This is a genomic window from Mycoplasma sp. Z386 (genome assembly GCF_054343375.1).
In genome coordinates this window covers 1-50,850 of sequence record NZ_JBTGVC010000002.1, presented here as the reverse complement: position 1 = coordinate 50,850, position 50,850 = coordinate 1, and the positions used below count along the sequence as shown (strand labels likewise).

Here is a 50,850-nt window from a genome sequence, read left to right as displayed (position 1 = left end):
ATTGATCTGATATAAAAAGAGTTTTATCAAAAATGGTATAAAGAAAAATGAAAAACAATAAAATCAACCAAAAAAATGGTTGATTTTCTGCTTTTTAGTGTTGACTGGGAAACTCGGGAAAATTTATTAATACTCATTAATTTATTTATAAAATTTAATATAATATTAAAAATTTGCTCAAATTTATCAAATTTAACTATTATATTAATATATTATTAAAATGAAAATTATTTCTGTTTGGTAAAAATTCAATAAAATTAATAAAACACCACTAAATTTTAAAGTGGTGTTTATTTATTTATTTATATTTTAAAACTTATTTTTTAAGTTTGTTTAATTGGTGAACTGCGTTTCTTGCTGCTTCTCATAACACTTCACTAAATGTTGGGTGTGGGTGAATTGTTGAAGCGATGTCATAAATTGTTGATTCTAAATCCATTGCAAGAACTACTTCAGAAATTAAATCTGTAGCTGCAGCACCAATGATGTGACAACCAATAATTTCTCCATGTTCTTTATCAATAATAAATTTAGCAAATCCTTTTGATTCATGAGCTGCTAATGCTTTTCCGATGAAAGTAAATTGGTGTTTTGCAACAATAAAGTCTTTACCTTGTTCTTTAGCTTGATCTTCTGTTAAACCAACAACAGCAATTTCAGGGTGTGTATAAATACATGCTGGAACTGTTTTTGCAGAATATTTTACTTGTTTTTTAAGAATATTTGAAACAGCAACAACTGCATGACGATAAGCAACGTGAGCTAACATAGCTTGTCCTACAACATCTCCTATTCCATATACTCCTTCAACATTTGTTTGACAGTATTCATCAACTACTAATTGTTTTCTGTCTCCAAGTTTAATACCTACTTCTTCTAATCCAAGAGATTCAGGAACTCTACCTACTGAAACTAAAACTAAATCAGATTTAATTGATTCTTCTTTTCCATTAACTTCATAGAAAATTTTACCTTTTTCATATTTAGTTGTGTTGGCATTTGCTATAACTTCAACACCCATTTCTACTAAGTCATTTGAAACTTGTTTAATAATATCTTTATCTAGCATTCCAAGCACTGTTGGTAAGTTTTGGATGATTGTTACTTTTGTTCCTGCTGAAGCAAATACTTGAGCAAATTCAACTCCAATAACCCCACCACCAATAATTGTTAATGATTTTGGTTGTTTTTCTAAATTAATAGCTTCTTTAGAAGTGATTAATTTTCCTTCAGCATAACCTTGTTCAAATCCAGGTAAAGGAATTTTTCTATCACTTGAACCGGTAGCAATAATAATATTTTTAGCTTTATAAACTTTAGAATCAACTTCCACTTCGTGAGCACCTACAAATTTTGCGGTTCCAAAAATAGTTTTTACTTTATTCATTCTCATTAATGCTTGCACACCTGAAGTTAATTGTTTAACAACTTCAGATTTTCTTGCATGCATTTTAGTTCAGTCAATTTTTACGTTTATATTTCCTGTAATTCCGTATTCTGTAGCATGTTTAACTGAGTGAAGAACTTCTGTTGTTTTTAAAAGTGCTTTTGTTGGGATACATCCAACATTTAAACAAACTCCACCTCAGAATTCTCTTTCAATAATTAATGTTTTTAGTCCAGCTCCACCAGCTTCTTCAGCTGCTAAGTATCCACCAGGACCTGATCCAATAACAATAACATCGAATTCTTCTTCAATTTTTCCTGTGTATGCTTTGCCTTGTTCTTTATTTGAAGATGCTTCTTTTCTTTCTGATGGTGATTCAACTTTAGTTGTAGCAGTTGTAGAAGGTTTTTTTAATGAGGATAAATCAAATAATTGATTTGAAACTTTCACTTCTCCTACAACAGAAGCACCTCCTCCAGTAGATTCTTCTTTTTTAGACTCTTCTTTTTTAGGTTCTTGGGAAACTACATCACCTTTTCCATCATCAATGTGATAAATTTCTTGTCCAACGTGGATTGTATCTCCTACTGCCATTAAAACTTTAACAATTTTTCCTGTAGCAGGAGAAGGAATATCGGAAGTTACTTTATCTGTTTCAACAGAAAATAAAGAATCTCCTTCATTAACCATATCTCCTTCTTTTTTATAAATTTCAGCAACTACACCTTCATGTAGTCCTTCACCTATATCAGCAAATTTAAATTTATGCATCTTATAAAACTCCTAAAATTTCTGGTTTTTCTAATAATTCTTTTACTCTTGAAGCAAATCTACCAACTGTTGCTCCATCAATTCATCTGTGATCTGCTGATACAGTTAAATTCATAATTTTTCCTGGAACAATTGTTCCATTTTTAACAACTGCACGATCTACAATTGAACCAACTCCAGCAATTGCTAATTCTGGATAATTAATAACTGGTGTTCCAAATAAAGCACCTACTGAACCATAATTTGTTATTGTAAACGATCCGCCTGACATTTCATTTGGTTTTATTTTTCTATCTCTTGCTGCTAAAGCTAATCTTGAAATTTCTTTAGCTAATTCAACAATGGTTAAATTTTGAGAATCTTTAACAACAGGAACCATTAATCCAGCTTCTGTATCAACAGCAATTCCTAAATTTAAAGTTGTAGGAAAGACAATTTCTGAATTTGCTTCATCATATTTAGCTGCAAGAATTGGGAATTCTCTTAAAGCAACTAAAATTGCTTTTGCAATATAAGGTAAAAATGTTAATTTTACACCTGTTGTTTTTTGCACATCTTCTACAATAGATTTTCTTAAATCTCAAAGTTTAGTCATATCAATTTCATTAACTAAACTAAAGTAAGCAACTGAATCTCTAGAATTAATCATTGCTTTTGCAATTGCTTTTCTAATTGGAGTAATTTTTTCTCTTTTTCCATCTAAATAATTAGTTGAAGAAACTTCTGGTTTAACTGCAGGTGTTACTTCAGTTTTTGGTGCAACTTTAAAAGATAAAACATCTTCTTTTAAAATTCTTCCAAATGGACCTGTACCTTTAACTTGATTAATATCAATTCCCATTTTGGCAGCAATTGCCCTTGCTAAAGGGGTTGAAATAATTTTATTCATATTTTCCTTTCTTTTAGAACTTAAATCCTACTACTTCTTTTATTTTAGCAACTATTTTATCGCTATCAATAGCATGATATTTTTCTCCTCTTGCTAAAGGAACTGTAATATCATAACCTGTTAATCTTGTTAAAGGTGCTTTAATATATTCAAACGCTTTTTCATTAACTCTTGTAATAATTTCTGCAGAAACAGAGAATGATTTAACAGCTTCATGAACAACTAATAATCTTCCTGTTTTCTTTACAGAATTAATAATTGTATCTGTATCTATTGGTTTAATTGTTCTTAAATCAATTAATTCTACACTAATTGATGATTCTTCTTCTATTAGTTTTTTAATTGCTTCGATTGAGTCGTGAACTTGTGCACCATAAGTTACTAATGTTAAGTCTGTTCCTTCTACTAAAACGTTTGCTTTTCCAATTGGAACTTCATAAATTTCAGCTGGTATTTGTTGTTTAAAAGAACGATAGATTTTTTTAGGTTCTAAAAATACAACAGGATCAGGATCGTTTAAAGCTGCAATCATTAAACCTTTTGTGTCATAAGGTGTTGAAGGCATAACAACTTTTAATCCTGGCACATGTGCAAACATTGCTTCGATTGCTTCTGAGTGGTGTTCAAGAGCTCTAACTCCACCAGCCATTGGCATTCTTAATACTAAAGGAACACTAAATCTTCCTCTTGATCTATTTCTATATCTTGCTGCATGAGTCATAAGTTGTTGAAATGCTGGGTAAGAAAATCCTTGGAATTGCATTTCAACAATTGGTTTTAGTCCAAAAAGAGCAGCTCCGATTCCGATTCCCATCATTGATGCTTCAGCAATAGGTGTATCTCAAACTCTTTCAACACCATATTTTTTTTGTAATCCTTCAGTTGCTCTAAACACTCCACCTTCATATCCAGCATCTTGACCTCAAAGAACAACATGTGGATCTTGTTCCATCATTAAATCGATTGCGTTGGTTACAGCACCGATGTTATTTAGTTCTAACATTTTTTTGTCCATTATTTATTCTCCTTTGAATAATATGCGATAGCTTCTGCTTTTTGTTCTTCTAATTCAGGTGTTAATGTTGCATAAGTATGGTCAAATACTTCGTTTAAATCAACATCTAATTCTTCTAATGATTCTTGATAAGCTGCTTTTACTTGTTCCATAGCATCTTCTCAAATTTGATCTTTTTCTTCATCGGTTAAGTATTCTTTTGTTTTTAAATAAGTCTCAATACGGTGCATTGGTTCTCATTTTTCGTGTTCTTGCTCTTGTTCTATAGTTCTATAAATTCTTGGATTATCACTTGTAGTATGTGGTCCTTGTCTTCAAGTTATGAATTCAACCACAACAGGACCATTTCCTGATCTTGCAAATTCCACAGCTTCTTTAACTACAGCATAGGAAGCTAATAAGTCATTTCCATCAACTCTAACTCCTGGAATTCCAGCAGCTGCTGCTTTAGCTGCGATAGTTTCTGAACCAGTTTCTAAATGTTCTGGTGTTGAAATTGATCATTGGTTATTGTTTACACAGAAAACTGATGGTCATTTTCAAATTGCTGATGTGTTAATTGCTTCATAAAATTCACCTTCAGCAGTTCCACCATTACCAATAAATGACATTGAAACTACATTTTTTCCAGTTAATTTTGATGCATAAGCAATACCAGCAGCATGTGAACACTGTGTTGCTATAGGAATATTAATTGGAAGTAAATTTATTCCTTCAGGTGTAACACTTCCTCTTTCGTTTCCATTTCAATATAACATTTGATTTTTTATAGGCATTCCCATATATAACATAGTTGCATTTGATCTAAATGCAGGAACAAATCAGTCATCTTGTTTTAAAGCCATAGCTGAAGCTACTTGTAGTGCTTCTTCACCAAAATTAGGTGCAAAAGTTAACATTCTTCCTTGTCTTTGTAACTGTGACATATATTCATCTTGTCTTCTTGAAAGAACCATAAATTTATAAGCTTTTAATAATTCTTCTTTGCTTAATTTCGGTTCGTTGTTTTTACCTTCTTTAGTTAAGTTTCCATCTATATCTAAAAAACGGATAATTTCGTCTTTAGAAAACATAACTTTGCCAGGTTTAACAAATTTAAATTGCATTTTTACTCCTTATTTTTTAAAATTAATTAGAATTTAAACTAATATTATAATTATATTCTTTTTATTGATTTTATTTCAATTTAAAGTATAAAAATTCATTTTTTTATTAATTTTTTGAATTTTTAACATTTAAATGCAAAAAAATATTGTTTTTATGATAGTTTTAAACTTAATTTTAATTAAAAATATAAATCATTTTTGACTTATATTTTTAATTATTAATTACTTTTTAAATTTTCTTTTATAGTTACCATTAAATTTTCAAATAATGCTGTTATAGTCATAGGACCAACTCCGCCCGGAACTGGTGAAATAGCTTCTACTTTATCTATAACATCAATAAAATCAACATCACCAGTAATTTTATTATTGGATAAAGTATTTATTCCAACATCGATAATTACAGATTTATCTTTTATATTTTCCTTTTTAATTAAATGTGTTTCTCCTGCTGCTACAACTAAAATATCAGCATCTTCAGAACCTTTAATTCCTGTTTCTTTGTTGAAACTATGAGTAAAAGCTCCTGCATCAGTAAGTAATTTTTTTGTTGGTTTTCCTACTAAATTAGATTCGCCAATAATATAACATTTTTTGTTTTGAACTTGAATATTATAAAAATCTAATAACATCATAATTCCTTTTGCTGTCGCAGGAGTTAATGAAAATTGATTATTATAAAATTGATTTTGATTTTTACTTGAAAGTCCATCAATATCTTTAACAACAGGAATAGAATCTAAAACTTTTTGTGAGTTTATGTGTTTAGGTAAAGGTAATTGTACTATCATTCCATCACAATCTATTGATTCTTGTCTAACTATAGATAATAAAGATTCTTCTGTGATGTTTTCATCTAACTTAATTAATATACCATTAACTCCTAATTCTTTAGCTCTTTTTAACTTATTTTTTATATAGCGATTTGATGCTTCTAAATTACCTACTTGAACAATTTTAAATATTGCTTTTTTTGGTAAAAGATTAAAAAAATTTAGCTGTTTTTGAAAAAAAAATTCTGAAGCTTTTTTACCATCTAAAATTTTTGGCATTTTAGTTTTTGAAAATAAAAAAAGGTAATCTTACCCTTTTCTAAATTTTCCATCTTTTCCTTGGATCATAACAGCTGTTGTTTCTTTTAATTGTTTTGCATATTCAATAGCTTCTTTTTGAGTTTTAAAAATTTTTGTAGCTCTTTCTGCATTTGCGTTTTTTACAGCTCAGTCTCCATTATGGTTTACAACGTACTTTATCATTTTTTTCTCCTTAAATATGTCTTATTTATTTTTTTCTATATATAATTTTAACTTTTCTTTATATAATTTTAACTTTTTTTCTTCATTTTCAATTTTTTCTTTTGGAGCTTTTGCTAAAAAGTTAGAATTTGATAGTATATTTTCTGCTCTTTTTATTTCAAATTCAATTATTTTTATTTCTTCTTTTATTCTTTCTGCTTCTTTTTGCTTATGCTCTGCAGATAGTTGAATATAAATTTCAAAATTTTCTGTTTTTAAAACTGAATGTTTGTTTTCAAATAATTCAGCATTACACATATTATTTATCATCAATATTGATGTTACATCAAGTTTTTTATCTGCGATTCAATATTTTAGAACTTCTTTTTTAGAAATACTATGTTTTTCTCTATATTGTCTTAAATTTTTAACTATTTCAACAACTTTATCTATATAGTTAACGTTTCTATAAGTTGTAATATCTGTATTTTCATGTTCTAAAAGTTCTTGATTAAATAATTTTTCAAATAAATAATCTGTTAAAAAAGGACAGAATGGATGAAGAATAATTAATAATTTTTTAATTATTTCGAATCCAAATGTTTTATTTGGTTTGGTTTTAGATAATTCAATATATCAAGACGAAAGATCTTCAAAAATAAATTTATGTATTGCTTTATAAACTAATGTAAAATCATATTTTTTCATGAATTTATTTATGTTTTTATTTAAAAGGCTTAATTTATTAGATATTCATTTATCTTTGTCCGTAATTTCTTGACAAGTGCTGCATTCTTCTAATTCATAAAAGTATTTCACTATATTTCATAGTTTGTTATTAAAAATTCAAGCAGCATCTATTTTGTCTTTAGAAAATTTAATATCCTGTCCTGGTGTTGAATTAAATATTAAAGATTCTCTTAAAACATCTGCACCGTATTGTTCAATAACTTCCATTGGATCTATACCATTGCCAAGTGATTTAGACATTTTTATCCCTTTTTCATCTCTTATTAATCCATGTAACAATACTTCATCAAATGGTTTTTCATCCATAACACTTAAACTAAAGAAATACATTCTTGCGACTCAAAAGAAAATTATATCTCAACCTGTTACAAGTAATGAAGTAGGAAAATATCTTTTTATTTTTTCATTTGACTGTGGTCAACCTAAAAAAACAAATGGTGCAAGTCCTGATGAAAATCAAGTATCTAAAACATCTGGATCTTGAATTCATCCTTCACCAGGAGACTCAATTTGCACTTTCATTTCTTCATTTTTATATCATGCTGGTATTCTATGTCCTCATCATAATTGACGTGAGATGGTTCAATCATATACGTTTTCCATTCATTTTTTAATAACTGTTTGAAAACGTTTTGGATAAAATTTAACAGCATTTTTGCTTTTTAAATGATTTAGTAGCATTTTTTGTAAGTCTTCCATTTTTACAAATCATTGTTCTGACATAATTATTTCAGAAACTTCACCACTTCTTTCTGAATACCCTACATTAGATATTATTTCTTCTGTTTTAACAATATAATTTTCTTTTAATAGTTTTTGATAAATTTGTTCTCTTGCTTGAAAACGGTCTAATCCTTCAAACTCTAAAGCTAAACTATTCATTTTTCCATCAGGATTGATTGATTCATTAATTTCTAAATTGTGTTTTTTTATAATATCAATATCTGCCATAGCATGTGCAGATACTTTCATAACACCAGAAGCAAATTTTTTATCTATATAATCATCTTCAATTATTGGAATTATTTTTTTAGTAAAAGGATGAATAACGTTTTTACCCACAAGCGATTTGTATCTTTTATCTTCTGGATTAACACCAAGTGCCACATCGGAAGGAATTGTTTCAATTCTTGTTGTAGCAACTGTTAAGAATTCATTACTATTTTCAATACAATATTTAATATAATACATTTTTTGGTTAGTTGGTTTATTAATTATTTCAATATTTGATAAAGCTGTTTTTTGTTTAGGATCTCAATTAATTGCTTTTTTATCTTTATAAATTCATCCTTTATTATAAAAATCAACAAATATTTTTAAAACTGCTTCATTAGCATCTTTATCTAATGTAAATCTTTCATTTGTATAATCAAGTGCTAAACCTAAAGAATTTCACTGTTCTTTAATTTTATTGTAATATTCATCTTTTCATTTTCAAACTTCTTCTAAAAATTTTTCTCTTCCTAAGTCATAACGAGTTTTATTTTCTTTTCTTAATAATTCTTCAACTTTTGTTTGAGTTGCTATACCTGCATGGTCAACTGCAGGTAAAAATAAAACATCATAACCTTTTAATTTTTTATATCTAATAATAGTGTCTTGAATATATTCATCTCACGCATGTCCTAAGTGCAATTTTCCTGTAACATTAGGAGGTGGCACAATGATTGTAAATGGTCTTTTACTCGAATCGTGATATGAAAAATATTTTTTATTAATTCATTTCTGGTTTCTGTTTTTTTCTATATCTTTATGATTAAAATTTTTATCCATATTTCCCCTTTTATTCTGTATTTTCTAAACTTTTCTCTTCTGTATAATCAATTATAACCGTGTCTTCTAATTTTACAAAATTAGGTGTTTTTTTTGGTTTTTGTCTATGACTTAAAATTTTAGATGAAATTAATTCATTATCTGAAATGTAAATTTCTGATCGATTACTTTTAAAGTATCTTCTTGAAGAATATAATTCATCATATTCATGTTCGCTAATTTTATCAATAATAGAAAAATCGAAAGATTTAAATTTATAAAATTTTTTAGCAAATTCACTTTCAAATTCCTTTTTAATATTATTAAATGAACATTCAATTATTCTTGATTTTTCTATAAAAACAAAATTTTTAATATGCTTTGTTTCGACAAAATCACTTGCAAAAATTATTAAACTAGTATTTGGATTTTTATTTGCCACCAATTGATCTACATATGTTTTATCAAAAATGGTTTTATTTAAATCAACAAGAGCAACTTCTGGAGAATATAATTTTAATTTTCCTATGTCTATTTTTATTTTCTCTTCTTGTGTTAAATCTGAATAAGGAATTCAGAGTTTATCAATACCTATGTTAATGGATTTTAAAAAATTATATAATTCATTTTTAATAATAACGTTCTGGATGATTTCATTATCTTCAAAGTCATTTGTATATAAAAAAGAAATAGGGTGATAAATAACATAAAAATGATCATTTAAAAAAATTACGTTTTTTATTTTTTTAAATATTTCTAATTCCACTTCGTTGCTATTTTCATTTTTTCTTTTTAAGAAAGAAAATAAAAATCTATCAATTTTAGTAATTGCAATGATATTATTAATAATTTCTTGTTCTAATTTAGAATTATTTTGCATTTTGATTTCAATGCTATTGGCTAATAAATTTTCATTTTTTTCTTTTTCTCATACATAATTTGCTTTTTTTTCTCATAAAACATTTGTTTTTTTATGTTTTTCTACTTGATCGATTTCTTTAGAACCTTCAATTGTTGCTTTTTTTAAAAAGTTTATTTCTTTTTTTAATTCTTTTTTTTCTATTAAAGTGTCTAATAATTTCTTTTCATTTAAGATTTTTATTTTATTTAGTGTAAATTTCTTTTCGTGATATTCTTCTATTATTTCTAGTTGATTATCCAATTTAATTGTTTTACCCCTTTTAAAATCAAAAAATAAGTTATTGAAAAATTCAATTTCAAATTCTTTAATAGTGTTATAAAAACCTTTAACAACGCTTGGTTTTACATATTTTAGATGCTTTTTATTATGTTTAAAAATATAAAGTGTTTTTCTTTTGATTCAATAATTAATTTTAGCTTTTACAATCTGTTCTTTGTTTGCAGATTTATATGCTTCTTTTAAATCCTTTTTAGTTTCTTTAATTTTTAGTTTTAATGATTTTATAAGTAAATAATATATTCCATTTTTTAAAAACCCGTTTTTTAAAAAATTATTTCTTTTTTTAAGTTCTGCTTTTAATTGATTAATTTCTTGAAAGTGATTATGAGAAGCGATTTCAAATTCTGAAGAATGTTCAAATGATTCAACTTCTTTTTCAGCAATTTCAAATTCAGTTCTTAAATTTTGTAATTTTCCTTCGTTTTTTCTGTATTTATCTCTATATTTTTCATAAACATTAAATTTTTTAATTTCATAGTAAGTTATATTGTTTAAACTTGTATTTAGCATATCTATTCTTTTATCTAAATAATTACTTAACTCATTTAAATTAAAACTATTTTGTTCTAATTTCTGTAAAAATTCTTTATAATTAATTTTTTTAAAAAATTGATCAAAAATTTTAATTTGTGTTTCAAAAAGATCGTATGATATTTTTTCTTCCTCTTCTTTTATGAAAAAATGATATTCATCACTAACTTCTTTTCAATCTTTACGGAAATCTCTCATTAATTTAAAATCATATTCATTAGTATTAAAAGAATATTTCATTATTTCAAATAACGGTTTATCATAATAGTGATTTTTATTTTTATTAGAAAAAATTGATAAAACTTTTTCTGGTATTCAAAAATCTTTAAAATTCTTTTTTAAAAAATTCTTTCCTATTTTAATGACGCCAGAATAGTTTTTATTTTTAAAAACTAAGAGTTCTTTAAAACAAAAAGGGATTTTCTTATTAGAAGAAAAAATAAGGACATCTTCTCCTTTATTTATTTCTAAATTTAAGTTTTTTAATTTGTCTTCATAAGTAACATCAAGTAAAGAAATTATTTTGTTTGTAAATTCCATATTTTCCTTTAATAATTATTTCTATTTTTGTTTTTTACAATCGGAAGAATTACTAAACTTGTAAGGTAAATAACAAATAAATTGACTCAAATTTTAATAGGTGACACAATAAAATGTGTAATTAGTGCTACTTCAAAAGTTGGGAAAGCACCAGATTGAACATCACCTAAAGCTAATATTGCACTTGATGTTGGTTCTAAAATAACTGAAAAAGCAATAATAGGAACCATTGTAGTAAATCTATCTTTTTGTTGAAAAAATTTTAAAAATCTTGCTATTGTTATAAAAATCAACATGGTTCCGTTTCCAGATAACATTAAAATTAAAAAACCTACTTTATTTTTTATGTATTTTGATTCTTCTAATAATTTATCAGGAGCTAAAAATACAATGGTAGAAACAATAGCAGCAACAACTATCATTATAATTCAACAAAAAATTAACATAGAAGTAAATAAAGTATTTTGTTGTGTTTCTTTATTTAATCTATTAATTCTTTTAGAAATTGTTGAAATTTTTTTATTAATTTTTTTTATTTCTTTTTCATTAGAAAGAGAAAGTAGTGATAAAGAAAGATTTTCTATTTTTAAAGCATAAAATTTACTTTTTTCTTTTATATTTTTTTGAATATAATTTTCATTTAATCTTTTTTTAATAAAATCAAAAAATAATCATGAAATTATTCCTGGAATAAATCCAGTAATAGATAAAGCTAAAGTGTAATAAATTGAATAGGTGCTAGGAACAAATTGAAAAGAAATTAAATCTGATAAAAATCCTGTTAATAAACCTACAATTGGTCCAAAAATAAATCCTGTAATTTTAATAGGTAAACCAATTATTGAAAAACGAAAATTAGGTAAAGCTGCAAAAGGAAAAAATCTAATACCCAATAAAAGCATTATTGTAGATATGGACATAAAAACAGCAACAAATGCTATTGTTTTTGCGTTAAATCTTCTCATAAAATCTTTCCTTATATATAATTATTTAAATTTTACCACTATTATTTTAAGATTTTAAAATATATTTTTTATTTTAATAAAAAAGAAACTTAGAAAAGTTTCTCTTAAATTATTTATTGAATTGATTTGATTGTTTCTTTAACAATTCTTACAGAATTAGCAAATTTTGCTTTTTCTTTGTCGTTTAAATCTAAGTTAAGTATTTCTTTTATTCCTTCAGAACCGATAATAGCAGGAACTCCGATTACAACATCAGAAGCGCCATATTCACCATTTAAGTATACTCCTAAAGGTAAAACAGCATTAGAATCTTCTTGAATTACTCTAACTATTTGTGCTAAACATGCACCAATACCATAAAAGGTTGCTCTTTTTCTTTCAATAATTTTATATGCTTTTGTATAAACTGGTTTTTCTAATTCTTCTTCGTAATTTGAAGCATTTACTCCGGATTTTTCTTCATATTTACTAAAAGGTAATCCTGCTATTTTAAAAGTTGAATAGTTAATTAATGAAGAATCTCCATGTTCACCAATAACAAATGCTTCTATATTGTTTGTTGAGACTCCTGTTTTTTTAGAAAGTAATTGTTTTAATCTTGAAGTGTCAAGAATTGTTCCTGAACCAATAACTTTTTTAGGATCAAAACCTGTTTCTTTTAAATATACATATGTGAGAATATCCACTGGATTTGATGCGATAATTGTAATTCCATTGAATCCACTATCTTTAATTTGTTTTGCAATATCTTTCATAATTAAAGAATTGTCTTTTACCATTTCTAATCTTGTTTCACCTGGTAATTGTGGTCTTCCTGCTGTTATAACGACTATATCAGCATCTTTAGCATCTGCATAATTAGCTGAAAATACTTCATATTTTCTAACAGACGGAACAATAGCATCTTCTAAATCAAGAACATTCCCGTCTCTTGGTCCTTCAAATTTATCAATGATTCCGTATTTTGCAGCTAATCCTTGATTAATGGCGGAATATAAGAAAGAAGAACCGACTGCTCCTGCTCCAACTAAAATAACTTTTGTTGCTTTCATTTATTAAAAATCTCCCTTTTATTAATTTTTATTACATTAAAATTATAAAACATAAAATAAAAAATCATGTTTTTTTATAGTTTTCTTTACATTTTATTTTTATTTTGTATATATTTTGATTCTCCCGTCTTTCCCAGTTTCAAGAATTAAAAAACCGTTTACGACTGTTTTATGGGGCAAAATGGTTTTTATTTATCTGATTTAATTACAATTTTTTTGATCTCATCATACTTATTTCAAAGATCTATATCGCTTCCTGATTTTTCTCTTTTTCTTTCTATTTCTTCTCCTGTAATGTTATTTATAAACATTTCTTCTCTAACTAAACTTAAAATTTTAATAAATTGTCATTCAGTAAGATGATTATTAATTCTGTGTTTAAAATAATATTCATTTGTTTTATGAATGAATAATTTTAAAACCACTAATGAAGCAAAACATAAAAGTATGTGAGCTACAATGTGGCTATCTAAATAAACATAAGTTGGTCTTATTGCTAAATAACTTTTTAAACTTCTAAAATTTGATTCAATTTGTCATTGCTTAGAATATAAATGAATTATTTTTCTTATTTTACTTGTAAAGTTTTATCTCTATGAAATTTTAAATACTTTTCATGATTAACAGAAATTTTAATTCCTATTTTATCTTTTAAAGTATTTTGAAAAAAAGAACTTTCACTTTTTAGAAATTTATTTTCTTTTGTTAAAACATTTCCATCAATATCAAAAGAAATTAAAAATTTATCAAATAATTTATCATGATTTGCACAAAAAATAAATCCATTATAATAATCACAAATTTGTTCTCTTTTGTCTTTAATGTCTATTTTTTCTTTTAAAATTTCATTAATTGGTTTTATATGGGAAGCAATTAACAACTCTGGAATATCTATATCGCAATTTTGAAAAGCACATTTTTCGGGATAAACATTAAATAAATATTGTCTAAAAAGTCTTCTATACTTATTTTCATTTTCCGGGTTTTTAAATTTGTTCCTATTTATTGTTTTTAATTTTAATTCTCTCTCTATATCCTTTTTGTAAAAATCTAAATATATTTGTGGAATTTCATTTAAAAAGAAATCAAGTATTTTAGAATTATGAATAATATAAACATTATTTCTATAATTTAATTTATAAATTTCTTTACTTTCTTGTTCGTTTATACAATTAAGAATTTCTTCATTAGTTACTCATCTTGAACTTGAAGTTCCCGATTCCATTGATTTGCTTTTTATAAATTCTTCTGGATTTATTATAAAAAAAATTGTATTAGAATAGTCTAGTTCTTTTACGTTTGAAAAAGGAATGTAAACATTTATAATCAAACACTTTTCTCTTAGTTTAATTAACTCCCTAAATTTTTTATTGTTTGTAATCGCTATTTTTTTAGCATTATTTCTTCCGCCATTATCTGTGTGTTCAATAAAAATATTATATTTTTTATTGTTCAAGTTTAAAGAAAAAATTTCTTTTGATTCAAAAAGTTTTTCATATTTAACAACATTATTATTTTTTGACAAAAATTCAACAAGAATTTTCATAAACTTTTCTTTATCCTTGTTATTCTTTCCTTCTAATGGATGTATTGTTTCTAAGTTTTCAATTTTATTTCCAACAATATGATTGTATTTTAGCATTATTTATACTCCAATAATTTTTCAATAACTAAAGCAACTACAAAAATATTAACTGAATTTCCTAATTGTTTATATGCATAATGATCTTTGTGATTTTCACTTAATTCATTATGCAAAATAAAGTTTTTTGGGAAGGTTTGAAGATTTGCTGCTTCCCTTGGAGTAATGTATCTTCATTTGTTTTTTTCTTTATCAAAAAGAATTGATGTTTGCACGATAGCAACTAAAGTAGGGAAAATTTCTGCTTTTTTGCATCTTATTCCAGATTGTCTCATTTGAATAAATGTATTTTGAATATTTCTAACTTCTTTTCCCGCTTGCCATTCAAATTTCTTATCTCTTAATTTTCAAGATGAAACATTGTATTTTTCCATCCATTTTTTTATGAAAATATAATTTTCTTCAAAAAATTCTCTCATATTTTCTAAATATTTTTTTCTTCAAGGTACTAAACCTTTTAACTCATAATTTTGATCAAATTCATCTAATCAGATTACCGGTAAAGTTCTTGTTTCTGGAAATTTTACTTCCCTAACAAATTCATCTCACGCATTTAAAATCTTAAGCAAATATTCATCTTGTAAAAAATATTTTTCATCAACATTTTTTTCTAAAATATTAATAAATTCGTTTGTTTTTTTTGAGTCGAAAGAAAAAATAAAATCTTTTTGTTCTATTTTATTTTCTTGTTTTTCTTTTAATATACCAGGAATAAAAACTCTTTCTCTGTTTTGTGGAATTCCAAAATTATGTGGAGACAAAATCAAGGGATTTTCAGGTATTAAATAATTTAATTCCTCTTCTAATACTTTTTTTATTATAGTTCAAGTTCTACCTTTATCATGTTTTACCAAATGTTTCACATTTTCGAGAAGAATATACTTAGGTTTTTTTGCTTTTAAAATTTTTACTATATCAAAAAATAGAGTTCCTCTTATTTCATCTTCAAAACCTTTTTTGTTTCCTGCATTTGAAAATGTTTGACAAGGAAAACCTGCAAATAAAATATCATGTTCTGGAACTTGTGAACAATCTTCATCCAATAAACGAATATCTATAATTTCTTCTTTACTCTTTTTAAAATTATGTGAATAAACCTTTATTGCTTCTTTATCAATTTCACTACTAAAAACACATTCAATTTCAAAATTTTTATTTTTCGCTACTTTTTCAATAGCTTTATAAAAACCGCCGATTCCAGCAAACAAATCTATAAATTTATATTTCATTATTACTTATTTCTTTATTTTTCCTTTCTAAAAAATCAAGGGACACTATATTCAAAAGGTTTTTGTACATTTAATTTTAATATTTGTGCCGCTAACGATCTCTTATTAGTTAATGATAATGGATCTTCGTTATTTCAATTAATTCCAAAATAACTATGTGTAATTGTTTCATAGTTTCAAGATTGTAAAAATGTTAAAGATGCTCCTGAATTTATAGTTGAAATATAACTGTTATTTTCTCCTAAAATTCCTGTACCTGAATTTCCATTATTAAAGAAAGTAGGAGTATATCCTTGTTGTCTAGATAACCCAACATTTCCTGAAGAGCTACCTGCTCTGTTAATTAGATAACCTGATTGTTTTCCATATGGAAAACCATTCATTGCAAAGTTTTTAAGATTTGCTCCAAAGAAAATCGCTCCTTCTACACCTGTATAATCTAAATTAGTATTTGGTAAAGTAAATCAGTTTTTAAAATATGCAACCATATCCATTTTACCTTCTAATTGTGCTTCTTTAATAAGTTCAAAAGCATCTACAACAAATACAGTCATATCAACAAAATTACCTGCTGTGTTGTTATTTCCGTTTTTATCATATTGATTTAATCCAGTTCATATAATACCAGAGGTTGCTTTAGAAATTCTATTAGATCCTGATCAATAAGAATATCCTGGTTCTACATTATTATCAAAGTTATTAGATGATTTAACAATATATTTATTAGTAACTTCTGTTGGTAAATTATTGTCATCAAAGACATATTTTTTTCCAGCTTCTACGTGGTTGTTTGTAATAATGTAAAATTTACCATCATTAGGATCGCTACTTACTTTTGCAAACATTGTTGCAGAACCAAAACCATAAGCAATTGCTCTTGATCTTACGTTATTAACTAAAGGAATATCCTTTCAGTCTTTGTGAAGAAATTCATTATCTTGTTTATATCCGTTATGTAATTCATAACTAACATTTTGATTTGGATTGTATTCATTACTTAAAATTACTTCTTGTGGTGTAAAGAAAGTAATGGGTTGATTTTCTTGATTATAATCTAGATTTTTATAACTAAATAGATTAGTTTTTTGACCAAAATCCTCATGTTCAATTGTATTTGTATAATTTAGCGAAATAGAAGCACCAGCATTATTTATTAAAAATGCTTTATTTTTATTAAATTTATCAAATTTAGTTTCATCTTGTGTTTCTTTAAAAATAATTGCTTCTTTGTATGGATTTCCTACAAGAAGTTTATAGTTTTTATCTTCCAATTCCACTGTGAATTTTATTCCTTCATTTTGCTGATATTTAGCTTTAATAACAAAATAAAATCTTGGATGTTCTCCTCCATTTAACTTGTTGATTATAATGGTTTGTTGCCTAAAAGAAATTTCTTTACCAAGTATTAGATCTTCAAAATTAAACTCAAAGTTGTATCCTTTGTCCAAAGAAGAAATATTTGTTAGTCTTTGATCATTTTGAACCAAAGTATTTCCAAATAAGTGAAATTTAATTTTTCTATTTGTAGAATTGTTGCTTAAAAAGGTTTTTTCTATATATTTGTTTTTTAATGTTCAACTTGCAACTTCTGTTTGATTATCAAAAGATCATAATAAATCTTTTTGATAAGGTTCAACTTCTCTTTCTCTTGTTATTTCTGAAGAAGATTCAAAAACAGTTTTTAACTCTTTTTTAGCAAAAGTTAATTCCTCTTTTGAATTAACCGATGAAGCAAAACCTTTAATTTTATATCATACATTTCCTTTAATAATGCTGTTGTTATTTTTAGGATTTGTATATTGTAACTTAACATAAATAGAGTTATTATCTATGTTTTTAGCTTCAGCAATTGAAATATTGCTTGTATTAATTTTGAAATTGTTATAATTGATTTCACTTGTTTTTAAAGATACATAATTTGAAAGATCGTTTGAGTGATTGTTTACTTTATTTTTGAAATCATTTGCACTAATTTGCTGTATATTTCCTGTATTTATGTTTAAATCGCTATATTTAATACTGTTTAAAATTATTTCTGGATACAAGTTTTCTTTATAGTCATTTGTTAAATTAACTAAAGTAATATCCTGATTATTTGTATAACGTTTTTCAGTATTTTCTTTATTTATAAAACCTAATTTAAATGTTAAACTTCCTTCATTTGTGCTTCTAACATCGTAAAAGTATATAAAGTATTTATTGTAAATATTAACTAAATTTAAATTATTTTCTGAATCATTTGAGTTTTTAATTGATGTTTGAGAAGTAAAAAAACCATTTACAGATGAATTTTTATTTGAAACATCTGCATCATCTTTATTTGCACTTCCTGTGTTTGATAAATTACTAAAATTCTTGTCATTAGAATTAGAACTATCTGAATTTGTGTTTTTAAATTTTAATAAGAAATTGAGTGCTTCAAAAGCTTTTTGTTCTATTATGTCTTTAGGATCTAAAACTCTAAATTGAAGATTTTGTGATTTATCAATCACTCCATCAACTCTTCTGTAATCAAAATTTGAACTATTAATTTGATTAATAATTGTTTTATCATTTTCATCAATTGTTTCTTTATTAGTAAAATCATTTTGTGTAAATCATTCATTTTCATTTATTGGTTTAATATCTCTAAAACTTAAAGGTTTAAAGAAATTAATTGTTTTTAAATGAGAATTAATAAATGCTGTAGTATTTAATTTTGGTAAAGGTGCTTCTATTCCATTTTTTTTATATCATAGAAAAACTTTAGCTTGACCACCATTAGTATTTCCTGTGTTATTAACTATATCCTTAACTTCTTTAACAAAAATTTCATATTTGCCTATTTTTGGCATTTTATACGATGTTTCTAATGCTTCTTTAGCATCTTTAGCATTAAACATTGTGTGATTTATATTTGGATTTTTAAATTCTATATTACTTCAAAATAGATTAGCAGAAGGAGTTGAAGTAGTTTTTCCATTAGTTGTAACTTTATTAGCTTCAGTTACAATTTCAAGAATTTTTGCTTCATCTCTTAGATCTTTATCGCTAGCATCAGATTTTGAATTATTTAAATAATAATTAAAGGTAGTTGATTCTTCACCTTTAGTAACTTTTATTTTAAAAGTAGCAAAGAGTGAATCACCATTTACTTCATATCTCAAATCATTGCTGTAATTTATTATTTCAACTTTTACACCTTCTGGTTTTTGTATATCAAACAATAAATTCTCTTTATAAATTTTATCAAATACTTTATTAATTTCTTCTTGAGTTAAAGCATTAGCAGAAGCATTTGTTGGATTAGTTAAAGAATTTAAAGCGGTTTCTATTTTTTTATTTGAATATTCAGGAAAAGTTTTTAAAACTTCAGAAAATAAATCATTTTTTAATCACATATTAAAAAAATTTATTTGTTTAATGTTGGCATAATAATTTTTAATGTCTTCTGAATTAGAAAAATCATAATAATTTTTAACTTCTCTATAAAATTTAGAATTGGTAAATATTTCTTTTGGAGTTATTGAAATATTTTTCAACAAGTCACTTTTTAATTGTACAGAATTTTCTGTTTGTAAAGGAATTTCCTTTATTTTAGTATCATTTACATAAAAACCAATGTTTAAAGCTATCTTATTATTGGCTGTAAAAATATTATCTGTTTCTTCTATTTTATATTTAAAAAAATTATTTACTATTTTTTGTTTAGAAACAAAAATTTCCTTTATTTTTTCAAAATTATTTGTTAAATCAGATTTATATAAATCTAAAAACTGATCATAACTAAAATTAAAAATCTCATCTAAATTGCTAATTTTGATTGTGTTAATTTTAGAATTTAAATCATTACTAAAATTAATTGTTTTAGTAACTTTTGCAAATTTTGTAGAATCAGTGGTGCTTTTTGCAAGGTAAATTAAATTTAAATTATTAACATTAGTAGAATCTATTTTGACTTCTTCTAAAGTTAAATTCACATTTTCTATATCGTTATGTGATAAATAAATATTTTGATTTTCTTTATTGATAGATGCACTATATAAGAATTTTTTTAAATCATAAGTTTCTATATTTGGATTAAAATTAATTTCAAGTTTTCTTTCTACATCTTCTTTAAAAGTTTCATCTTCTTTTACAGGTTCTTCATTTTGTTCATCTGAACCATTTAATTTCTTCTCTGAATCTTTTAAATTAACTAAAGTAGAATTTATTTTATTTAAAAAATCTAGTGTTTTAATTTGTTCAACATCAGAAACTAACTTGTTGTTTTTTAAAAATTTTTCTGTTTCTGATAAAAACTTATCAAACTCTTCTTTATTATTTGCTTCTGTATATTTCTTTGTTTCTTTAACTGTTTGAGCATTTAAAACATTGCTTATTATTTTATTAACAATAGAATTATATTGTAAAGAAAGATCTAAAATATTATTAATTTCTTCTTTTGAATTTAATGAATTTATAAAAGCAACTAAACCATTTTTAGTTTGGTCATTTAAATTAGAATAATTTTCAATTTTTGATTTACTAGATTTTTTGTAATCTTCTAGATTTTCTTCTGTGTTTTCATTTGAATTTGTTTTTTTGTTTCTAGTTAAAGCATAAGTTGTACCAATAACTGCAGAACCTACACCAACAACCCCAGTTAGCAATAACAATGCTAACAATAATTTTTTCTTTTTTTTGTTCATTTCTCTTTTACTTCTTTCAATTATTTTTTAATTTTTTCTTCGATTGTTTTAATTGTTAATTCATTAGCTTTTTGAGGATTTGCCTGCCCTTTAGTTTGTTTCATTATTTGTCCTAAAAAGAATTTAATAACTCTTTCTGGTCTATTTTCATAATCATTTAATAATTGTTCATTTTCTGAAATTAAATTATTTAAAATTTCCTGAATTAAATCATTGTTTTCTATTTGAACCAAATTGTATTTTTTAATAATTTCATTAATACTTAAATTTTCTTTTTCTTTATAAAAAACAATTTCTTTTGCTTGTTTGGATGAAATAGAATTGTTTTTTTCTAAAGTTAAAATTTCAACTATATCATTTGGGGTTATATTTAACCAATCAATGCTTTTTTCCTTTATAATTGGAACAATTTCAGAAAAAAAGAATTTAGATAATTTATCTTTATTGTCAAAATTTATTTTATTAAAAAATTGTAATCAATCAAAATTATTTAATAACTGTTCTACATAAATATTAGAAACTGATTGGTTTAATAATTCTTCTTCTCATTCTCAATGTAGTTTGTCTAATTTAATTGAATCAATCAATTCTTCTTTTAATTGAATAACAGGAATATTTGGTTCAGGATAATATCTATAATCAACTGCTCCAGTTTTTTCTCTCATTACTATATTTTGTTGTAAAACATCATCAAAACGTTTAGTTTGTTGAATGATTTTTTCGTTATTATTTAATTTTAAAGTTTGAGTTGCAATTTCCAATTCTATCGCTTTTTTCACATTAGAAACTGAATTAATATTTTTAATTTCTACTTTGGTACCAAAACCTTCTCCTGGTTTGTTTAAAGATAAATTAATATCTGCTCTTAGTGAACCTTCTTCTAACTTTGCATCTGATATTCCTAAAAATTTTGCTATTTTAGCAATTGTTTCAATGTATTTTGCAGCTTGATTTGCATTTTTAATAACAGGGTTTGTAACAATTTCTATTAACGGAATACCTGCTCTATTATAGTCTAAAAAAGTTCCTTGTTCAGTATGTAATTGTTTTGCTGTATCCTCTTCTAAATGTATTCTTTCTATTGAAATTTCATTAACTTCATTATTAATTTTAAAAGAAACTTTTCCATTTTTCCCTATAGGTCTAAATTGTTGTGTGATTTGAAAACCTTTTGGTAAATCTGGATAAAAATAATTTTTTCTATCAAAATGTAATTCATTATCAATATTCATTTTTAATGCTTTTGCTAATTTTATAGCTTTTATAACAGCTTCTTTATTTAATAAAGGCAATGTCCCGGGATAAGCTAAGTCAACTAGACTAATATTTTTATTATTTTCTTCATTAAATGAATTTTTAGCTGCTGAAAACATTTTAGTTTTAGTGTTTAATTCCAAATGTATTTCAATACCTATAACCACTTCATAATTATTCATTAGTTTTCTCCTTTAATTTTTCTTCAATTCAAAGTGCATAACTCAATAATTTTTCATCATTTTGCATTTTAGAATCTATTGCTAGATTAAAAGGCAATTTATTATTTTTGTCCACACCTAATTTCATTGTTATAGATGGAGAACCAGCTAAATTAGAACCTGTTAAAATATAATCCATATAACTTCTTTTTTCTGCGTTTTCAAAATAAGGGGCAACATCAGGTGCTGCTGGATAAATAACTATGTCATATTTATCATATAATTCATCTAAATAATTTTTTATCAATCTTCTAATTTTTTGTGCCTTTAGAAATAATTCGTCTTGATTTTCTTTTTCAAGGAAATAAGAACCTAATATTAATCTTCTTTGTACCATTTTTCCAAAACCTTTTGAACGGGTATTAGTCATTATTTCACTTCAGTCTTTACCGTTTTCTCTTTGCCCAAATGCTATTCCATTTAAATTAGCTAAATTAGAACTTGCCTCAGAATAGGAAATAATCTCATATACTGGTTTAATTGCTTTTAATAAATCAGCATTAGGTTCAATGGATTCTGTTTCCACAAATGCGGAAATTTCCTTTATAAAAGAAAAATATTTTTCATAAACAGATTCGCTTAGCAAATTTTTAGGAATGTTAAAATATCCAATTTTATCTGGTTTTGTTTTTATAACATTATTAATTAAAATGTTTTCGGAAGTCATATCATTATAATCTTTTCCATAAGCAACTTTAGCAACTTCTATAACATCATTAACATTATGAGCAAATCATGAAACTGTATCTAAAGAGGAAGCATATGCAAACATACCAAATCTTGAAACTGCTCCATAACTTGGTTTAAATCCTACTTTTCCTATATATGATGCAGGAAGTCTTACAGAATCTCCTGTATCTGAAGCTAAAGCAAAGGAAACGTTATTTGTCAATGTAGCTGCAGAACCGGAAGAAGAACCACCTATTTTTCTTTTGTTATCTAAAGGGTGAGAAATAATTCCTCAATAAGAATAAATACCTTCTCCACCAAGAGCTAACTCATCATTATGAACCTTTGCTACAGGTATTGCTCCATTATCAAGTAATTTTTGCACAACAGTAGCATTATAAGAAGGGTAAAAATTTTCAAGTAATCTAGAAGACGCTTGTGTTTTAGCTGTTTTTGTAGCAAAAACATCTTTAATAGTAAAAACACAACCGCTAAGTGCTTTGTTTTCTATAATTTCTTGTTCTGGAAAAAGAAAAGAAACTGCATTATTTGTGTCTTTATGTAACTCTTTGTGAGCTAGTAAAAAATTTCCTTTATTTTTTATCATTTATAACCCTTTCTAATTGCACAAAATTTTTGTTTTTTGCAGGTGCGTTTTTTAATAAAATCCCTTTATTTTCTGTATATTCAAGCACTTCATCTTCTCTAACTAAACTAAAATCTTTAATTTTTGTTAATCTAACTAGTGGTTTAACATTACCAACATCTATCTGTTTAAATTCGTTTAACATTTTATAAATTTCATCAAGTTCTTTTTCTAATGATAAAATAACTTCATCATTTGGAATAAGTTTTAATATTTTAGCTAATTCAATTATTTCTTCTCTTTTCATTTTTCTCCTTACTATCATTTTGGATAACTTATAAATTCTTTATCATTTAAATAAGATAAATCTCCACTTAAATCTTTAAATTTGATTCTATGTGAATGTAAAAAAACTCTAAAATTTTTTTTACCACCATACTTTGTATCGCCATAAATCGGAAAACCTAAATGTGATAAAGTCACTCTAATTTGATGTTTTTTTCCTGTTATTAATCTTGCATATTTTTTAGAATTTTCACTAAAAAATTCTGTTATAGCTAATATATTTGAGTTTTTTACTACTTTCATTTTTTGCTTAGTTTCATCTTTTTCAAGAAAAAGTGAAGAAGTGAATTTATTGTCTATTTTTATATCAGATTTAAAGATATAAATTTTTTCAAATTTCTTTTGTTTTTCTTTTAATTCGACAAGTGCTTTATAATTTTTTGCATATATTACTATTCCTGAAGTTTTTTTATCTATTCTACCTATGTGAGATGGAATAAAAGAATCTTTTTGTTTAAAATTTAAATACTTTAAAATTTGTAAATCTAAACAATTATCTTCACTATGAATAGCTATATTTTCTTCTTTATTTACTATTAAAATATTTTTGTCTTCAAATATTATAGAAAAGTTTTTTTCTTTACTGTTATTTGTGGTTGTAAATTCTTGATTTATTTTTTCTTCATTTAGTCCATAAACTTGGATTTCATCATTAACCCTAATAATATATTTTTTATCATTGCTTCTTTTGCCATTAATTTTTATATCTTTTAAGCGAAAAAGTTTTTCTATTTTAGATAAAGGAACCTTGTTAAAATATTTAATTATAAATTTATATAATGTTCTACCTTCATCATTTAACGTTGCTTTTATTATTCTCATAATTGAATTTTACTTTAAATTTATTTTTTATTTTATAAAAAATTAATTTTCTTCTATTCTAGATAAAATAAACAAAGGAGCGGTTTCTGCTCTTAATATTCTTTTTCCTAAACTTATTGCTTTAAAGTTGTTTTTTAAAGCTAAGTCCACTTCTTGTTGACTAAAACCGCCTTCTGGACCTATTAAAAATAAAGAATTTTGAGGAAAAAGAATATTTTTATCAGAAGTTTCAACTTTTTCATGTGCTATATATTTATTTTTTATATTTAAGTTTAAAATTTCTTTAAAGTTAATGGGATAATGTATTTTCATAACTTTATTTCGGAAACTTTGTTGCGTGGAACTTTTGGCAATTTCTTGTCATCTTTCAATTTTTTTGTCAATGTCGTTGCCTAATTTTTGCTCAACATTTTCACTAAAAATTGGATAAAAATCACTTGCACCTAGTTCTGTAGCCTTTTGAATTAATCACTCAAAACGCTTGATATTAATTATTGCACTTGCTATGATAACAGGTTCATTAAATTCGTGATTTTCTTTAAGTTCTTGCTCAATTATCGCTAAATCACCTTCTAAATGACAAATATAGAATTTTTCTTCATATATACAAATTATTTTTTCGTTTTTTATTCTAGCTACCTTTATGTGATGGAGAGTTTCATTGGATAATATAAAATAATTATTTTCTTTTTTTTGTGCAAAAAATCTCATCATAATTTACTCCTATTTTTGTTAAATTAGTTTATAATATTATAGAAAAGCCATCATAGCTCAGTAGGTAGAGCACATCCATGGTAAGGATGGGGTCGCAGGTTCGATTCCTGTTGTTGGCACCATATCAAATAGACCATAAAAATCTCTTCTTAAAATAAAGAAGAGATTTTTTTTATTTTTCACTTGGTATTATGTGAATATGAGTATGAAAAACTTCTTGACCTGCTTCTTTTTCGTTGTTTACAAGTAGTTTAAAACCTTTTACATTTAATTTTTGAGTTTGTTCAATTGCAAGTTCTTTTGCCTTTACAATTAAATATTCTAAGTCACTATTTTCAATAGAAAATAAATTTCTAGAATAAATTTTAGGAACTACTAAAAAATGTCCTTTTGTAACTGGTTTTATATCAAGAAAAGCTATAACTCTTTCATCTTCATAAATGATATTTGCTGGTATTTCTCTATTTATAATTTTTAAAAATAATTGTTCCATTTTACATCTCTATTTTTTAGTTGTATTTTTATTATTTGATTCTGGGTCTAAAATTGAATCTTTATATTCAATTTTGTAACCAGCATCTTCATAGAATTTTTTAATCTCTTCATATAGAGTGTTTTTGTCTGCTAAATATAATGAAAATGCCAATATTTCCTTTTGTTCTACTGTATTTCAAGGTGTGTGATCTAAAGAGAAATAAGTTTTATATGTTGTTACATTGTCTTTTGTTGTTGCTTTGTTTTCATCAAATAAAGGCACAATTTTATTTACATAAGAAGCTGATATTTTGGTTAAATCACTACTTATAGCTTTTACAGAAGAAGGATAATCACTAAGTACTCTACCTGCATCAGAAATATTAGGAGAGTAAGAAGGTGTGCTTGAATCTCAAGTTACATCTACTGCATAAGTTCTTACAGAAGGGTGTTGTTGGTCTTTGTTTGCAGTCAATACCATCTTGATAATTACTGTTGCTCTTTTTTGGATGCTATCTGATTCAAAAGGCATAATTTTTTCAACAGTATAAGTAACATCACTATGTTCTGCTGCTTTAACAACTTCAATATCTTCTTTAGTTAATTGATATTTTGTTTTTGTCTTGTCAAAAGAGTCTTTTAGTTTGATAGGTAATTCTTTTTTACCTTTTCAACTTTCTGCAGCTGCTAAATCATTTTTAGAATATATAATTCTAGAATTTTCATCCACAAATCCGCTCTTTATATTTGTCTCTCTTTTCAAAGTATAAACATCATAATTAAAACTTCCTTTAGGGTTAGAACCTTGATTGTAGAGAATTCCTTGATATGATAATAATTGTTTTAAATCAATATCATCATTCACATTTAATAACTCAAAATCCTGTATTTTATTGGTGTTTTTGGAATTTTTAAATCTTTCATCTACTAAAGAGTTAAAAGAATTTTCATCTTTAATTTCTAATAAATTATAAGTGGCTAAGTCATCTGAATCAGTAGACTCATATTTTCAAATTTGAGCAGGTTGTTTTTCTAATAAAAGTGTTTTTAAAAAGAAATCTTTGGTTTCTGGATTAGTATTTTGATATGCTAATCTTTGATTATAATTTGTGTTTTTTTCCGCTGAATTTGTTTTATATTTATTGGATTCAATAATATCTTTAGATTCAGAACTAGTTAAGAATTTAAAAACTAAAACCATTTTTAAAATATTGTTTTTTAAATCTGAATTATTGTTGTTAAATAAAATTTCAAATCCTTTTTCTGTAAATAATTTATTTGGTCCTACCTCTGTATATAATTCTTTTAATTCTTCTGTAGTTAAAAAATTATTAGAATTTAAATCATTTATAAATTTTACTGTAAAGGTGCTGTCTTTTTTCAACTCTTGTTTTTGGTAAAAATTAAATGCTTTTTTAACTAATGCATAAAATTCGCTATTTTTGTTTTTAAATTCTTGATCTAAGTTTTGATTTTTAAATCATTTATCAGTTAAAATGGTTTCGATATATTTGGTTTCAATAAATCTTTTAACTACTTCTTTTTTTAATTTCTCATCTTGAATTATTTTTTCTGAACTTTCTACTTCAACAGGAGAACAAGAAACAACAGATAACGGAATAATTCCCGCTATAACACTTGTTAATAATGAATATTTAATTTTTTTCATTTCATTCTCCTTTATTTATTTTTAATAATTCCAAAATGTTTTTGTAAAGCATCATAAATAGTGTCTACATCTGATTTTTCTGTTTTTCCTGTAATTGTTCAGTAGTTTTTAGTGTTGTCAAAATTAAAATCAGCATTTAAATTGTATTTTTTAATTTCTGTTAAATAAGTTTCAATTTTAGTATTTATTTTTAAAATTAAATCATTAGAATAAGAAATTATTTTATTATCAATATTTTTTTCTAAAGACTTAATATAATTGGTTTTTTCTTCTTCAGACTTATTACTTTTTACATCTGTCAATAATTTAGTTTTAAATTTTTCATCAGATATTGTGTCTTTTAAAACAAAACTTTCGTTTTTTAATTCATTAAATAAGTCATTTATTTTAAGTCTGTTAGTTATTGAAGAGTTAATTTGATTATTAGCATTTAATTGTAATTCTTTTTTAAGAATTTCTTGTAATTTATCAAAAGTGTTTATTGAATTTTTTAAAATAATATTCAATCCTTTACTTGAATAAATAATTGAACTGTTTTCAGTTAATTTATAAATTGTGTGAATTCTATAACTTGAATCGGTAGTTTCTCCAAAAGTTTCTTTAAAAGCTTCACCAGCTTTTTTAAGTTCTCCATCGCTTAGTTTATCAATAAAATCTGCTATTTTTTTATTTAGTTCATTAATTTCAGTTAATTTTTTATTAGTTAAAGTTGAAGCATCTGGAAGTAAATTTTCATGTCCATTTGCAAATAACTTTTCTTTAATTTTACTAAATAAAGTAGTGGATAAAATATGTGTTGCTTCTTTTGCACTAAATACATTATCTAAAAATGTAATGCCATAAGAAGAATCTTCACTATCAAAAATTTGACTTAAATTTCTTAAAGGTAATTGTCCTAAATTTTGTGCATTTGTTTTATTAACTGATGAATTAATTGTGTTAAGTAAAATTCTATCAGTAGATTTTTGATTCTCATCTGAAGTAGCAGTATTTCCTTTGAAGTTTTCAATTAAACTTAGTGTAGTTTTTACTTCTTGTGTGGTTAAATCATTAGAATTTATTTGGGTTACTGAATATCTTAATAATTCTTTTAAATCAGCTTTAGCAATTGTTCATGCATCTTGTGCATTTGAAGAATTTTGATTAGCATGAATAACTAATTGAGAAACATCAAAAAATGAAAATTTATCTTTTAATAAAGCATTATTGTTAAAATAAAATTTATTAATTACATTATTTGCATTCATATACTCTTTGACATAAGAATTTGTTAAAAATGCAGAAACTTTATATTCATCTTTAATTTTTTCTTTTTCAGATTCTGTTTTAGATTTATCACTTTCTCTTTCGATATTTGGAATAAATCCATTTACAACGTTTGAACCTTTGTCAGCATCATCTTCTAAAATGATAATATCTTTAAATAATCTATCACCTTTTTTATAAACAATATTTCCATTTTTATCTTTAATATCTTCACTTAATACTCTATTTTTAACATCTTTATATAAGTATGTTGTTGAAAACTCTGGAGTAAATCTTGCAAAAGCTTTTTTTTCTGCTTCTTTATATGTTAAATATTCAACTGCTTTATCAAAATTGACTGCTCCACCAAATTTTGGATCTGTAGAAATATATTTATTAAATTCAGATTCTCAATTTTGGAAACCATAAGTTCTTTGATATCTTCTTCTTTCGTCTTCAAGGAATTTTTGTTGTGATTGTTTTAAATCATCATAGCTTTTAAAATTAGGATTAAATCTATCGTTTGCACTTGTTTTACCTGCTACATAAGATTTATCTCATGCTTTTTTGAATAATTGAGAAGCCTCATATTCTTCTTCATAAAGATAATTAATTAAAACTTTTTGTGCTTCATCAAATTGTTCTTTATTAATAACTGAATCTGTTTGGGTTGCGTTGATAATATCTTGAAGATTTAAGTTTTTAGGACCGTTTGGTGTAGATATACTTACTAAAATATCTGAATCTGCTCTAGCTGCAATTTTTGTAGGTTGTGCATTAGTGATACCTAAAGGAATTCCTATAGCTAATCCAGAAACTACCAAAGCAGCTGATGCAAATAAAACTCCATTAAGGATTTTTCTTTTTTTAATTTGTTCTGGTGTTCTTTCTTTTTTTTGTTTTTTCTCGCTTTTGGAATTTAATCTTGCAAGTTTTTTAGAAAGTTTTTCTTTTGACATATTTACCTCTTTAGTTTGCTATTTAATTTATATTAATTAAATTAATATAAAAATTTTACCAAATTTTAATGTAATATAAATTAAAAATAAAAAAATAAAAAATTTTTCATTTTTTTGCTTTTTATAATTATAATAATTAATACACACGCAAAGGAGTATGAATGATGTACAAAAAATTTTCTGAAGGAATGATTGAAGTTATTACCGGTCCTATGTTTTCTGGAAAAAGCGAAGAATTGTTAAAAAGGATTAGAATTTTAGAATATGCAAATATTAAAACTTTAGTAGTTAAACCACACTTTGATAATAGGTTTGCAGAAGATGAAATAATTTCTAGATCAGGAGCAAAAATATCAACTTTTAATGCTTCTACAGCCGAAGAAATAAAAGAGTTATTTAATAAAAAAAATTATAAAGCAATCGCTATTGACGAAGTTCACTTTTTTGGTAAAGATGTTCTTAATTTACTTAGTGATTTAGCTGATGATGGTGTAAGAGTAATAGTAAGCGGTTTGGATATGGATTATTTAAGAAGACCTTTTAGTATTGTTCCAGCATTACTTTCAATGGCTGAAAATGTTACAAAATTGCAGGCAGTATGTGTAAAGTGTAAAAATGCAGCATCTACAAGTTTTAGAAAAATTAATAGTAAAAATGTAAAACTTTTAGGGGACACTGAAGAATATGAAGCAAGATGCAGATCTTGTCATATAAAAGGCGAATTTGGAAAAATTAAAGATAAAAACGAAGACAAAAGTGAAGAAAAATAACCTAAAAATTTTTAGGTTATTTTTTGTTATATTAATTAAAAACTAGTTTGATTTACCGTTTTTACGTAAAGTTCTTGCTGTTTTTGCACTTACTTTAATTGTAACAACTTGCCCTTTTTCATTAAGTATTTTCATTTTTTGCAAGTTTAATCTAAAAGTTCTTTTAGTAGCATTTAAAGCGTGAGATCTTTTATTTCCCACCATAGGACCTTTTCCTGTTATTGCATCTTTTCTTGCCATATTTATTCTCCTTTTCTAATTATTTTAAAGCACTTTTTGCTTGTTTAATGATAGTTTCAAAAACTTCATGATGATGAATCGCAAGTTCTGAAAGCATTTTTCTATTAACTTCAATATTAGCTTTTTTAAGTCCGTTAATTAATTGAGAATATGTAATTCCAAGAGGTCTAGAAGCAGCATTAATTCTTGCTATTCATAATTTTCTAAAATCTCTTTTTACTTGTTTTCTATCTCTAAAAGCATAAGTTCAAGATTTAACAACTGCTTGTTTTGCAACTTTAAATCCTATTGATTTATGTCCTCAATATCCTTTAGCTAATTTTAATCATTTTTTTCTTCTTTGTCTTGTAACAGTTCCACCTTTAACTCTCATTGTTGTTACCTCTTTCTATGTTATTAAAATAAACCTTTTATTCTTTTTAAATCTGATGCAGAAACTAATGTAGCTTTTCTTGCGTGTCTTTTTTGTTTAGTTGTTTTGTTTTGAGCTAAATGAGATCTATAAGCTTGTCCTCTTTTAACTTTTCCACTTCCTGTAACTTTTAATCTCTTTTTTAAAGAGGATTTAGTTTTCATTTTTGGCATTTTCGGTTTTACCTTTCTCTTCTTGTTTTAATTCTTTTTCTTTTTTAGAACTTGTCAAATGTGGTAATTTCTTTTTATCCCTTTCAACATACATATCTAAAAATCTTTCATTTTGCTGTGCATCTTTTGTAATTTTAGCTATGTCAGAAATGTATTCATAAAATTTATCTAAAACAACTTTACCAAGTTCAGGTCTAGAAGCCTCTCTACCTCTAAATTTTAAAGAAATTTTTACTCTATCTCCATCTAAAAGAAATTCTCTAGCTTTTCTTGCTTTGGTCTCTATATCTTTAATGTTTATTCCTGGAGTTAGTCTAATTTCTCTATTATTAACAAAAGTTTGTTTTTCTTTTACTTCCTTTTGTTTTTTCTTTCTTTCATATTTAAATTTTCCATAATCCATTATTCTTCCTATTGGCTTAGGTTTGTCACCTGAATTATCAATAGAAATAATAACTAAGTCCATTTTTTGTTCTTTCGCCATTTTAATGGCTTCATTTTTAGAAAGAACACCAACTTGACTGTTGTCTGAATTTATTACGAAAATTTTTGAAAAGGGAATATTTTCATTAACAAAATGTTCTTGTTGTGGCTTTTTTTTATTCCCAAAATTGTTATTTAATTTACTAATAACTCTTTCTCCTTACGAATTTAAATAAAATAAAGTGGTAATACACCACTTTCTCTCAATTAGATACAATTTAATAATAAAATAGTTTATAAACAAAATTGTAGCATACCCATGGAATAACCATTAGGTGAGAGATTAATCTACTTTCTGCAATTTTTATCTATTGCTATTAAATTATATATTTTTTTTAATTTTTGCCAAATAAATAAATTTTATTTAATTTTTCTATCTAGAAAAAATAAGTAGTTTTATTTATCAAAAATTTTTAAATGTTTAATAAATTCTTCCATATATTGAAAATAAATTTCTCCTTTTGAGTCAATAGGGAGTTTAATTTCAATGCTTGGTACTTCATTTTTTTGAGTTCTTCCATGTCCTATAGATTTAAATAATCTTTCACTAATAATTATCGCTAAATAAAATTGTGATAAAGGGAATTTTTCTACTTTTTCTTTATAAACTTGATTTATATCTAAAATATTTACAAATGAAGTAGCTCCAAATTTAAAGTCACAATAATATGTTTTACCCCCTCCTCCATCACCTCCATTAATCATTACTATTTTATTTTCAAAAACTTCACTAATATCTTCTTCCGGTAATAAACCACCAATGCCATTATTGTCTTTTTTTGCAATAATCACTGGTATTCCTTTTATATATTTATTTTCAAGTTTTCTATCAATAGATTTCTTTTGTCTTCCCTTAGAAATAAAAGAAAGGATGTCAGAAATTTTAAAATTTTTATATTTTAAATTTTCATATTTTTTCTTTATGTTCATTTTTTCAAAAAATATTTTAGGTTCAATTCCTGATAAAATTTTAGCTGCAATGTTTTCTCTTAAATATTTAATAAAAGTTTTGTCCAAAACTTCTAATTCTCTATTTGTCGAATATTTTTCAAAAGCAAGTTCATCTTTAAAAGAAAGGTTTATAATCTTGGCTTGAAACTCATTGTAATTACCTTCTAAAATTTGGTAAAATTTTTCTACTTTTTCTTTATATTTTTCAGTTTCTAATCTTCTTTCATTAGCATATACAAAACCATCATCACTAAAATCTATCAACATTATTTCTTGTTTATGTGTTTTTTCTAAAAGAGATGGATTATTTTTTAAGATATCAAGCTGTTTTTGTGAATATTTTTCTAAAACAATTATTGAAGTATTAACACCAGCATTAGGTTGAAAAACATCCCTTGGAAGCGAAATAACTTTATCTATTTTTGATAGTTCAAAAATTTTCTGTAAGTAATTATAATTTGCACTTGAACCGTTTAAACAACTTTTAGGTAAAATACAAGCTATTTTACCTTCTGGCTTTAAATTTAAAAGAGTATGATATAAAAATTTTAGTTCTGTATCTTTTTGACTAAAAGGGGGATTCATAAGAACTTTGGAATATTTATTTTTTAAAAGTGGTAATTTTACAAAACAGTCGTCTCAATATATTTGAGTACTTCCATCACCATGTAGCAACATATTAATTCTAGCAAGAGTTGTATTAAATTCATCATATTCTATTCCGATTAATTGCTCTTCTTTAATTTTTTGAGAAATTTCATAAATTTTTGTTATTTTAGTAGTTTCATCTAAATTATGTTTATAATTTAAAATTGCTTCTGCGTCTTTAGTCATATTTGCCATAGCATTTGTTAAAAAGGTTCCACTACCACATGTTGGATCTAAAATTACATCATTAAAAACATCAATATCTAATATTTTATACATAATTTCAGCAATATGATCAGGAGTAAAAACTTCTCCTTTCTCTTTTGCATTGGCAGAATTTCATTTCCTAAAAACCTTTAAAAAAGTATTCATAATATCATGACCTTTTTTATCTCTATCACTAATATTAATTAAATTATAAATAGCAGTAATTATATCCATAATTTGTATTAAATCACTTACTGTAACTTTTTCAAAAGTTGGATCATCTAAATATTTTTTGATAGTTTCTATTTTTTCATTTTTAAATAAATTATTTCGTTCTTTTATATTATTAACAATTTGTTCGCCTAAAGATTTAATTAAATTCTTTGAAGATTTACGATCTAGTTCATTATAACTACCTCATTTGCAACAAAGCATAACTGCTCCTATAAAAGGTACAGTCATTTGTTTGTTAATTTTAGCATATCTAAAAGAATTTGCTAATTGTTTGGAATAGTCATAAATTAAATCTTCATTATTTTCTTTTGAAGAATTAAAATATTTATTTTTATAATATTCATAATTTTTAATTCTTATTTCATCTTTAAGGTGCTTGAATTCATTGGCTTTAGTCTTTAAATAAACATTTAATTCAGTTCCGTTAAATTCAAATCCAATGATATTTTTATGCTTATCTAAAGTCATATAATCTTTAAGTTGTCCCTTAAAAGGTTTATTTTCTGCTTTAGCATCTAATATAAAAATAACACCATCATAAAAATAATATCCATCTGGTTTTGTAGCTTGATATTCTTTAGAAGTTTTCTTATAAAAAGGAATTGTACCATCTGTTCTGTTGATAAGACCAAGTTCTTTGCTAAACTTATCTATTATATAAAATTCTGTTTTTCTCATTTTTCCTCCTTAATCACTTGGATAATCTAATTATATTATTTTAAACAAATATTTCTACAAAAAATAAAAAAAGACAGCATCTACCGTCTTTGGTCAAAATTTGAAATGGTGGGAACGAATGGAATCGAACCATCGACCTCACGATTATCAGTCGTGTGCTCTAACCGTCTGAGCTACGCTCCCATTATAAATTTGTATGCAATTTGCATACAAATTATATCATAAAATGTGTGTTTTATATTAACGTTTAGAAAATTGTCTTGCTCTACGTGCTTTTCTAAGTCCGTATTTTTTACGTTCTTTAGATCTTGCATCTCTTGTTAACATACCTGTTTCTCTTAAATTAGGTTTATAATCTTTTGAAGATTCTAATAAAGCTCTTGCTATTCCTAATCTAATTGCTCCAGCTTGCCCAGATAAACCACCACCAGAAGCATTAACGATAATGTCTCATGTTCCTTCTGTTTCTGTAATAGTTAAAGGTTGTAAAGCATCTTTAATTAAAAGATCTGACATTAAATAGTCTTTAGCTTCTCTTTTATTAATTGTAAATTTTCCTTTTCCTGGTTTTAAGATAACTCTTGCAGTAGAAGATTTTCTTCTTCCTAAACCACGATAGAATGTTCCAGTTAACATTTTTTGATTTTTCATTTCTTTAGCCATTATTTAACCTCTAATTTCATTGGTTTTTGTGCTTCATGTTTATGTTCAGGTCCAGCATATACAAATAAATTTACTCTTTGTCTATTTCCTAATTTTGTGTGTGGCAACATTCCTCTAATTGCTTTTTCAACAATAGCTGCTGGTTTTTTTGCTCTCAAATCTTTTGCTTTAATTGATTTTAATCCACCTGGATAACCTGAATGTGAATAATAAATTTTATTTTCATCTTTGTTTGCAGTTAAAATTACTTTTTCTGCATTTATAACAATAATGTTATCTCCCATATCAACATTTGGAGTAAATGTAGGTTTATTTTTTCCTCTTAAATAAGTAGCAGCTAAAGTTGCTAAACGCCCTAAAACTTGTCCTTCTGCATCAATAACATATCATTTTTTGTCTGTTTCAAGATGCTTAACAATAGTTGTTTGTCTCATTGTTCCTTCCTTGATAATTTAATAATTTATTTAATAATGTAACAGGCATTTAATAAATATTGCTTTTAAATTATAATACTTTTTTTTATAAAACCAAATCTTTTATAAAAAAAAATAACCAAAAACGGTTATTTTCATATTTTAAACTAATTCGATAATAGCCATTTTAGAATTATCACCTTGTCTTGCAGGCAATTTAATTATTCTTGTATAACCACCATTACGACTTTTATATTTTGGTCCTACTACATCGAATAAATATGATAATGCTGATTTACCATCGCTGGTTTTTACATCTCTTAAAAATGCAGCTGCTAAACGACGAGAAGCAAGTGTATTAGTTTTTGCTTTTGTAATTAATCTCTCAACGTGTTTTCTTAATTCTTTAGCTCTTGCTTCTGTTGTTGTGATTCTTCCGTGAACAATAACATCTGTAGATAAAGAACGTAAAACGTGTTTTCTTCAAGTTGAATTTCTTCTAAATAATTGTGTTGGATTAGCCATTTTTAGTCTCCTTTCTTAAGTGAAATACCGCGTTCAGCTAATTTTTCAATAATTTCTTGAACGGATTTTTTACCTAAATTTTTAACATTATTTAATTCTTCTTCATCAATTTTTTCTAAGTCTGCTACAGTTCTAAATCCTGCACGTCTTAAAGCATTTAATGATCTTACTGTTAAACTTAAATCATTAATATCAATTGATTTATCTTTAGGAGTTTCTTCTTTAACTTTTTCTTCTTCAAAATAGTCTTTTTCATTAATTTCTAAATTTTCAGTATTTGAAACTATTTTCAAATGTGCAATTAAAATTTTTGCAGCTTGAGCAATAACCTCTTTTGCTTCTACTGTTCCATCTGTTTTAACATTAAATTCTAGTTTTTCTTGAATAATGTTAGAAGCTGAGTTAAGTTCACTAAATTTATATTGAACATTTGTAACAGGTGAAAAATCTGAATCAACTGCTAAAATGGTTCCTGATTTTAAATTTGATTCTAATTCAGAACCATATTCTAAAATATTTTTTTTGTTGTCTTCAAAAGAAACAAATCCTCTTCCTGATAATAAAAACATTTCGAATTTTAAAGCATTTGCTTTAGAAAGAGTTGCGATTTGTTGATCAGGGTTTACAATAGTTACTCCTGCTGGTAGTTGAATATCTTTTGCAAAAATATTTTTTTCAGTAAATTTATCATAATTAAATGAAACTCTTACAGGTTTTTTATCAATAAAAACTTCTTTATTATAAATAAACTTTACTTTCTTTAAATTATTTAATAAAGTAACTACATCTTCTTCTACGTTGTCGATTGCTTGAAATTCGTGATCTACTTTTTCAATTCTAATTGCAAATGGAGCAACTGAAGAAACTGAAGATAATATTGTTCTTCTTAAAGCTGTACCTAAAGTGTTAGCAAATCCTCTTTCTAAAGGTTCTAAAACAAAAGAAGTGAAATAATCTGAATGTTTATTTTCTTTTTCTTCTTTGTAATTTACTTTTGCCATTTTTTGCATAACTTAACAACTCCTATCTTTTTGTTTCTCTTTTGATTACTTTTCTTGGAGGTCTTGTTCCGTTATGTGGAATAGGTGTAACATCTTTAATTTCAGTAACAGTAATACCTGAAACTTCAATTTGTTTTCTTGCTGCATCTTTTCCTGGTCCTAAACCTTTAATTTCAACTTTAACTTCTTTAATTCCATGTTCTTTAGCTGCTTCAGATGCTGCTGCTGCTGCTAATCCTGCTGCATATGGAGTTTTCTTTTTTGTCCCTTTATATCCAATAGCACCAGATGAAGATCATGCAATTACATTACCTTTTTCATCTGAAAAAGTTACAATTGTGTTTTGGTGAGTTGAGTGAATGTGAGCGATTCCGCTAGTAATATTTTTTCTTTTAACTTTTCTAGCCATATCTTATTTACCTTTCTTTCCAGCAACAGTTTTTCTTGGTCCTTTTCTTGTACGTGCATTTTTCTGAGTTACTTGACCACGAACTGGTAATCCTTTTCTATGTCTGATTCCTCTATAACATTTAATTTCCATTAATCTTTTAATGTTAATAGCTACTTCACGACGTAAATCACCTTCTGTTGTATATTGTGAAGCTATATCTCTTATTTTTGATAATTGTTCTTCACTTAAATCTTTTACACGAATATTTTCGTCTATTTGAGCCTTTTGTAAAATTTCTTGAGCTCTTGATTTTCCTATCCCAAAAATATAAGTTAGAGAAATAACAACTCTCTTATTATTTGGAATTTCTATGTTTAAAATTCTAGCCATATTTTCCTAACCTTGTCTTTGTTTGTGTTTTGGTAGAATACAAATGATTCTATTTATTCCATTTCTTTTGATTATTTTACAGTCTTTACACATCTTTTTAACTGATGCTCTTACTTTCATAAATCTCCTTTATTTATGACGATAAACAATTCTTCCTTTTGTTCAATCATAAGGACTAATTTCAACATCAACACTATCTCCAGGAATTATTTTAATGTGATACATTTTCATTTTTCCTGAAATGTGAGCTTGAATTTTAGCATTATTTTCTAATAAAATTTCATACTCACTAGAATTGTGTGCTTGAATTACTTTACCTGTCATTTTGATTGCATCTTTTGCCATTTATTGAAATACCTCTTTTGGTTTTTTATTTGTACAATTAATGTTTGGTATTTATTATTATTTTATTTCTTTAAAAGTAATTGTGCCCTTTAAAGAAATACCTGGACTTATTTCGACATTACCTTATGCCAGGCTTGTATAATTAACATTAAAAATTATACTAAATTTTTGAATTTTTCCAACTCTTTGAATTAACTTAAAATTATTCCTTTTCCATTTTTAATTAAAATGGTTTCTTCCACGTGAACTGTTTTTTTACGGTTATATTTTGGAACCACAGTTCAACCATCACTTAATATTTTAACTTCCGGACTTTCTTGTAAAATCATAGGTTCTATACAAATTACCATATTATCTCTTAACAAAATCCCTTTATCTCCTGTATATAAATTGTAAACATTAGGTGCTTCATGAAGTTTTTTTCCAATTCCGTGGCCACAAAATTCCTCTGTTGTAAACATTTTGTTTTCAAAAATAACCTTGGAAATGGCTTTAGAAATATCTCCTATCCTTGCTCCAGGTTTGATTGCATTTATACCGGCATCTATTGCTCTTTTTGCAACAGAAATCAGTTTTTCGTTTTCAAGATTATTTTCTTTTCCAACTGATTTGGAAAAGGCAGAATCTGAATAGTATCCTTTATATTTAACTCCTAAATCTATAGAAATTAAATCCCCTGTTTTTAAAATTCTTTGATCCGGAATTCCGTGAATTAACTCATGATTTAAAGAAGCGCAAATTGTGTTAGGAAAATTTTGGTAACCTAAAAAAGCTGGTTCTGCGTTTCTTTTGATAATTTCATCATAAGCAAGTTTGTCTAGTTGCAATAAAGAAACCCCTTCTTCTATTGCATCATAAACTATTTTTTTTACTTCTGAAAGAATATTTGCTGATTTAGTTATTAATTCTATTTCAAAATCTTTTTTTATCAATTTGCTCATTTTATAAAATTTCTTTAACTATTTTTTGTACTATGAATTCTGGAGTTTGTGTTGCATCTATAGTGATTAACATATTTTTGTCTTTATAAAAATCTATTAATACTTTAGTTTCATTATTATAAACTTCTAATCTACGAATAATTGCTTCTTCTTCATCATCTTTTCTTTGTAATAAAACTGTATCGTCATTTTCGCAAAGTAATTGCTTTGCAGAAGGTTTGAAATCAAGATGATAAGTTGCAGAACAAGTAGGGCAATATCTTCTTTTAGAAAGTCTTTGAATAATAACTTCACTTGGAGCTTGTAATAAAATAACATTTTTTATTTGAGAAGTGCTTAAATTTGATAAAAAATCTGCTTGATTAATTGTTCTTGGATAACCATCTAAAATAAAGTTAATGTTTTGTTTGTTTAATTCTTCTAACTTTTCTTTTACTATTTCATTAGTTATATTGTCAGGAACATATCTACCACTTTCAACAATATTTTTTAATTCCAAACCTAATTTAGTTTGGTTTCTAATTGCGGTTCTAAAAATTTCTCCTGTTGATAAATGAATAAAATCAATTTCTTTTGCAAGTAATGATGCAACAGTTCCTTTTCCAACTCCTGGTGCACCTAAAAAAATTATGTTTTTTATCATAATAAATCTCCGTTATTTTTATTTTGTTTAGTAAATGATTTACTAATTTTTCTTCTTTTTTGTGAAATTTTTTCTGATTGTCTTCTTGCTTTAATTTGACCTATTGTTTCTAATGCTGTGGTTATTAAAATAATAATAGAAGTTCCACCAAATGTAATGCTCCGTGGCATTCCAAACATTTGCATAATAGGTTCTAAAGAACCAATTGCTACAAGATAAAATGCAGAGAAAATAGAAAGTCTTAAAACAACAGAAATTAAATAATCTTCTGTTTGTTCTCCTGGTCTTATTCCAGGAATAAAGGTTGAATTTTTTCCAAAATCTTCTGAAATTTTATCCACTCTAGACTGTTGTAATCCCATACCAATTGCAAATAAAAAGGTAATAACTACAAATAGACTAAATCCAATTGGATCAGTTAATCTTAAACTTCTTTCTACAAAATATCTTGTAGATGAAGTGTATGGATCAAGAAGTCCTACTATTAAAGTTGGTAAAGATAAAACAATTAAAGAAAAAATGATTGGCATAACACCTGCTGGATTTACTTTAATTGGTAATACTGAAATATCTTTAACATTTTTAGTCATTCCAGATCCTGTTTGTTGAATAGGTATTTTTCTTTCTGCAGTATAAACATATGCAACTATAAAAATTAAAACTAAAAAACCAATAATATAAACTCCAAAGAAAATTATATTACTAATCAAAGAGTCTGAATTAGATCCTGAAATAAAGTAATTAAAGGCTCCTTTTAATTTACTTGGTAAACGTGTTGCGATTCCTGTAAAAATTAAAAGTGAAGTCCCATTACCAACTCCTTTTTCAGTAATTTGTTCTCCTAAAAATAAAGAAAACAAAGAACCGCTAATAAGTATACAAGGTAAAATAAAGTATTTATAATAAGCTGCATTGTTGCTTAAATATACAAAACTTTGTGCTCCTAAATTGGCATCAAACAATGTTCTAATTAAGAAAATTGATTGAGCTATAGCTATAAAAATAGTTAAAAGTCTTGTAATAATATTTATTTTACGTCTACCTAGCGGTCCTGATTGACTTAACCTATGAACTGGTGGAAATAATTTAGTTTGAGCGACCATCATAATCAAAGATGCTGTTATGAATGGTCCTATTCCTAAGGCTACTATTGAAAAGTTAGTTAACCCTCCACCACCTACAATATTAATTATTCCTAAAAATGAATTAGAATCTAAAGAAGCATTTTTATTTATAGATACACCAGGTAATGTGATTGTACCTGCTATAACAAAAATAGCTAAAATTCATATAGAAAATAATATTTTTTTAGTTAAGATTTTTTCTTTGGAAAATGTTTGAATTTTATGTTTTATATTTAAATAGATTTTTGAAAAGATTAATCCTATCCAGTTTAATACTTTTTTTAATCTATAAAACATCTTAAACCAATTCTACTTTTCCACCTAATTTTTCTACCGCTTCTTTTGCTGAGTTTGAAACGGCATTAACTTCTATAAATATTTTTTTAGTTAATGTACCTGAAGATAATAATTTTACAGGCATTGTTTTTCTTCTTGCTAATCTAGTTTCAAATAACATTTCTAATGTTACTTTGTCACCATCTTTAAATGTAGCATCTAATTTTTCTAATGATATAACTTGATATTCAACTTTATTAACATTGTTAAAACCGATTTTTGGTAAACGTCTGAAGAGAGGGTTTTGTCCTCCTTCAAATCCAGGTCTTACAGTTCCACGTTTTGTTTGTCCTGATTGTCCTCTACCAGCTTGTTTTCCTTTACCAGCTGCATGTCCACGACCTTTACGGTGTTTTTCTTTTCTTGAACCTTCAGTGTATTGTAATGTATGTAATTTATATGACATTTTTCCTCCTGGACTATTTATTGCTTAACAAATCTTCTACTTTAATATCTCTTAATTCAGCAATTTTTTCTACTGTTCTAAGATTTTGTAAAGCAATGATTGTTGCTCTAACGATATTAGCTTTTGTTCTTGAACCATAAGTTTTAGTATAAATGTTTGAATATCCTGCTAATTCTACAACTGCACGAACTGTACCAGATGCTATAATTCCTTTTCCTTTTGGAGCTGGTTTTAATAGTACTTTAGATGCTAAGAATTTTTGTTTAATTTCATGTGGTACTGTTGCAGCTTCTTCTACCACTGGAACAGTTATTAAATTGTTTTGTGCATCTTTAACTGCTTTTTTAATAGCATCTTGCACTTCATTAGCTTTTCCGTGACCAAAACCAACTTTTCCTTTTTTATTACCAACCACTACATATGCTGAGAAAGAAAATCTTCTTCCTCCTTTAACAACAGTAGTTACCCTTGCAACATCAATTACTTTTTCTTCGAATTCATTTTGGAAAGGTTGTTTGTTAAATTCTTTTTTTGGTCTTGAGAATTTACGATTATTATTAGATGTTTTTGAATCTTTGTCTTTAGAATGGAAGTGTTTTTTTGGTTCTCTTGAAGATTCTATTTTTTTAGTTGGAGTTGCTTTTTTAACAACTTCTTTTTTAATTTCTTTATTTTCCATTATTAAAATTTAACTCCTTCATTTCTAACTGCTTCTGCAAATGCTTTTACTCTTCCATGATAAATATAACCTGAACGATCAAATACAATTGATTCAATTTTTAATTCTTTAATTTTTTGTCCCATTAATTTTCCAAGTATTTCAGCTACTTTAATATTTCCGCTATATTCTTTATGTTTTAAAGTTGAAACAGATGCTATTGTTACTCCTTTAGTATCATCTATTAATTGTGCATAAAAGTTTGTTAGTGATTTGAAAACTGATAAACGTGGTTTGGTTGCTGTACCTAAAACTAATTTAGATTTAATTCTATGATGTTTTTTAATTCTAGCTTTATTTCTTGATAATTGAGCCATTGATAATACCTCGCTTCTATTCTAAAATTATTTAGAAGCTTTTTTCCCTTCTTTACGTCTAATGTTTTCATTTTTATACATAATACCTTTTCCTGAATAAGGATTAGGTTTTCTAACACTTCTAATAACAGCAGCTAATTGTCCAACTTGTTGTTTATCAATACCAGAAACAATTATGGAAACTGGTTTTGGAACTTCTACTTTTAAAGTATTTGGAACATCTATTAATACAGGGTGTGAATATCCTGCTAAAATTTCAATTTGGTTACCTTTTAATGTAGCTTTGTAACCAACACCCTTAATTTCTATTTCTTTTGAAAAACCAGAGGTTACACCTTTAATCATTCCTGCAAGTAAGGAATTAGTTGTACCGTGTAATTGCTTTGTATGTTTTTCTTCGTTTAATCTTTCTGTTGTAACTTGATTATTTTCTACTTTAATTTTGATTAAATTAGAAAATTCTCTTTTTAATTGTCCTAATTTACCTTTAACAGTAACTAAATTATTATTAACTAATACTTCTGTTCCTTCTGGAACTAATAAAACTCTTTTTCCTACTCTAGACATAAATTATCAAATGAAGGCGATAATTTCACCACCAACATTTTCCTTTCTAGCTTCTTTATCAGTTAATAAACCTTTAGATGTAGAAACAATAACTGTTCCATATCCTGAAAGTACTTTTGGTAAATCATTAACAGAAGAATAAACTTTTAATCCTGGTTTTGAAACTCTTTTAATTCCGGTAATAGCACTTGTTGTACCTTTATATTTTAATTCTACAACAAGTTTTTTTTCTACACCTTCTCCTTGAGTTTCAAAATTTTGAATATAACCTTCTTTTTTGAAGATTTCTAAAATTTTGTGTTTTTTATTAGAATGTGGGATTTCAACAAATTTGTGTTTTCTCATAAATGCATTTTTGATTCTTACAATCATATCTGCAATTGGATCTGTAATTATAGCCATAATTATCAACTCGCTTTCTTAATACCAGGAATTTTTCCTTCATGTGCTAATTTTCTAAAACAAATACGACAGATTTTAAATTTTCTTAAAACAGCATGTGGACGACCACATAATTCACATCTTGTATATTCTCTAACTTTGAATTTTTTATGTTTTTTAGCTTTTGCTTTTAATGATGTTTTTGCCATTTTACTCCTATTTTTCTGCCTTACCAAAAGGCATTCCTAATTGTTCTAATAAAAATTTTGCTTCTTTATCTGTATTTGCTGTTGTAACAATAATTACATCCAATCCCTTAATTTTTCTAATTTTATCGAAACTAATTTCTGGAAAAATAATTTCTTCTTTAATTCCTAATGAATAATTTCCTCTTCCATCAAAAGCTTTAGGATTTACACCTCTAAAGTCTCTAATTCTTGGAATTGCTACATTAATTAATTTATCTAAGAATTCTCACATTCTTTCTCTTCTTAATGTAACTTTTGCTCCCATTGGCATTCCTTCACGTAATTTTCATGAAGCTAATGATTTTTTAGCAACTGTTTGATAAGGTTTTTGCCCTGAAATTAATGCCATTTCATTCATAACTTCTTCTATAGCTTTAGAATTAGTTACTTCTTTTCCAGCTGTCATATTTAAAACAATTTTTTCAATTTTAGGTAATTGCATTACAGATGTATAAGCAAATTTTTCTTGTAAATTCTTTTTAACTTGTTTTTCGTATTTTTCTTTTAATGTCATCTTTATAAAATTACCTTTCTAACTAAATTGTTTTCCCTGTTTTTTTAACAAAACGCACTTTTTTATTATTTACCATTTTGTAACCTATTTTTGAATATTGAGCTGGTTTATCTTTAGTAGCTTTTTTAACTAATAAAGATACTTTTGAAACGTGTAATGGGAATTCAACAACCTCAATTGAACCTTCACTTCTTGATTGTGATGGTTTGTGGTGTTTAGTTTTTTTATTAATATCTTTAATTTTAACTTCTTGTGTTTTTGGATAAACTTCTAAAACTTGACCAATTTTTCCTTTATGTGATCCTGAAATAACTATTACTTCATCATTTTTTCTAATTTTCATATCAATAATTATTCCTTTCTATAAAACCTCTGGTGCAAGTGAAACAATTTTGGAATATCCTTTGTCTCTTATTTCTCTAGCTATTGGACCAAAAACACGTGTTCCTCTTGGAGAACCATCTTCTTTAATAATAACAACTGCATTGTCATCAAATTTTATATGTGAACCATTTTTTCTTTTGATTCCATAAGTTGAACGAACAATAACTGCTTTCACAACTTGTCCTTCTTTTACAATTCCGTTTGGAAGAGCTTTTTTAACTGAACAAACTATCACATCACCAATATTTGAAGTTTTTTTAACTGAACCACCTAAGTTTCTAATTAAACCCACTTCTTTTGCACCTGAGTTATCTGCAACAACTAATCTTGAGAGTTCTTGAACCATTATTTAGCTCCTTCTTTTGCTTTTTCACGAATTTCAACTAATCTAAATGTTTTAGTTTTTGAAAAAGGTCTTGTTTCACTGATTTTAACAATATCTCCTAAAGAAGCTTCTTCTTTTTCATCGTGAGTTGCAAATTTCTTAGTAACTTTAAATCTTTTTCCATATAAAGGGTGTTTAACATAAGAATCTACTGCAACAATAATTGTTTTTTGATTCTTATCAGAAACAACAGTACCAATTAATGTTTTCTTTGTATTTTTTCTTTCCATTATTTTCCACCTTTATCATTGTTTTCTTTTTGTTGTATAGCTGTTAAAACTCTGGCAATATTTTTTCTAATTTCTTTGATTTGATGAGTTTTATCTAAACGTGATGTAGCATTTTTAAATCTTAAAGAAAATAACTCAGCTTTGTGTTCAGCTACTAATTGTTTTAGTTCTGAAAGAGATTTGTTTTTTAATTCTTTAAATTCCATTATTCATCCCCTTCTTCATTTGCTTTAACTATTTTTCATTTTACTGGTAATTTATGTCCACCAAGTCTTAAAGCATCTCTAGCTATTTCTTCTTTTACTCCTGAAACTTCAAACATCATTGTATTAACTTTTACAACTGCTACTCACTTTTCAGGAGAACCTTTACCAGATCCCATACGTACTCCGATAGGTTTAGAAGTTAATGATAAGTGAGGGAAAATTCTAATATGAACATCTCCTTCACGACCCATTCTTCTTGTGATAGCAATCCTTGCAGATTCAATTTGTCTAGCTGTTACTCAAGCAGAAGTTGTTGCTTGTAAACCAAACTCTCCAAATGAAACTTTATTTCCTTTATGTGCTTCTCTTTTATCGTGTGAAATTCTAAAATTTCTTCTATATTTGGTTCTTTTTGGTTGTAACATTATTTATCACCCTCTTTAACCTCTCCTAAAGAAATTCATACTTTCACTCCTAAAGCACCATAAGTTGTATGAGCTGTTGCTTGAGCATAATCAACATTTTGTCTTAAAGTGTGTAATTTCATTTCTCCTTCAGAATATCCTTCTGCACGAGCCATTTCCACACCGTTTAATCTACCAGAAACTTGAGTTTTAATTCCTTTAGCTCCTGCTTTTAAAGCAACTTTAATTCCAAATTTTTGAGCTACTCTAAATGATCCTCTGTTTTCTAATTTAATAGCTATTTGTTCAGCTACTAATCTTGCGTTTAATTCCGGTTTTTGAATTTCAACAACATCAATTGATAAATTTAATTTTTTATTTTTAACAAATTTTTGAATATCTGTTGTCATTTTTTTAACATTTTCTCCACCTTGACCTAATACTACACCAGGTTTAGCTGTATGAATTGTTAAAGTAACTTTATTGTTTTGATCTCTTCTAATTTCAACTTGTCCTATTTGATAATCTCTAACAAATTTTTCAACATATTCTCTAATTTTTACATCTTCTAATAAGTAAGTAGCAAAATTAGCTTTATCAGCAAATCAATTTACATTATGTTTTTTAGTAATACCGTATCTAAAACCATTTGGATTAACTTTTTGTCCCATAAAATTTTCCTACTTTCTTTCCTCTACTGTTATTGATAAATGTGATGTTCTTTTTAAAATTGAATATGCTGTTCCTTTAGATCTTGGTTGAAATCTTTTGTATGTAGGTCCTTCATTAACTTGAACTGAACTTACAAATAAATTATCACCATCCATACCAAAGTTATTAATTGCATTAGCAATTGCTGAATTTAATAATTTAATAAATAATTTTGATGCTTTTTTATTTGTGTTATGTAGGATTGATAGTGCTTCTGTTGTATTTTTATAACGGAATAAATCTGCTACTAAACGAGCTTTTTGAGCAGATACTCTTTGCATTTTAACACTTGCTATTGCTTTTTGCATTATTTTTTCTTCCCTTTATCAGCACCATGACCTGTATAGGTTCTTGTTGGAGAAAATTCTCCTAATTTATGTCCTACCATATCATCTGTTACAAAAACATCATTAAATATTTTTCCATTATGAACTTGGAATGTTAGTCCTACAAATTGAGGAAAGATTGTTGATCTTCTAGATCATGTTTTAATTGGTTTTTTATTTTTTTGTTCATTCATTAATTCAACTTTTTTTAATAAAGATGTATCAGCGAATGGACCTTTTTTAAGTGATCTAGCCATTATTTACTTTCCTTTCTTCTTCTTATAATTAATTTTGTTGAAGATTTCTTATTATTTCTTGTTTTAACACCAAGAGCTTTTTTACCTCATGGAGTTAATGGAGATTTTCTACCAATAGGTTGTTTCCCTTCTCCCCCTCCATGTGGGTGATCAATTGGGTTCATTACAGATCCACGAACAGTAGGTCTAATACCTAAATGTCTATTTCTTCCTGCTTTACCAATGTTAACTAATGAATGTTCTTCATTACCTACAACTCCAATGGTTGCTCTACATTTTGCTAAAATTCTTCTATATTCACCTGATTTTAGTCTTAAAACTACGTATTTTCCATCTTCATCTTTTCCTTGGATTTGTGCAGAAGACCCAGCTGAACGAGCGATAATTCCTCCACCTCCAGGTTGCATTTCGATGTTATGAACAACTGTACCTTCAGGAATATTTGATAAAGGTAATGAGTTACCTACTAAAATATCAACTTGTTCACCTGAAATAACTTTTTGTCCAACCTTAATATCTTTAGGTGATAAAATATAACGTTTTTCACCATCTGCATAAACAACTAAAGAAATATTAGCTGATCTATTTGGATCGTATTCAATAGATTTAATTGTTCCAAAAATATTATCTTTATTTCTTTTGAAATCAATAATACGATATTTTCTTTTATTTCTTCCACCTTTGTGACGTGTAGTTATTTTTCCTTGATTGTTTCTACCTGATTTTTTAGGTAATGTAACTAATAAGCTTTTTTCAGGTTCGTGTCCTGATAAATTTTGCTTGTAATCAAGGGTAGACATACCACGACGACCATTTGAAGTTGGTTTATAATGTTTAATCGCCATTTTCTCTCCTTATTTTATTAATAACTTTAAAATATTGTTTTTCTTTAAAGTTCTATGAATTATTTTTTTTCTTTATTTTTTTTAGCTGCTATTTTTTCTGCAACTTTTTTATCAACTTCTGATGCTGATTTAGAAACTTTTGTTTCTTTTTTAGTTTCTTCCACTACATTTGTTTGTTCTTCTGGTGCTGGTGATTCTAAATCTTCATTTAGAACAGCAATTGTGTGTCCTTCAACTAAAGTAACAATAGCTTTTTTGAAAGAATTTGTAAATCCTTGATATCTACCTAATTTTGCAGGTTTTTTTGGAACATTAAAAATATTTACTTTTTCTACTTTAACATTAAAAATATATTCAACTGCTTTTTTAACTTCACTTCTGTTAGTTCTTCTATCAACAGCAAAAACATATGTTCCTGAACTCATTTGTAAATAACTTTTTTCAGTTAAAATTGGGTATTTGATTATTTCATTAATATTCATTATTTAACCAACCCTTCTAAATATTTAATATCATCTTGGCTTAAAATCAAGATATCTGCTTTTACTAAGTCTTCTATTAATAATGAAGTAACTTTTGTCACTTTTACATTTTGAAGATTTCTTGCAGAAATATAAACTTTTTCATCATTTGAAACTACTAAAATATTTCTTAATTTTTCTACTTGTAAATCTTTTAGTTTAGAAACAATTTCTTTTGTTGAATATTTTTCAACTTTTATTTCCTCTACTATAACTTGTTTGTTTTTAGCTAATTGTGATAAAGAACTTAATAAAGCTAATTGTCTAACTTTTTTATTAACTTTTAAATTATAATTTCTTTCCACTGTAGGTCCAAAAGCTCTTCCACCACCTACTCAAATTGGTGATCTCATAGAACCAGCTCTTGCTCTACCTGTACCTTTTTGTCTTCAAGGTTTTTTACCAGTACCACTTACTTCAGCTCTATTTTTTACTTTATGTGTTCCTTGTCTTCTTGAAGCTCTTTCAGCAATAATTGAATCAAATACAGCTTGTTGATTAAATGTTTCAATTCCAAAAACTTCTTTTGGTAATTTAACTTCTTTTCTTACTAATGGAGTATCAACTTTTTTTGATGTTTTAACTTCTACTTTTTTAGTTGTTTTAGAAACAGGTTTTTTTGTCGATGTTTCTGTTTTAGAAGTTGTTGATGTTTTTTTAACAACCTTTTCCATTATTTATCTCCTTCTGCTTTATCTTCAGCTGCTTTTAATAATTCTTTCATTTCTTTTACTGACATTTCCATATGTAGTTCTACATTATATTTTTTAGCTAATTCAAATAAATGATTTTTTTCTAAAGCCTCTTTTAGGTTAACTAATTGCACAGGTGTTTTAGAAGGTAATTGTTTAACAGCTTCTTTTAGAATAACAAATGATTTTTTAGGTCCAGGAACTGAACCTTTAACTATAATTAAATTATTTTCTAAATCAATGCTTAAGATTTCAAGATTTTGAACTGTTCTTTTTACATTTCCTAATTGTCCAGGCATTGTCATACCTTTAACAACTTTGTTTCCTGAAATATCTCCTAAAGATCCTGTTTGTCTTAATGGTTGTGATCCACCACCACCACCGTGTGATTTAGGTCCGATTGCTTGGTTATGTCTTTTAATTGTTCCAGCAAATCCTTTTCCTTTTGATGTTCCTGTAACATCGATTAATTCACCTACTGAAAAAATAGATAAATCAACTGATTGTCCAAGTTCAAATCCAACCATTTCTCTAATTTCTTTTACGAAGCGCTTAGGTGCTGTGTTAGATTTTTTAAAATGACCTTGTTCTGATTTGTTTTGTCTAGAAACTTTCTTGTCTTCTAAACCTAATTGTAATGCATTGTAGCCATCTTTTTCTTTTGAAAAAACTTGTGTTACAACATTTGGTTTAACTTCAATAACTGTTACTGGTAATAAAATACCTGAATCAGCATATAGTTGAGTCATTCCAACTTTTTTTCCTAAGATTCCTTTCATCTTGGATCCTCCTTATTTTATTTATTTAGTATCTATAAGTATTTGAGCACCTACTGGTAATTCAACTCTCTTAATTTTGTCTAATACTTCTTTTGAAAATTTGTTTAAAACAATTAATCTTTGATGTGTTCTACTTTCAAATTGTTCACGTGATGTTTTATTAACATGAACTGAACGTAAAATAGTAAATACTTCTCTTTTTGTAGGTAATGGTACTGGACCACTAAAATCTACTTTTAATTCTTTTAATAAATTTACTAACTTAAGTGATGCATTATCAACTATTTTATGATCAAATGCTTTTAATTTAATTTTTAACTTATTTTCCATTAAAATTGTTGTCCTTTCTGTTCTTTTTTTGATGAACTAGACTCCACATAAAAACCGTTACTCTGCTAACAACTAATTTCGGAGTATCGCAACCTTATGTTTCAACGTCTAAATTTACTTTTAAATTATACTACATTTTTTAAAAAAAGTGAATTAAAAAATAATAAAAAAACTCCTCTAAGGAGCAAATAGTTCTTTCAAAACTGAATAGCAAATTACTTCTCAAATTAAATTAAATACCTAAAATTTTTAGCTATTAAATCAATCAATTTATTAGTATTGGTTAGCTCAATGTATTACTACACTTACACACCCAACCTATCAACCTCATCGTCTATAAGGAATTTCAAGGGAACATTAATCTCTGA

At 26.1% G+C, this 50,850-nt stretch carries 58 protein-coding genes, 2 tRNA genes, 1 rRNA gene and 1 pseudogene; 2 read left to right on the top strand and 60 right to left on the bottom strand.

Annotated elements, in window-relative coordinates:
* Nucleotides 1–316 precede the first annotated feature (316 nt).
* From lpdA to ACXX85_RS00660, 19 genes are all read right to left on the bottom strand, one after another.
* Nucleotides 317–2,158: a dihydrolipoyl dehydrogenase gene (gene lpdA, locus ACXX85_RS00750; protein WP_436358640.1), complete on the bottom strand. Its 1,842-nt coding sequence runs from the start codon at nt 2,156–2,158 to the stop codon at nt 317–319.
* Nucleotide 2,159: 1 nt separating this feature from the next.
* Nucleotides 2,160–3,047, bottom strand: a complete 888-nt coding sequence (locus ACXX85_RS00745) for a 2-oxo acid dehydrogenase subunit E2 (protein WP_458560363.1) — start codon at nt 3,045–3,047, stop codon at nt 2,160–2,162.
* A gap of 13 nt (nt 3,048–3,060) precedes the next feature.
* Nucleotides 3,061–4,062, bottom strand: a complete 1,002-nt coding sequence (locus ACXX85_RS00740) for an alpha-ketoacid dehydrogenase subunit beta (protein WP_458560362.1) — start codon at nt 4,060–4,062, stop codon at nt 3,061–3,063.
* Nucleotides 4,062–5,168, bottom strand: coding sequence for a pyruvate dehydrogenase (acetyl-transferring) E1 component subunit alpha (gene pdhA, locus ACXX85_RS00735; RefSeq protein ID WP_458560361.1), 1,107 nt, complete (start codon nt 5,166–5,168; stop codon nt 4,062–4,064). The genes ACXX85_RS00740 and pdhA overlap by 1 nt, the downstream gene beginning before the upstream one ends.
* Before the next feature lie 218 nt (nt 5,169–5,386).
* Nucleotides 5,387–6,220 (bottom strand): bifunctional 5,10-methylenetetrahydrofolate dehydrogenase/5,10-methenyltetrahydrofolate cyclohydrolase, encoded by an 834-nt coding sequence (locus ACXX85_RS00730; protein WP_458560360.1) that lies wholly within the window; start codon nt 6,218–6,220, stop codon nt 5,387–5,389.
* A 30-nt stretch (nt 6,221–6,250) separates the two neighbouring features.
* Nucleotides 6,251–6,424, bottom strand: coding sequence for a DUF2188 domain-containing protein (locus ACXX85_RS00725; RefSeq protein WP_436358645.1), 174 nt, complete (start codon nt 6,422–6,424; stop codon nt 6,251–6,253).
* 21 nt (nt 6,425–6,445) lie between these two features.
* Nucleotides 6,446–8,926, bottom strand: a complete 2,481-nt coding sequence (locus ACXX85_RS00720; RefSeq protein ID WP_458560359.1) for a valine--tRNA ligase — start codon at nt 8,924–8,926, stop codon at nt 6,446–6,448.
* A 10-nt stretch (nt 8,927–8,936) separates the two neighbouring features.
* Nucleotides 8,937–11,177 carry a hypothetical protein gene (locus tag ACXX85_RS00715; RefSeq protein ID WP_458560358.1) on the bottom strand — a complete coding sequence of 747 codons (2,241 nt, stop codon included), beginning with the start codon at nt 11,175–11,177 and terminating at the stop codon, nt 8,937–8,939.
* A gap of 8 nt (nt 11,178–11,185) precedes the next feature.
* The gene (locus ACXX85_RS00710) at nt 11,186–12,142 is read right to left on the bottom strand and encodes a hypothetical protein (RefSeq protein ID WP_458559353.1); all 957 of its coding nucleotides are present in this window, start codon (nt 12,140–12,142) and stop codon (nt 11,186–11,188) included.
* 113 nt (nt 12,143–12,255) lie between these two features.
* Entirely contained in the window at nt 12,256–13,194 is a 939-nt protein-coding gene (locus ACXX85_RS00705) for an L-lactate dehydrogenase (RefSeq protein ID WP_458559352.1), read from the bottom strand.
* A 188-nt stretch (nt 13,195–13,382) separates the two neighbouring features.
* Entirely contained in the window at nt 13,383–13,619 is a 237-nt protein-coding gene (locus ACXX85_RS00700) for a hypothetical protein (protein ID WP_458560357.1), read from the bottom strand.
* A gap of 143 nt (nt 13,620–13,762) precedes the next feature.
* Nucleotides 13,763–14,836, bottom strand: coding sequence for an HNH endonuclease (locus ACXX85_RS00695; RefSeq protein WP_458559350.1), 1,074 nt, complete (start codon nt 14,834–14,836; stop codon nt 13,763–13,765).
* A complete protein-coding gene (gene dcm / locus ACXX85_RS00690; protein WP_458559349.1) occupies nt 14,836–16,065 on the bottom strand; it encodes a DNA (cytosine-5-)-methyltransferase in 1,230 nt (409 codons plus the stop codon). The genes ACXX85_RS00695 and dcm overlap by 1 nt, the downstream gene beginning before the upstream one ends.
* 14 nt (nt 16,066–16,079) lie before the next feature.
* Nucleotides 16,080–20,735 (bottom strand): MGA_1079 family surface serine endopeptidase, encoded by a 4,656-nt coding sequence (locus tag ACXX85_RS00685; RefSeq protein WP_458560356.1) that lies wholly within the window; start codon nt 20,733–20,735, stop codon nt 16,080–16,082.
* A gap of 20 nt (nt 20,736–20,755) precedes the next feature.
* Complete coding sequence (gatB, locus tag ACXX85_RS00680) at nt 20,756–22,171, bottom strand: Asp-tRNA(Asn)/Glu-tRNA(Gln) amidotransferase subunit GatB (RefSeq protein ID WP_436358847.1); 1,416 nt, start codon at nt 22,169–22,171, stop codon at nt 20,756–20,758.
* Complete coding sequence (locus tag ACXX85_RS00675; RefSeq protein WP_458560355.1) at nt 22,164–23,486, bottom strand: amidase family protein; 1,323 nt, start codon at nt 23,484–23,486, stop codon at nt 22,164–22,166. The genes gatB and ACXX85_RS00675 overlap by 8 nt, the downstream gene beginning before the upstream one ends.
* Nucleotides 23,473–23,772, bottom strand: coding sequence for a hypothetical protein (locus tag ACXX85_RS00670; RefSeq protein WP_458559345.1), 300 nt, complete (start codon nt 23,770–23,772; stop codon nt 23,473–23,475). Before ACXX85_RS00670 ends, ACXX85_RS00675 begins: the two co-directional genes overlap by 14 nt.
* Nucleotides 23,773–23,783: 11 nt before the next feature.
* Nucleotides 23,784–24,632: a pseudouridine synthase gene (locus ACXX85_RS00665; protein ID WP_458560354.1), complete on the bottom strand. Its 849-nt coding sequence runs from the start codon at nt 24,630–24,632 to the stop codon at nt 23,784–23,786.
* 42 nt (nt 24,633–24,674) lie between these two features.
* Nucleotides 24,675–25,343, bottom strand: coding sequence for a 16S rRNA (uracil(1498)-N(3))-methyltransferase (locus tag ACXX85_RS00660; RefSeq protein WP_436358843.1), 669 nt, complete (start codon nt 25,341–25,343; stop codon nt 24,675–24,677).
* Nucleotides 25,344–25,392: 49 nt separating this feature from the next.
* On the opposite strand from ACXX85_RS00660, the gene ACXX85_RS00655 reads away from it, so the two are divergent.
* Nucleotides 25,393–25,468: transfer RNA gene (locus ACXX85_RS00655), tRNA-Thr, on the top strand.
* Between the two features lie 50 nt (nt 25,469–25,518).
* On the opposite strand, the gene hinT is transcribed toward ACXX85_RS00655, so the two are convergent.
* From hinT to ACXX85_RS00640, 3 genes are read right to left on the bottom strand one after another with little or no spacing between them, the layout of a single operon-like run.
* A complete protein-coding gene (hinT, locus tag ACXX85_RS00650) occupies nt 25,519–25,839 on the bottom strand; it encodes a histidine triad protein HinT (protein WP_436358842.1) in 321 nt (106 codons plus the stop codon).
* Nucleotides 25,840–25,848: 9 nt separating this feature from the next.
* Complete coding sequence (locus tag ACXX85_RS00645) at nt 25,849–27,489, bottom strand: HinT-interacting membrane complex lipoprotein P60 (protein WP_458560353.1); 1,641 nt, start codon at nt 27,487–27,489, stop codon at nt 25,849–25,851.
* An 11-nt stretch (nt 27,490–27,500) separates the two neighbouring features.
* On the bottom strand, nt 27,501–29,693 hold the full coding sequence (locus ACXX85_RS00640; protein WP_458557682.1) for a HinT-interacting membrane complex protein P80: 2,193 nt from the start codon (nt 29,691–29,693) through the stop codon (nt 27,501–27,503).
* 161 nt (nt 29,694–29,854) lie between these two features.
* Here ACXX85_RS00640 and ACXX85_RS00635 point away from each other — a divergent pair, with 161 nt between their 5' ends.
* Nucleotides 29,855–30,463 (top strand): thymidine kinase, encoded by a 609-nt coding sequence (locus ACXX85_RS00635; protein ID WP_436358839.1) that lies wholly within the window; start codon nt 29,855–29,857, stop codon nt 30,461–30,463.
* Between the two features lie 42 nt (nt 30,464–30,505).
* On the opposite strand, the gene rpmB is transcribed toward ACXX85_RS00635, so the two are convergent.
* The 38 genes and pseudogenes from rpmB to ACXX85_RS00445 form a co-directional block, all read right to left on the bottom strand.
* A complete protein-coding gene (gene rpmB / locus ACXX85_RS00630) occupies nt 30,506–30,703 on the bottom strand; it encodes a 50S ribosomal protein L28 (protein ID WP_436358838.1) in 198 nt (65 codons plus the stop codon).
* A 19-nt stretch (nt 30,704–30,722) separates the two neighbouring features.
* The gene (gene rplT / locus ACXX85_RS00625; RefSeq protein ID WP_436358837.1) at nt 30,723–31,076 is read right to left on the bottom strand and encodes a 50S ribosomal protein L20; all 354 of its coding nucleotides are present in this window, start codon (nt 31,074–31,076) and stop codon (nt 30,723–30,725) included.
* Between the two features lie 23 nt (nt 31,077–31,099).
* Nucleotides 31,100–31,288 (bottom strand): 50S ribosomal protein L35, encoded by a 189-nt coding sequence (gene rpmI / locus ACXX85_RS00620; RefSeq protein ID WP_436358836.1) that lies wholly within the window; start codon nt 31,286–31,288, stop codon nt 31,100–31,102.
* Nucleotides 31,269–31,910 (bottom strand): translation initiation factor IF-3, encoded by a 642-nt coding sequence (infC, locus tag ACXX85_RS00615; RefSeq protein WP_458560364.1) that lies wholly within the window; start codon nt 31,908–31,910, stop codon nt 31,269–31,271. Before infC ends, rpmI begins: the two co-directional genes overlap by 20 nt.
* Nucleotides 31,911–32,167: 257 nt before the next feature.
* A complete protein-coding gene (locus tag ACXX85_RS00610) occupies nt 32,168–34,489 on the bottom strand; it encodes an HsdM family class I SAM-dependent methyltransferase (protein ID WP_458560352.1) in 2,322 nt (773 codons plus the stop codon).
* A gap of 106 nt (nt 34,490–34,595) precedes the next feature.
* Nucleotides 34,596–34,672: transfer RNA gene (locus ACXX85_RS00605), tRNA-Ile, on the bottom strand.
* Nucleotides 34,673–34,729: 57 nt separating this feature from the next.
* Entirely contained in the window at nt 34,730–35,152 is a 423-nt protein-coding gene (gene rpsI, locus ACXX85_RS00600; protein WP_436358835.1) for a 30S ribosomal protein S9, read from the bottom strand.
* On the bottom strand, nt 35,152–35,586 hold the full coding sequence (rplM, locus tag ACXX85_RS00595; RefSeq protein WP_436358834.1) for a 50S ribosomal protein L13: 435 nt from the start codon (nt 35,584–35,586) through the stop codon (nt 35,152–35,154). Before rplM ends, rpsI begins: the two co-directional genes overlap by 1 nt.
* A gap of 141 nt (nt 35,587–35,727) precedes the next feature.
* Nucleotides 35,728–36,090, bottom strand: a complete 363-nt coding sequence (gene rplQ, locus ACXX85_RS00590) for a 50S ribosomal protein L17 (protein ID WP_436358833.1) — start codon at nt 36,088–36,090, stop codon at nt 35,728–35,730.
* 2 nt (nt 36,091–36,092) lie between these two features.
* A complete protein-coding gene (locus ACXX85_RS00585; RefSeq protein WP_436358832.1) occupies nt 36,093–37,100 on the bottom strand; it encodes a DNA-directed RNA polymerase subunit alpha in 1,008 nt (335 codons plus the stop codon).
* Nucleotides 37,101–37,113: 13 nt separating this feature from the next.
* Entirely contained in the window at nt 37,114–37,500 is a 387-nt protein-coding gene (gene rpsK, locus ACXX85_RS00580) for a 30S ribosomal protein S11 (protein WP_436358831.1), read from the bottom strand.
* 3 nt (nt 37,501–37,503) lie between these two features.
* Nucleotides 37,504–37,872, bottom strand: a complete 369-nt coding sequence (gene rpsM, locus ACXX85_RS00575; protein WP_436358830.1) for a 30S ribosomal protein S13 — start codon at nt 37,870–37,872, stop codon at nt 37,504–37,506.
* A gap of 6 nt (nt 37,873–37,878) precedes the next feature.
* The gene (gene rpmJ / locus ACXX85_RS00570) at nt 37,879–37,992 is read right to left on the bottom strand and encodes a 50S ribosomal protein L36 (RefSeq protein WP_027123513.1); all 114 of its coding nucleotides are present in this window, start codon (nt 37,990–37,992) and stop codon (nt 37,879–37,881) included.
* 9 nt (nt 37,993–38,001) lie between these two features.
* Nucleotides 38,002–38,217 (bottom strand): translation initiation factor IF-1, encoded by a 216-nt coding sequence (gene infA / locus ACXX85_RS00565; RefSeq protein WP_436358829.1) that lies wholly within the window; start codon nt 38,215–38,217, stop codon nt 38,002–38,004.
* A gap of 191 nt (nt 38,218–38,408) precedes the next feature.
* Nucleotides 38,409–39,158 carry a type I methionyl aminopeptidase gene (gene map, locus ACXX85_RS00560; RefSeq protein ID WP_458559339.1) on the bottom strand — a complete coding sequence of 250 codons (750 nt, stop codon included), beginning with the start codon at nt 39,156–39,158 and terminating at the stop codon, nt 38,409–38,411.
* A 1-nt stretch (nt 39,159) separates the two neighbouring features.
* A complete protein-coding gene (locus tag ACXX85_RS00555) occupies nt 39,160–39,801 on the bottom strand; it encodes an adenylate kinase family protein (RefSeq protein WP_458560351.1) in 642 nt (213 codons plus the stop codon).
* A complete protein-coding gene (secY, locus tag ACXX85_RS00550) occupies nt 39,795–41,222 on the bottom strand; it encodes a preprotein translocase subunit SecY (RefSeq protein ID WP_436358826.1) in 1,428 nt (475 codons plus the stop codon). Before secY ends, ACXX85_RS00555 begins: the two co-directional genes overlap by 7 nt.
* A gap of 1 nt (nt 41,223) precedes the next feature.
* The gene (gene rplO / locus ACXX85_RS00545) at nt 41,224–41,667 is read right to left on the bottom strand and encodes a 50S ribosomal protein L15 (RefSeq protein ID WP_436358825.1); all 444 of its coding nucleotides are present in this window, start codon (nt 41,665–41,667) and stop codon (nt 41,224–41,226) included.
* Nucleotides 41,668–41,680: 13 nt separating this feature from the next.
* Nucleotides 41,681–42,346 carry a 30S ribosomal protein S5 gene (rpsE, locus tag ACXX85_RS00540; protein ID WP_436358824.1) on the bottom strand — a complete coding sequence of 222 codons (666 nt, stop codon included), beginning with the start codon at nt 42,344–42,346 and terminating at the stop codon, nt 41,681–41,683.
* 2 nt (nt 42,347–42,348) lie between these two features.
* Complete coding sequence (rplR, locus tag ACXX85_RS00535; RefSeq protein ID WP_436358823.1) at nt 42,349–42,702, bottom strand: 50S ribosomal protein L18; 354 nt, start codon at nt 42,700–42,702, stop codon at nt 42,349–42,351.
* Between the two features lie 27 nt (nt 42,703–42,729).
* Nucleotides 42,730–43,269 (bottom strand): 50S ribosomal protein L6, encoded by a 540-nt coding sequence (rplF, locus tag ACXX85_RS00530; RefSeq protein WP_436358822.1) that lies wholly within the window; start codon nt 43,267–43,269, stop codon nt 42,730–42,732.
* A 3-nt stretch (nt 43,270–43,272) separates the two neighbouring features.
* Nucleotides 43,273–43,665 carry a 30S ribosomal protein S8 gene (rpsH, locus tag ACXX85_RS00525; protein WP_436359213.1) on the bottom strand — a complete coding sequence of 131 codons (393 nt, stop codon included), beginning with the start codon at nt 43,663–43,665 and terminating at the stop codon, nt 43,273–43,275.
* Between the two features lie 8 nt (nt 43,666–43,673).
* Nucleotides 43,674–43,859 (bottom strand): type Z 30S ribosomal protein S14, encoded by a 186-nt coding sequence (locus ACXX85_RS00520; protein ID WP_436358821.1) that lies wholly within the window; start codon nt 43,857–43,859, stop codon nt 43,674–43,676.
* A gap of 7 nt (nt 43,860–43,866) precedes the next feature.
* On the bottom strand, nt 43,867–44,418 hold the full coding sequence (gene rplE, locus ACXX85_RS00515) for a 50S ribosomal protein L5 (protein ID WP_458557636.1): 552 nt from the start codon (nt 44,416–44,418) through the stop codon (nt 43,867–43,869).
* Nucleotides 44,419–44,434: 16 nt separating this feature from the next.
* The gene (rplX, locus tag ACXX85_RS00510) at nt 44,435–44,755 is read right to left on the bottom strand and encodes a 50S ribosomal protein L24 (protein ID WP_436358820.1); all 321 of its coding nucleotides are present in this window, start codon (nt 44,753–44,755) and stop codon (nt 44,435–44,437) included.
* An 18-nt stretch (nt 44,756–44,773) separates the two neighbouring features.
* Nucleotides 44,774–45,142: a 50S ribosomal protein L14 gene (gene rplN / locus ACXX85_RS00505; protein ID WP_436358819.1), complete on the bottom strand. Its 369-nt coding sequence runs from the start codon at nt 45,140–45,142 to the stop codon at nt 44,774–44,776.
* Nucleotides 45,142–45,411 carry a 30S ribosomal protein S17 gene (gene rpsQ / locus ACXX85_RS00500; protein ID WP_436358818.1) on the bottom strand — a complete coding sequence of 90 codons (270 nt, stop codon included), beginning with the start codon at nt 45,409–45,411 and terminating at the stop codon, nt 45,142–45,144. Before rpsQ ends, rplN begins: the two co-directional genes overlap by 1 nt.
* A complete protein-coding gene (gene rpmC, locus ACXX85_RS00495; protein ID WP_436358817.1) occupies nt 45,411–45,617 on the bottom strand; it encodes a 50S ribosomal protein L29 in 207 nt (68 codons plus the stop codon). The genes rpsQ and rpmC overlap by 1 nt, the downstream gene beginning before the upstream one ends.
* Complete coding sequence (gene rplP, locus ACXX85_RS00490) at nt 45,617–46,042, bottom strand: 50S ribosomal protein L16 (RefSeq protein WP_436358816.1); 426 nt, start codon at nt 46,040–46,042, stop codon at nt 45,617–45,619. The genes rpmC and rplP overlap by 1 nt, the downstream gene beginning before the upstream one ends.
* The gene (rpsC, locus tag ACXX85_RS00485; protein WP_436358815.1) at nt 46,042–46,692 is read right to left on the bottom strand and encodes a 30S ribosomal protein S3; all 651 of its coding nucleotides are present in this window, start codon (nt 46,690–46,692) and stop codon (nt 46,042–46,044) included. Before rpsC ends, rplP begins: the two co-directional genes overlap by 1 nt.
* A gap of 9 nt (nt 46,693–46,701) precedes the next feature.
* On the bottom strand, nt 46,702–47,040 hold the full coding sequence (rplV, locus tag ACXX85_RS00480; protein ID WP_436358814.1) for a 50S ribosomal protein L22: 339 nt from the start codon (nt 47,038–47,040) through the stop codon (nt 46,702–46,704).
* A complete protein-coding gene (rpsS, locus tag ACXX85_RS00475) occupies nt 47,040–47,315 on the bottom strand; it encodes a 30S ribosomal protein S19 (protein ID WP_458557631.1) in 276 nt (91 codons plus the stop codon). The genes rplV and rpsS overlap by 1 nt, the downstream gene beginning before the upstream one ends.
* The gene (rplB, locus tag ACXX85_RS00470) at nt 47,315–48,160 is read right to left on the bottom strand and encodes a 50S ribosomal protein L2 (protein ID WP_436358812.1); all 846 of its coding nucleotides are present in this window, start codon (nt 48,158–48,160) and stop codon (nt 47,315–47,317) included. Before rplB ends, rpsS begins: the two co-directional genes overlap by 1 nt.
* 59 nt (nt 48,161–48,219) lie before the next feature.
* Nucleotides 48,220–48,642 carry a 50S ribosomal protein L23 gene (rplW, locus tag ACXX85_RS00465; protein ID WP_458557632.1) on the bottom strand — a complete coding sequence of 141 codons (423 nt, stop codon included), beginning with the start codon at nt 48,640–48,642 and terminating at the stop codon, nt 48,220–48,222.
* Nucleotides 48,642–49,355, bottom strand: coding sequence for a 50S ribosomal protein L4 (gene rplD / locus ACXX85_RS00460; RefSeq protein ID WP_458560350.1), 714 nt, complete (start codon nt 49,353–49,355; stop codon nt 48,642–48,644). The genes rplW and rplD overlap by 1 nt, the downstream gene beginning before the upstream one ends.
* Before the next feature lie 119 nt (nt 49,356–49,474).
* Nucleotides 49,475–50,152 (bottom strand): annotated as a pseudogene (rplC, locus tag ACXX85_RS00455) (50S ribosomal protein L3); the annotation flags it as partial.
* Between the two features lie 21 nt (nt 50,153–50,173).
* A complete protein-coding gene (rpsJ, locus tag ACXX85_RS00450; RefSeq protein ID WP_436358809.1) occupies nt 50,174–50,482 on the bottom strand; it encodes a 30S ribosomal protein S10 in 309 nt (102 codons plus the stop codon).
* Nucleotides 50,483–50,734: 252 nt separating this feature from the next.
* Nucleotides 50,735–50,850 (bottom strand): 23S ribosomal RNA (locus tag ACXX85_RS00445); the annotation flags it as partial.